Origin of the sequence: Campylobacter concisus (assembly GCF_002092855.1) — a bacterium.
In the GTDB taxonomy this organism is placed as follows: Bacteria; Campylobacterota; Campylobacteria; order Campylobacterales; family Campylobacteraceae; genus Campylobacter_A; species Campylobacter_A concisus_AI.
Window position 1 is genome coordinate 1 of record NZ_LVLC01000023.1, and the last position, 57,671, is coordinate 57,671.

At 36.7% G+C, this 57,671-nt stretch carries 50 protein-coding genes and 11 tRNA genes (1 of these 61 running past the window's edge); 29 read left to right on the forward strand and 32 right to left on the reverse strand.

The window, feature by feature from the left end; translation table 11 throughout:
* The 11 genes from A3223_RS06735 to ccoG all read right to left on the reverse strand — a co-directional run.
* Window positions 1-2,782 (reverse strand): hypothetical protein (locus tag A3223_RS06735; RefSeq protein WP_084109672.1); only part of this gene is annotated, 2,782 nt, incomplete at its 3' end.
* Between the two features lie 2 nt (window positions 2,783-2,784).
* The gene (locus tag A3223_RS06740) at window positions 2,785-6,282 is read right to left on the reverse strand and encodes an Mbeg1-like protein (protein WP_084109673.1); all 3,498 of its coding nucleotides are present in this window, start codon (window positions 6,280-6,282) and stop codon (window positions 2,785-2,787) included.
* Window positions 6,283-6,912, reverse strand: a complete 630-nt coding sequence (locus A3223_RS06745) for a tRNA 2-selenouridine synthase (RefSeq protein WP_084109674.1) — start codon at window positions 6,910-6,912, stop codon at window positions 6,283-6,285.
* Window positions 6,913-7,059: 147 nt separating this feature from the next.
* The gene (locus A3223_RS06750; RefSeq protein ID WP_084109675.1) at window positions 7,060-7,197 is read right to left on the reverse strand and encodes a diadenosine tetraphosphate hydrolase; all 138 of its coding nucleotides are present in this window, start codon (window positions 7,195-7,197) and stop codon (window positions 7,060-7,062) included.
* A complete protein-coding gene (locus A3223_RS06755; RefSeq protein ID WP_257639269.1) occupies window positions 7,198-7,920 on the reverse strand; it encodes a tRNA 2-selenouridine synthase in 723 nt (240 codons plus the stop codon). It lies immediately after the preceding gene.
* 27 nt (window positions 7,921-7,947) lie between these two features.
* The gene (locus A3223_RS06760; RefSeq protein ID WP_021090435.1) at window positions 7,948-8,175 is read right to left on the reverse strand and encodes a hypothetical protein; all 228 of its coding nucleotides are present in this window, start codon (window positions 8,173-8,175) and stop codon (window positions 7,948-7,950) included.
* A gap of 16 nt (window positions 8,176-8,191) precedes the next feature.
* Entirely contained in the window at window positions 8,192-9,574 is a 1,383-nt protein-coding gene (locus A3223_RS06765; protein ID WP_084109676.1) for an efflux transporter outer membrane subunit, read from the reverse strand.
* Window positions 9,564-12,689 carry an efflux RND transporter permease subunit gene (locus A3223_RS06770; protein WP_084109677.1) on the reverse strand — a complete coding sequence of 1,042 codons (3,126 nt, stop codon included), beginning with the start codon at window positions 12,687-12,689 and terminating at the stop codon, window positions 9,564-9,566. Before A3223_RS06770 ends, A3223_RS06765 begins: the two co-directional genes overlap by 11 nt.
* Window positions 12,690-12,699: 10 nt before the next feature.
* Window positions 12,700-13,860, reverse strand: a complete 1,161-nt coding sequence (locus A3223_RS06775) for an efflux RND transporter periplasmic adaptor subunit (protein ID WP_084109678.1) — start codon at window positions 13,858-13,860, stop codon at window positions 12,700-12,702.
* A gap of 108 nt (window positions 13,861-13,968) precedes the next feature.
* Entirely contained in the window at window positions 13,969-14,595 is a 627-nt protein-coding gene (locus A3223_RS06780; protein WP_084109679.1) for a TetR/AcrR family transcriptional regulator, read from the reverse strand.
* Between the two features lie 30 nt (window positions 14,596-14,625).
* Window positions 14,626-15,954: a cytochrome c oxidase accessory protein CcoG gene (ccoG, locus tag A3223_RS06785; RefSeq protein WP_084109680.1), complete on the reverse strand. Its 1,329-nt coding sequence runs from the start codon at window positions 15,952-15,954 to the stop codon at window positions 14,626-14,628.
* A 138-nt stretch (window positions 15,955-16,092) separates the two neighbouring features.
* On the opposite strand from ccoG, the gene rpsU reads away from it, so the two are divergent.
* The 26 genes from rpsU (at window position 16,093) to A3223_RS06915 (ending at window position 43,252) form a co-directional block, all read left to right on the forward strand.
* Complete coding sequence (gene rpsU, locus A3223_RS06790) at window positions 16,093-16,305, forward strand: 30S ribosomal protein S21 (protein WP_009294994.1); 213 nt, start codon at window positions 16,093-16,095, stop codon at window positions 16,303-16,305.
* A gap of 103 nt (window positions 16,306-16,408) precedes the next feature.
* Window positions 16,409-17,041, forward strand: a complete 633-nt coding sequence (locus tag A3223_RS06795) for a DNA-binding protein (RefSeq protein WP_084109681.1) — start codon at window positions 16,409-16,411, stop codon at window positions 17,039-17,041.
* Window positions 17,038-17,655: a UPF0323 family lipoprotein gene (locus A3223_RS06800; RefSeq protein WP_084109682.1), complete on the forward strand. Its 618-nt coding sequence runs from the start codon at window positions 17,038-17,040 to the stop codon at window positions 17,653-17,655. Before A3223_RS06795 ends, A3223_RS06800 begins: the two co-directional genes overlap by 4 nt.
* Window positions 17,656-17,658: 3 nt before the next feature.
* Entirely contained in the window at window positions 17,659-18,840 is a 1,182-nt protein-coding gene (locus tag A3223_RS06805) for a glutathionylspermidine synthase family protein (protein ID WP_084109683.1), read from the forward strand.
* Between the two features lie 2 nt (window positions 18,841-18,842).
* Entirely contained in the window at window positions 18,843-19,778 is a 936-nt protein-coding gene (locus tag A3223_RS06810; protein ID WP_084109684.1) for a D-2-hydroxyacid dehydrogenase, read from the forward strand.
* Entirely contained in the window at window positions 19,778-20,536 is a 759-nt protein-coding gene (locus tag A3223_RS06815; protein ID WP_084109685.1) for a hypothetical protein, read from the forward strand. The genes A3223_RS06810 and A3223_RS06815 overlap by 1 nt, the downstream gene beginning before the upstream one ends.
* A 16-nt stretch (window positions 20,537-20,552) precedes the next feature.
* A complete protein-coding gene (locus tag A3223_RS06820) occupies window positions 20,553-21,050 on the forward strand; it encodes a YajQ family cyclic di-GMP-binding protein (RefSeq protein WP_021089472.1) in 498 nt (165 codons plus the stop codon).
* 258 nt (window positions 21,051-21,308) lie between these two features.
* Window positions 21,309-22,100 carry a YegJ family protein gene (locus A3223_RS06825; RefSeq protein ID WP_084109686.1) on the forward strand — a complete coding sequence of 264 codons (792 nt, stop codon included), beginning with the start codon at window positions 21,309-21,311 and terminating at the stop codon, window positions 22,098-22,100.
* A gap of 23 nt (window positions 22,101-22,123) precedes the next feature.
* On the forward strand, window positions 22,124-24,157 hold the full coding sequence (locus tag A3223_RS06830; protein WP_084109687.1) for a hypothetical protein: 2,034 nt from the start codon (window positions 22,124-22,126) through the stop codon (window positions 24,155-24,157).
* 184 nt (window positions 24,158-24,341) lie between these two features.
* Window positions 24,342-25,706: a coproporphyrinogen III oxidase family protein gene (locus tag A3223_RS06835; RefSeq protein WP_084109688.1), complete on the forward strand. Its 1,365-nt coding sequence runs from the start codon at window positions 24,342-24,344 to the stop codon at window positions 25,704-25,706.
* On the forward strand, window positions 25,706-27,340 hold the full coding sequence (locus tag A3223_RS06840; RefSeq protein WP_084109689.1) for a multidrug ABC transporter permease/ATP-binding protein: 1,635 nt from the start codon (window positions 25,706-25,708) through the stop codon (window positions 27,338-27,340). The genes A3223_RS06835 and A3223_RS06840 overlap by 1 nt, the downstream gene beginning before the upstream one ends.
* Before the next feature lie 105 nt (window positions 27,341-27,445).
* Complete coding sequence (locus A3223_RS06845) at window positions 27,446-27,835, forward strand: NAD(P)H-quinone oxidoreductase subunit 3 (protein ID WP_084109690.1); 390 nt, start codon at window positions 27,446-27,448, stop codon at window positions 27,833-27,835.
* Window positions 27,817-28,329 carry a NuoB/complex I 20 kDa subunit family protein gene (locus A3223_RS06850; RefSeq protein WP_012001120.1) on the forward strand — a complete coding sequence of 171 codons (513 nt, stop codon included), beginning with the start codon at window positions 27,817-27,819 and terminating at the stop codon, window positions 28,327-28,329. The genes A3223_RS06845 and A3223_RS06850 overlap by 19 nt, the downstream gene beginning before the upstream one ends.
* The gene (locus A3223_RS06855; RefSeq protein WP_084109691.1) at window positions 28,326-29,084 is read left to right on the forward strand and encodes an NADH-quinone oxidoreductase subunit C; all 759 of its coding nucleotides are present in this window, start codon (window positions 28,326-28,328) and stop codon (window positions 29,082-29,084) included. The genes A3223_RS06850 and A3223_RS06855 overlap by 4 nt, the downstream gene beginning before the upstream one ends.
* Window positions 29,081-30,310, forward strand: a complete 1,230-nt coding sequence (gene nuoD, locus A3223_RS06860; RefSeq protein ID WP_084109692.1) for an NADH dehydrogenase (quinone) subunit D — start codon at window positions 29,081-29,083, stop codon at window positions 30,308-30,310. Before A3223_RS06855 ends, nuoD begins: the two co-directional genes overlap by 4 nt.
* Window positions 30,307-30,537, forward strand: a complete 231-nt coding sequence (locus A3223_RS06865; protein ID WP_084109693.1) for an NADH-ubiquinone oxidoreductase subunit E family protein — start codon at window positions 30,307-30,309, stop codon at window positions 30,535-30,537. The genes nuoD and A3223_RS06865 overlap by 4 nt, the downstream gene beginning before the upstream one ends.
* Window positions 30,534-31,244, forward strand: coding sequence for an NADH dehydrogenase (locus A3223_RS06870; RefSeq protein WP_084109694.1), 711 nt, complete (start codon window positions 30,534-30,536; stop codon window positions 31,242-31,244). Before A3223_RS06865 ends, A3223_RS06870 begins: the two co-directional genes overlap by 4 nt.
* The gene (locus A3223_RS06875; RefSeq protein WP_084109695.1) at window positions 31,241-33,541 is read left to right on the forward strand and encodes an NADH-quinone oxidoreductase subunit G; all 2,301 of its coding nucleotides are present in this window, start codon (window positions 31,241-31,243) and stop codon (window positions 33,539-33,541) included. The genes A3223_RS06870 and A3223_RS06875 overlap by 4 nt, the downstream gene beginning before the upstream one ends.
* Window positions 33,534-34,529, forward strand: a complete 996-nt coding sequence (gene nuoH / locus A3223_RS06880) for an NADH-quinone oxidoreductase subunit NuoH (protein WP_084109696.1) — start codon at window positions 33,534-33,536, stop codon at window positions 34,527-34,529. The genes A3223_RS06875 and nuoH overlap by 8 nt, the downstream gene beginning before the upstream one ends.
* 8 nt (window positions 34,530-34,537) lie before the next feature.
* Entirely contained in the window at window positions 34,538-35,155 is a 618-nt protein-coding gene (nuoI, locus tag A3223_RS06885) for an NADH-quinone oxidoreductase subunit NuoI (protein ID WP_084109697.1), read from the forward strand.
* 23 nt (window positions 35,156-35,178) lie between these two features.
* Window positions 35,179-35,715: an NADH-quinone oxidoreductase subunit J gene (locus A3223_RS06890; protein WP_084109698.1), complete on the forward strand. Its 537-nt coding sequence runs from the start codon at window positions 35,179-35,181 to the stop codon at window positions 35,713-35,715.
* Window positions 35,712-36,014 (forward strand): NADH-quinone oxidoreductase subunit NuoK, encoded by a 303-nt coding sequence (gene nuoK / locus A3223_RS06895; RefSeq protein ID WP_084109699.1) that lies wholly within the window; start codon window positions 35,712-35,714, stop codon window positions 36,012-36,014. Before A3223_RS06890 ends, nuoK begins: the two co-directional genes overlap by 4 nt.
* A gap of 3 nt (window positions 36,015-36,017) precedes the next feature.
* The gene (gene nuoL / locus A3223_RS06900) at window positions 36,018-37,856 is read left to right on the forward strand and encodes an NADH-quinone oxidoreductase subunit L (RefSeq protein ID WP_084109700.1); all 1,839 of its coding nucleotides are present in this window, start codon (window positions 36,018-36,020) and stop codon (window positions 37,854-37,856) included.
* Window positions 37,856-39,367 (forward strand): NADH-quinone oxidoreductase subunit M, encoded by a 1,512-nt coding sequence (locus tag A3223_RS06905; RefSeq protein ID WP_084109701.1) that lies wholly within the window; start codon window positions 37,856-37,858, stop codon window positions 39,365-39,367. Before nuoL ends, A3223_RS06905 begins: the two co-directional genes overlap by 1 nt.
* Window positions 39,364-40,854 (forward strand): NADH-quinone oxidoreductase subunit NuoN, encoded by a 1,491-nt coding sequence (gene nuoN / locus A3223_RS06910; RefSeq protein WP_084109702.1) that lies wholly within the window; start codon window positions 39,364-39,366, stop codon window positions 40,852-40,854. Before A3223_RS06905 ends, nuoN begins: the two co-directional genes overlap by 4 nt.
* Before the next feature lie 22 nt (window positions 40,855-40,876).
* Window positions 40,877-43,252, forward strand: a complete 2,376-nt coding sequence (locus tag A3223_RS06915) for a tetratricopeptide repeat protein (protein ID WP_084109794.1) — start codon at window positions 40,877-40,879, stop codon at window positions 43,250-43,252.
* 590 nt (window positions 43,253-43,842) lie between these two features.
* Here the strand turns inward: A3223_RS06915 and A3223_RS06920 are convergent.
* From A3223_RS06920 to tig, 19 genes are all read right to left on the reverse strand, one after another.
* A tRNA-Glu gene (locus A3223_RS06920) sits at window positions 43,843-43,917 on the reverse strand.
* A gap of 8 nt (window positions 43,918-43,925) precedes the next feature.
* Window positions 43,926-44,001, reverse strand: a tRNA-Lys gene (locus tag A3223_RS06925).
* 121 nt (window positions 44,002-44,122) lie between these two features.
* Window positions 44,123-44,199 (reverse strand) — tRNA-Asp (locus tag A3223_RS06930).
* A gap of 8 nt (window positions 44,200-44,207) precedes the next feature.
* Window positions 44,208-44,283: transfer RNA gene (locus tag A3223_RS06935), tRNA-Val, on the reverse strand.
* A 19-nt stretch (window positions 44,284-44,302) separates the two neighbouring features.
* Window positions 44,303-44,378, reverse strand: a tRNA-Glu gene (locus tag A3223_RS06940).
* Window positions 44,379-44,391: 13 nt separating this feature from the next.
* A tRNA-Lys gene (locus A3223_RS06945) sits at window positions 44,392-44,467 on the reverse strand.
* A gap of 126 nt (window positions 44,468-44,593) precedes the next feature.
* Window positions 44,594-44,678 (reverse strand) — tRNA-Leu (locus tag A3223_RS06950).
* Window positions 44,679-44,693: 15 nt separating this feature from the next.
* Window positions 44,694-44,770 (reverse strand) — tRNA-Arg (locus A3223_RS06955).
* A 13-nt stretch (window positions 44,771-44,783) separates the two neighbouring features.
* Window positions 44,784-44,860 (reverse strand) — tRNA-Arg (locus A3223_RS06960).
* 6 nt (window positions 44,861-44,866) lie between these two features.
* Window positions 44,867-44,943: transfer RNA gene (locus A3223_RS06965), tRNA-His, on the reverse strand.
* Between the two features lie 9 nt (window positions 44,944-44,952).
* Window positions 44,953-45,030 (reverse strand) — tRNA-Pro (locus tag A3223_RS06970).
* 484 nt (window positions 45,031-45,514) lie between these two features.
* Window positions 45,515-46,237, reverse strand: a complete 723-nt coding sequence (locus A3223_RS06975; RefSeq protein WP_084109703.1) for a TerC family protein — start codon at window positions 46,235-46,237, stop codon at window positions 45,515-45,517.
* Window positions 46,230-46,817, reverse strand: coding sequence for a phosphoribosylglycinamide formyltransferase (gene purN / locus A3223_RS06980; protein WP_084109704.1), 588 nt, complete (start codon window positions 46,815-46,817; stop codon window positions 46,230-46,232). Before purN ends, A3223_RS06975 begins: the two co-directional genes overlap by 8 nt.
* On the reverse strand, window positions 46,799-48,202 hold the full coding sequence (locus A3223_RS06985; RefSeq protein WP_084109705.1) for an NAD(P)H-hydrate dehydratase: 1,404 nt from the start codon (window positions 48,200-48,202) through the stop codon (window positions 46,799-46,801). The genes purN and A3223_RS06985 overlap by 19 nt, the downstream gene beginning before the upstream one ends.
* Before the next feature lies 1 nt (window position 48,203).
* Window positions 48,204-49,709: a YifB family Mg chelatase-like AAA ATPase gene (locus A3223_RS06990; RefSeq protein ID WP_084109706.1), complete on the reverse strand. Its 1,506-nt coding sequence runs from the start codon at window positions 49,707-49,709 to the stop codon at window positions 48,204-48,206.
* Entirely contained in the window at window positions 49,706-50,224 is a 519-nt protein-coding gene (gene def / locus A3223_RS06995) for a peptide deformylase (RefSeq protein WP_084109707.1), read from the reverse strand. The genes A3223_RS06990 and def overlap by 4 nt, the downstream gene beginning before the upstream one ends.
* 14 nt (window positions 50,225-50,238) lie before the next feature.
* On the reverse strand, window positions 50,239-51,261 hold the full coding sequence (locus A3223_RS07000) for a GGDEF domain-containing protein (RefSeq protein ID WP_084109708.1): 1,023 nt from the start codon (window positions 51,259-51,261) through the stop codon (window positions 50,239-50,241).
* An 8-nt stretch (window positions 51,262-51,269) separates the two neighbouring features.
* On the reverse strand, window positions 51,270-51,860 hold the full coding sequence (clpP, locus tag A3223_RS07005; protein WP_054196008.1) for an ATP-dependent Clp endopeptidase proteolytic subunit ClpP: 591 nt from the start codon (window positions 51,858-51,860) through the stop codon (window positions 51,270-51,272).
* Window positions 51,860-53,191 (reverse strand): trigger factor, encoded by a 1,332-nt coding sequence (gene tig / locus A3223_RS07010; RefSeq protein WP_084109709.1) that lies wholly within the window; start codon window positions 53,189-53,191, stop codon window positions 51,860-51,862. The genes clpP and tig overlap by 1 nt, the downstream gene beginning before the upstream one ends.
* A 137-nt stretch (window positions 53,192-53,328) precedes the next feature.
* Between tig and folE the strand changes: the two genes are divergently transcribed.
* The 3 genes from folE (at window position 53,329) to A3223_RS07025 (ending at window position 55,811) form a co-directional block, all read left to right on the forward strand.
* On the forward strand, window positions 53,329-53,901 hold the full coding sequence (gene folE, locus A3223_RS07015) for a GTP cyclohydrolase I FolE (protein ID WP_021090409.1): 573 nt from the start codon (window positions 53,329-53,331) through the stop codon (window positions 53,899-53,901).
* Window positions 53,902-53,912: 11 nt separating this feature from the next.
* The gene (fliI, locus tag A3223_RS07020; RefSeq protein WP_374057437.1) at window positions 53,913-55,205 is read left to right on the forward strand and encodes a flagellar protein export ATPase FliI; all 1,293 of its coding nucleotides are present in this window, start codon (window positions 53,913-53,915) and stop codon (window positions 55,203-55,205) included.
* Between the two features lie 228 nt (window positions 55,206-55,433).
* Entirely contained in the window at window positions 55,434-55,811 is a 378-nt protein-coding gene (locus A3223_RS07025) for a hypothetical protein (protein ID WP_084109711.1), read from the forward strand.
* Here A3223_RS07025 and A3223_RS07030 read toward each other — a convergent pair.
* Both A3223_RS07030 and A3223_RS07035 read right to left on the reverse strand, forming a co-directional pair.
* A complete protein-coding gene (locus A3223_RS07030) occupies window positions 55,808-57,541 on the reverse strand; it encodes an AAA family ATPase (protein ID WP_084109712.1) in 1,734 nt (577 codons plus the stop codon). The genes A3223_RS07025 and A3223_RS07030 overlap by 4 nt on opposite strands.
* On the reverse strand, window positions 57,541-57,671 hold the end of the coding sequence (locus tag A3223_RS07035) for a fatty acid--CoA ligase (RefSeq protein WP_084109713.1). The gene runs 1,546 nt beyond the window's last position; only the last 131 of its 1,677 coding nucleotides appear in the window; its start codon lies off the right edge, out of view — the gene reads right to left on this strand; its stop codon occupies window positions 57,541-57,543. Before A3223_RS07035 ends, A3223_RS07030 begins: the two co-directional genes overlap by 1 nt.

A 57,671-nucleotide genomic window follows, 5' to 3' on the forward strand; every position in this document is an offset into this window, starting at 1 on the left:
TTAGGAGACGAAGTTTTACAGAGTTAATAGCCTGTTTAAGCAGATTTCCTTTTGATTTCCTTAGGATTTCAACATTTGTTTTAGAATTTGTTACATACTTTATAAATTTATCCACATTTTCAGTATTATTCATAGTAAATAACTGTCTTACAATGTTTAATACACCAAGCTCATCAAGAAGCTCATCTGTTGCCTCTTTTTTATTTGGATCAAATATAAATGAACCAATAGAATTATAAATTTTTGATTGACCATCTTCACTAAAGTACTCTGCAAAAGGAAATAGCCCTTCTATGGCAGTTTTTACTATAAGCGTTGGAGCTTCCTTCTTCATATCTTTTTCTATGGTTTCATAAGGGATATCTTGCATGTTTAAAGTCTTTTTCAAGATAGCATCGTCCTTTTTCCAACAATCCTCTATCTCTTTTGCTTGTTTATCAAGTAGCTCTTCTATCTGCTTTTGCTCCTTTAGCCCTAAGATAGAAGTGTCTATGATTTCATGCTTATTCTCATTATTTGCTTTTAAGAGCTCTTCCACACTTGCTACGTTACCTTTTTTTGAGTATTCCATATAGTCTCTTAATTCTTCGATGCAAATATATTCACCAACATTTGCATTTATACTATCTTTGTAAAAAAACAAAGCTTGCTCTTTTTCGCCAAGTCTTATTGTTGCGTTTTTATGGATAACCTTTATCTTTTTTTCTGCTATCTCTATATATTCCCCATCATTACTAACAGATTTCTTTACTAGGTCTCCTGGGTAGCTTTTAGTTATTATAAAGTAAGCCACGGCAATAGAGAGCACTTCTGTTAAAGAGTAGTGGTCTTTTGGCATACGATCGATTATTTCACTTGTAAGTTCTTTAGCATCTCCTATATTCATTTCATCTTCGTATTTTTTCATATTAACCATATCATCTACACTAGGATAGTTTGGGTCAAAACTTCTTTCAGAAACATTTTTATTTATCTTTTCAAAAATATCTTTAAAAGTTAGAGTGACCTTATCCATATAAGCTTTTTCATTTTCTTTTATCTTCTCCATATCGTTTGGCTGCTTAGCATAAGCATTTATATGTACAAAATTCACATTATAAAGCTCGTCATTTTTTAGTTGATCTGGTACATATGCAAAAGAAGTTTTGTTTGCTTTTTTATCACTTGCCTTTTTTCTCTCTATAATATTGTCTATATAATTCTTATCTATCCTTGCAAATGGGGATAAATTTAAAACAAGAGTTGATTTGTTGTTGCCTTTATTTATATCTATACTATATTGGCTATAGTCTTTAACAGGTTCTAGGGTTTTTATGTCAGTAAATTTTTGTTTTACTACACTACCATTGTTTGATCTATTTATTCCGTCTTTTATCTCTTGATCCAAGCTTTTGCTTACAACTTCCTCTCTTAATCCTGCACTTGATCTAAAAGGGGAGTTTGAAAGAACGATATAGTTTTTATTTAAATTTGAAAAGTCTTTGCTATTCATTTCATCATTTATAGATGTGCCATTTTTGTCAGACTTATCTGATATTAGATTGGCTAGTTTTACAGAGTTGAAATTTGAAGCGCAGATGAAATTTAGATTTGCATTTGTACTTTTTATCTCATCTTTTAATCTACTAAATAAGGTATCATCACTTGAGCCAAATCCTAAGTTTTTATTTATGATATCGTAAGAGCAAATATCTTTAGTATATTCAAACACTGATACATCATCTAAATATCCATATACGCTATATCCTTCATCTGCATTGCAGTTTATCTCCTTTGCGACTGAATTAATCTGAAAAGGAATATAGTCTAAATTTAAATGTGTAAAGTCTATAAAAAAACCAGCCTTAGAATTCTTATCACTTTTGAATACCAAGACATTGCAATTTGAGTTTATATTTAAGGTATTTATAATAGAAGCAAACCTAGATGTAAAAAATCTTAGTATAGGCAAAGATACTCCATAAAACGCTTTATTGTCATGATACTTATATACTTCAGTGGAAAAATTAATAAGTTCCCAAGCAACAGTACCCCATCCCATTAATTTTTTACCCACTGATTTTGCGCCTGACAAATCAACAAGGCTTAATATAGAAAGTATGAACTGCTTTATAATAAATTCTCCATCATCCTCGTTTAGATCTTTTAAATTTTTATCTAGCTCATCAAAACACTCTTTGACGCTTCTTTCAAATTTAGTTTCGTTTAACTCCTCATTAGACATTAAAGGCTTGGCATCATTTATTAGATCGTCTTTTAAAGTACTTAAACACTCTCTTAAAATATCTTTGCTTTTGTTGTAATAAGATATTATAAATTCAAACATTTCTGCAAAATTTTCTACTGGTCTAGCTTGATATTCTCTTCCTGGACCATACTTTATTTTTTCTGTTCTAATTTTTATAGGATCGATCTTTTCCTTTAAATTTACAAAGAATTTATCAACTGCACTCTTTTTATGAACTACTTTTACTGGAATTCCTCTATATTTAAATTCTCTTGTTCTACTTAGATTTCTATCCTTAAAGCTCTCTTTATCTATATAAAAGTCAGTCACGATAGATATTGTCCTATCTTCTTTAGAAAAAAATTCTTTCCAAGAACGAGAATTTAGAAATGTTGATAGTTCATTTCTTATTAAGACTGCCATACTGCCAAAGTAGTTTGACTCAAGAGAATTTAAACTAGACGTATAAAGCGTCACGCTCTTTGCATCAGCCATATACTCTTTTATCTTTTTTAAACTCTCTTCGCAAGAGTAGGTTATATTTATATCATTCATCGTTATGCCACCACTACTGTTTTAATTATATTTATATCATCGCTATATTCACTATCTAACCCACAAGCAAATTTCATACATACTGTTTTTGCCTTACTTGGCGTAATATAGATAAGATTGTTATCGTCGCTAATATCATCTACAAACTGAAAAAATCCTATTCCACTCTTAGGAAGCGTCATGTCTTTATAGATAGGTTCAGTATATTTAGGGGTAATAAAAATAAAATTTTTATCCATAAGCGAGTATTTGAAGTTAAATGATGAGATGCTAAATTTATCATCTCTAAATCGGGCCTTTAGATACTCTTTTAGCTTCTTATCTTTTATATCAGAGCCTTCATCTAAATTTAGCTCCATTTCTTTAAATCCCTCTTGGTTTTTATATTCCACATCATTTAGCTTATATATACAAACAGCAAGATTATCTGTTTGATTAAGGGCTGATTTTATATGAAGCCTTATGTAGGCATTATTTAAATTTATATCTTTTATTATTTCGCTACTATCTTGCATACTAGGATTACTTAAACTATGCTCTAGTTTTAGTTTATTCTCTTTTTTTATGCACCTTAGCGAAGAGCCCGTGTTGCTTAGGCAGTTTGGCACTAGATCTTGCATTACAGCGTAGTGATCATTCATGCTTTTTAGACTAAGTGCTGATCTTGGTACATAAGCTACTATGACGCATGGAATCCTAGCCGAGCAGCCTACTATCGGCGAGTTTATAAAATCAACATCGAGTATCACGCCTTGATCGTCTGATCTTATGCTCCTGCCTACCCTACTTTTTAAGATCACATGACCGCCATGTGGGCAAATGATAGTGTCATCCTCTATGACAGGGCATGAAGTCGCAGTGGATGAAATTTCTTTAGATTGATTATCTTTTTGTAAATTTTGCCTTTGATTTAAATTTGAAAGAGCCTCTTTAGTCTTTTTGTTCATTGGTTTTAGATCGATATTTAGACTCTTATTTAATAGTGAATAATTTAATATATTTGCTTGAGAATTTCTATAAGCAACATTTAGCCTTCCTATATCTTTATCCTCATCTCTTGGCTGATGAGTAAAATTTAGAGGTATATTCTCATCACTATTATATTTTTCGTCTTTAAAATAAAGTGGATAATCCTCCTCTTCATTGGCTTTAGACAAAAGGGCAGAGTTTAGATATATTCTTTGATTCATATTTTTACTATCTAGCTTAAATATCTCCTTTAATACCTCAACATCGACTATACTTTTATCCACTGCACTTACACTAAGGGTATCGTTGTTTTTATAAAAGATACTTCCCACGCTCTCATTCATAAGAGCTTTTATATCATCGGTTGCTACTTTATTGTTGTAAGCCACATCATCATTATTTTGAGCGGATTTATTATTAGCTATTACTATGGCTTCATCGCTAGAGCTTATATCCTTGGAGTCTATGCTGGCCAAGAAATTTTCATTTTCTTTTAGCTTTGCTAGATCCGCATATTTTAGATTTATTATGCTCTTTAGCATATCTATTCTATCTTTTACGAAGATGCTAGCCTCTGCTATATCTACTCTGTTATCTCGTAGTATCGTTATATTTTTATAGATGTTTTTGTTATAAGAGAAGTATTTACCAAGCTCATTTACATCTATCTTTTTTTCAAATACAAATAAATTCAAAGCACAAATAGCCACTAGCATATCTATATCACCAGCTCTAGCATCACTTACTATCTTTGTCGCATCTAGTTTATCTAGATCATCTATATCTAGTATCTTTACTAGATGTGCTTCTTTGTTGGTATTTTTATCTATGTTGCTGCCTAAATTTTCTATTATATACCCGACCATATCTTGCTTGAAATTTTCATCACTAAATTTGCCATATTCATAAAAGAGATTTAAATAAGCATAAAAGATATATAAAGGCGCATCTAGCATAGAAGCATCACATATATCATCTATATTTACATCTAAATTTAACTTCGATCTTATACATTTTAGTTTAAATTTAAGCGACTGGATATATTCATTTAGATAATCAAGTGCTTCAGCTATATCTTTACCCTCTATCTTGGCTTCATTTTCTTTGTTTTCCAAGAGATAACACAACATATATAAAATCAAAACGCTCTCTTTTAAAAAGTGAGATCTAATTAATATATTCACCAAGTGTCTATTCTCAGTATTTTCATACTTTACTTCGCCAGTTGTATCTATGCCTAGCTTATAGCCTAGATCAGATATGACCGAAAAGGTAGGTTCTATCAAAACAGCTACATCTTTCGAAAAGCTATCTTCATCTCTATTGATACTTTGTTTAACGCTCTCTACGTGATGTATCTCTATGTCTATATCTTTTTCTTTGCTAGCTTTATTTATATTAGAGCTCACCTTTTTATCTGCAAGAGTCTTTTGAGCTTGTTCATTATTTTTAACTACATCTACGTATTCATCTACGCTACTCTTATCATCCTTAAAGCCAAACATCCCTTTTATCTTATTAAAGACCGAGCCTACCATCTTTCCTATAAAGCCATCTTTGTCTATGACCCTTGCTATCCATCTTGCACCTTTTGCTATGGCTTTAGCCACAAAGCTAAGAAGCCTTAAGCTCCAAGTAAAAGCTGAAGCTAATATACCACCATAAATTCCTGGAGCGTTATAAGTATAAAGTTCTTTCACTCCGCTATCTTTAAAGGTTACTGCATATATTTGAGCTAGATGACCACCTAATGAGTGACCTGATAAAATGATGTCTTTGGCGGTGTTATCTAAACCACTTAAGTTTTGACTATGAGAATTTATAGCTTCTTGCATAGAGGATTGAAGTGATTTTAAAGCAGATATTTGCATAAGCGCTCTTGATGTGATAGCCATAAAGGCATCATCTAAGAGATCGTTTATTTTCATCTCTGTTCCTCTAAAGCCTATGATATAGTTTGACTTAAGCGTGTCATAAAATATAGTTGAGCTAAAACCTGATTTTTGATTAGGTATGTGCTTTACTAGCTCATAGCGATTAACAAAGAGTTTCGTGCGAGGGGAGAGGGATTCGGGTTTATAAAAGATATAGGGTGGCTGATCTGGTACCAAAGCTATAAAATTTTTTACATCATTTTTGAGTTCAGTATCTTTTGTTTCTCCATTTGCTCCAACCGGCTTCTTTACTATTTTATCTGCCATAAATCTTGCTTCTATACAAAGAGCATAAGCGGTAGGATCTCCTACTTTTTTTACCACATTTCCATCTTTGTCTTGGATATCACCATTTAAAATATCACCTTTTCTTATATTATCTTTATATCTCCAAACAGGCTTTTTTATTTCATCTTCTCTATAAGAATTTACGATATTTTCAGGGACATTATCTTTACCAAATTTATCATAAAGCTCATCAAGTCCATTTCTTTCATTCTCAAATACATTATGAAGCATTGCATAACTTGCATCAGCTATATCAATATAGTCTTTAAAGCAATTTATTAGCTCTTTATTTGATTTTTTAGTTAGCACTTACTTGTCCTTGTTTGCTTTTATGAATTTGTTGTTTATTAGAATAAATTTGTTTCCACCGCTTACTGGAACTATACTTTTTTTACTAAAGCTTATTCCCATTCCTTCATCTCCAAATAAGCCATATTTAGTGCTATATGTTTCATAATAAACATCTATGCTTATAGGAACTATTTCTCCATTATCATTTATATATAATTTTCCTAAATCTAAATATGGTTTTTCTTTGTTAAAATTTTCTAAACCTATAAACTCAATTATTTTATTTATATAGACTTCAGAGATTTTAGCTTTTTTGCCAGTTTGGTTTTCATAATCTATCCATCGAGTGTAGTATTTTTTGCCATTTGAGAGGGTTTGAGGGAATTTTTCATCTACCAACTTTGTATTTACAGCATAAAGACCGCCACCTAAATCTCTACCTTTTGTATTTTTTCTTAGCTCTTTTCTTTCAGCTTCTCTTCTCTCTATCTCATCAACAAATTTTTGATTAAATATATATACTCCACCATATTGTTTAGCTAAATTTTCTAGTTCAGAGTTACTTATCTTTTTATTTGCTTGATTAGCTGAGCAAGCTATTAAGAATATACTTGTTAGAAGTAAGAGTGTTATTGCTAGAAATTTCATTGATTATCCTTTTATGTTTGAAATTTTAGTTTGGATATTTTATTGTTATTGTATTTATAATATTATTAATTTATTATGTGCTGTTTGGGGTTTATTAAAATTTATTATGCAGATAAAAATTTATTTCGGGTATTTTCATAGATTAGTTTATTTACCATAAAGCTCATCAAGTCCATTTCTTTCATTCTCAAATACATTATGAAGCATTGCATAACTTGCATCAGCTATATCAATATAGTCTTTAAAGCAATTTATTAGCTCTTTATTTGATTTTTTAGTTAGCACTTACTTGTCCTTGTTTGCTTTTATGAATTTGTTGTTTATTAAGTAAAAAATATTATCTCCTGATTTTGTACCAAAAGACTCTTTGGTAAATGATACACCTCTACCTTCATCACCAAATAGTCCATATTTGGTTTCAATATAAGTATATGAAAGATATATTTTTATAACTCTCATCTCTTTTCCATCAAAATATATATATTTAGGATAAATTCTAGGTTCTTCTTTTAAAAAATCATCTCCAATAAATTCTTTTATCTTATTTATATAAAATTCTGGTACTTCTGCTTTTTTACCAGTATCTCTTTCATAATCTATCCAGCGAGTGTAGTATTTTTTACCATTTGAGAGGGTTTGAGGGAATTTTTGATTTACCAAGGTCATATCTACATCATATATCGTTATAAATTTATCACCTTGTTTTATCTTTCTAGGATTAGATCTTATTTTATCACCTAAATTTTTGGCTAGCTCTTCTCTTTCTCTTTCTATTCTCTCTATCTCTTTCTCAAATTTCTCATCAAATATATATACTCCACCATATTGTTTAGCTAAGTTTTCTAGTTCAGAATTGCTTATCTTTTTATTTGCTTGATTAGCTGAGCAAGCTATTAAAAATATACTTGTTAGAAGTAGTAATATAAATGCGGTAAATTTCATAAATAAATTTTTAAAATAAACAATCAAAAATCTAAGAATTTCACATAATGAAGTCAAGAAGTTCATCTAAGGATTTTATCCTTAGATGAAAGATTAAGATTTTTTGATCGCTCTAATAGGAATAACAAATATTGCTGCGATCACATAAAAAGCAATACAAAAAACAGCCGCCATCATAAATATCTCGCCGATATCATAAAAGCTTGACTCAAGCCTAAATGTATCCACGTAATTTATCGCAAACCATAATGCTACGCCAAGAGCGATAGCAAAAACGAAAAATCCCCAAGAAAACAAGAAATTTAATATCTTAGTTCCCAATTTCTCTCCTTTTTAATTATTTTTCTAACTTAAAACCACCACCAAAAGCTCTATAAACTTCGACTGCACTATCGACCTCATCAAGCTTTGCAGAGACATCTTGTAATTTTGCTTGAAGCAAATTTCTCTCTGCATCAAGAAGCTCCAAATGTCCAATGTAGCCAGCATCATATTGCTCTTTAGCAAGCGAGTAAATTCTTTGTTGGGATTTTAGCAAATTTTTCACTTGTTCCAAAGAAATTTTTGCATTTTGCCTTGAAGCAAGCGCATCTCTTACTTCGCCAAGAGCCGATTTTACCGCTGCTTCATAATTAACAGCGGCAATTTGTTCATTTGCTTTAGCCACTGAGACATTATTTTTTGTCCTACCAAAATCAAAAATTTTCTGTGCTAAAGAGCCGCCTATGCTCCATGTATTGGCATTTCCAACAAAGATATTTTCAAAATCAATACTTGAAAAGCCAAAAAGTCCAGTCAGTGAAATGCTTGGAAAATACTCAGCCTTTGCAACACCAACAAGAGCATTTGTAGATTTTAGATCAGCCAGTGCCTTTGCCACGTCGCTCCTTCTTAGCAAAATTTCAGAGCTAATGCCAGCACTTATCTCTGGAGAAGCTGGTAAATTTTGCGAGCTAGCAACAGCTCCACCTAAAATTTCATTATTACTTTTACCAGTCAAGATAGCTAGTGAGGTGATAGCTTTTGACTTTGCATTTAATATAGAAGTAAGATTGGTCTTAGCGCTTTCTACTGCTGCCTTACTTTGCAAATAAGTCATCTCGTTTATGCTTCCAAGATCAAGCTGTGTTTTACGAAGTGCTAGCGTGTCTTCATAGGTTTTTAAAGTCTCTCTTAGCACAGCTTCTTGCATATTTAATGAAACTAATGCAAAGTAGCTTTTTGCAACATTTGAGCTGATACTTAGTCTCGCGCTACCATAGTCAAATTTGGTTGCATTTAGGCTTTCTTCAGCTGCTGCTACATTATTTCTTACTCTACCCCAAAGATCAATCTCATAATTTAATCCCAAATTTATATCTGATTTTCTATAACGAGTTTGTGGTTGTTTAGTATATGTTTCGCCACTACTTTTTGCTTTGGTATATCCTACATTTAAATTTATACCAGGAAGCAAGTCTGCCTCAGCTACGCCAAGGCTTGCTTTTGCTTTCTCTAAATTTAAATAAGCAACACGTAAATTTGTATTTTTCTCAAGTGCATTTTCAACTAGAGAATTTAAATTTTCATCGTTAAATTCTCTCCACCAAAGATCCCTTATATCACTTGTCTCATAAGTGTAGGTAGATGTGAAATTTGTATCTACATTTGGCATATCTGGACGAAATGAGCAACCAGCTAAAAACGCCGCCGTTATAAGTATAAACGCCTTATTTTTCATCTTTTTTTGCTCCCTTTTTCCAGTATTTCTCATTTAAATTTTCAAGCAAATAGTAAAACATTGGCACGAAAAATATAGCTATCGTCGTAGAAGCGATCATGCCACCAACCACGCCAGTTCCTAGTGAGTGGCGAGAAGCTGCACCAGCACCTGTGCTTATAACCATCGGGAAGACGCCAAGTGTAAATGCAATTGAGGTCATTACGATAGGCCTAAAGCGAAGTCTAGCTGCATTTATCGCTGAGTCAAATATACTCTTACCGCTATCACGCTCTTGCATTGCAAACTCTACGATCAAAATGGCATTTTTGGCCGCCAGACCGATGAGTAGCAAGAGTCCGATCTCAAAGTAGATATCATTTGTCAGCCCTCTTATCCAAACTGCTAGCAACGAGCCAAATACCGCAAATGGCACGGCAGTGATGACCGCAAGTGGGATGAGCCATCTCTCGTACTGAGCGGCAAGGATCAAAAAGACAAAGATCATACCAAAGATAAAGGCAACTGTGCCTGTTCCTTGAGAATTTACCTCTTGATACGCCGTTCCCGCCCAACTTATAGCGTAGTCCTCGCTACTTAGCATGTCATTTACGACCTCTTGGATCGCTCTGATCGCATCGCCTGACGTGTAGCCAGGTTTTGGATCGCCCATGATCTTAGCTGATGGAAAGAGGTTAAATCTATCAACAATGTCAGGTCCAATCGTTCTTGTAAGTGTTGCTACTGAATTTAGTGGCACCATGCCGCCATCATATGAGCGGACGAAAATTTTTCTTAGATCCTCAGGATTATTTCTAAAACTTTCCTCAGCTCTTGCATATACTCGGTAAGATTTACCAGCAAGATTGAAGTCATTTATATAGTAAGAGCCAAAAGTAGCTGCTACCGTGCTAAAAATTTCGCTCTCACTTACACCAAATAATTTAGCTTTTTCTTTATCAACTGTTATCTTAAACTGACGATAATTTGTCTCAAGCGTGGTTCTGACATTTGTTAGTTCAGGCCTTGCATTGGCTATTGCTGATACTTTTCTAGCGTCTGCTTCTATCTCATTGTAACTCTTGCCGCTTTTATTTTGTAGATACATCTCAAAGCCACCAGTCATTGATAGACCCATAATAGGCGGTAAATTTACAACAAATGTCATTGAGTTTTTTGAGCCCCAAAGCATACCATTAAACTGGCCAGCTAATGTATCAGCTCCATTATTAACGCCTTTTCTCTCACTCCAATCTTTTAGCTTTATAAAGCTAACGGCTGAATTTTCCCTAAGCGAGCTAGCTAGTATGTCATAACCTGCAAAAGCCATAGTGAACTCAACATTTGGATTGCTTAAAATGGCGTTACTAATCGAGACTACTTCTTCTTTTGTCTTTAGCATATTTGTTGAAGGTGGAAGTGAGGTGATAACCATTAAAGCACCCTTGTCCTCTGAAGGCACAAGCCCTTTTGGCACAGCATCAAATAGCTTATAAGTGGCAAATCCTAAAATACCAATTACAATAAAGCTAATAATAATATGCCTTAAAATTTTAGCCACTCCGGCCGTAAAGAGTCTAGTGCTAAAATCAAAGAAGTCGTTAAATTTCTGAACTATCCAAAATGGCTTGCTCTCTTGCTTCTTAAGCATAACCGCACAAAGCGCTGGCGTAAGAGTAAGAGCGACAAAGCCTGAGATACAAACAGAAACAACAAGTGTTAGAGCAAACTGCTTTTGTATAACGCCAACAAAGCCCTCCATAAATGAAACTGGCACGAAAACCGCGCAAAGCACGAGTACGATAGAGATAACTGGAGTTTGCACCTCCTCCATCGCCTTAAATGTCGCATCTTTTACACTTATGTCTTTATCTTCATGTAAAATTCTCTCGACATTTTCTATAACGATGATCGCGTCATCCACGACGATACCGATGGCAAGAACTAAGGCAAAAAGTGTAATCAAATTTATACTAAAACCCATCACATAAAGTCCGCCAAATGTACCTATGATAGATACTGGCACGGCAAGCATCGGAATGATAGTCGCGCGAAAACTTTTTAAGAAAAAGTACATTACGATTAAGACGAGTACCATCGCTTCAATGAAAGTTTTTATAACCTCATCAATTGAAACATCTATAAATTCTGTTGGATTGTAAGCTATGGTGTGCTCTAGTCCAACAGGATAAGTTTTCTTTAGCTCGTTAAGCTTTTCTTTTACAGCATTTGCGGTAGCAAGAGCATTCGCATCGTTTTGTAAAAATAGCAAAAGAGGAATAGCTGGTTTGCCGTTTAACATCGCGTCGTTAGCATAGCTAGCTGCCCCAAGCTCTATGGTAGCTACATCTTTTAGCTTCAATACTGATCCATCAGAACTTTTAATTATTATATCGCCAAACTGGGCTACATTTTTAAGACGTCCATCGGTACGAACAGAATAAACATAAGGATTACCACCATCCGATGGCTGTTCGCCTATCTTGCCAGCAGCGTATTGTGAATTTTGAATTTTTACTTGAGAAATGACGTCACTTGGAGTTAGTTTAAAATGAGCTAGTCTATCTGGCTTTAGCCAAATTCTCATAGAATACTCTTTAGTACCTATCAATACTGTATCACCTATACCACTAACCCTTTTTATCTCATCAGCAATATTTAAATTTACATAGTTATATAGTTCGATCAAATCCATATTTGGATTTGTAAAGCCAACAACCTGAAGGATCGAGCCGCTTCTTTCGCGCACTGTTACGCCCATATTTTGCACTTCTTGAGGCAGTCTTGAAAGGGCAGCTTGCACGCGGTTATTTACATCGATCGTAGCTTGTTTTGACGATGAGCCGATCTTAAAATATACGCTTATATTCATCGTACCTGCTGAGCTTGATGTGCTTTGCATATAAAGCATATTTTCAACGCCATTTATCTGATCTTCGATCGCACTTGCGACTGAATCAGCGATAGTCTGCGCATCAGCACCGCTATATGTCGCACTTACAGAGACAGTAGGTGGAGTAAGACTTGGATACTCCTCTATTGGAAGTCCCTTGATACCCATAAAACCTGCTATAACTATAATGATAGATATAACAGTCGCAAATATCGGGCGGTTTATGAAAAATCTTGAAAACATCTATCTGCCTTTACTTGCTACTTGTAGCGTTTGCATCTTTGCCGTTTATAAATTCCGCACTTAGGTCTTTATCAGTTTCAACTGGTGCACCAACTCCTATTTTAAGGAAGTTATTAACAATTATCTTATCACCCTCTTCAAGACCTTCAGTGACTGCTACCATATTTTTTGTTTGATATCCTGTTTTTACATTTTTTTGGCTTACTTTGCCATCTTTTACAACTAAAACATAAGAGTTTGTAGCACTTTGTTGAAGGGCAACTTGTGGGATGTTAAAGGCATTTTTTTGAACAAATCCACTCATCTTTATATGACCAAACGCACCTGGTAAAATTTTACCCTCGCTATTATCAAAGCTAGCCTTTGCTAAAACGCTGCCAGTCGCGGTATTTACGACACTATCTATAAAATTTACTTTACCATTAAAATTTTCGCCATTGACACTTAACACAGTGTCACTATTTAGCTGTTGCCATGAGCCGTTATCCAAATTTGTCTTTCTAGTTAGATTATCCACATCGGCGATATAAAATTCTGCTTCAATAGGATTTATTTTTGTAAGTCTTACAAGCTTTGTTTGGTTTGCTATGACAAGCGAGCCAACATCTACTTGGTTATCACCCACTACGCCGTCAAATGGCGCTGTGATAGTCGTGTAGCCAAGGTCGATTTTCGCATTTTTTAAATTTGCTTTTGCGCTTACTAAATTCGCATTTGCAATGTCATAGGCTGCAACTGCTGCGTCATAGTCTTTTTGAGAGACTGCATTTTTCTTATAAAGGGCAGAAATTCTTTTAAACTCGGTCTCGGCATTTTTCAAATTTGCATTTGCTACACCAACAGAGGCATCAAGTGAGTCAAAGCTTGCTTGATATTTTTCTGGATCTATTAAAAATAACTTATCGCCTGCTTTTACTTTGCTTCCCGGCTTAAAAAACTGCTTTATGATAGTTCCGCCAACTTTTGGATAGATAATAACATCTTGACTACTTGCAACCGTTGCGGTGTAATCGAAACTAATAGGTATGTCTGTTTTTTGTGCGGTAAAAATATCCACATGAGATAGTGGCATCTGGTGACCTGCTGCCGCTTTATTCTCTTTATTTTCAAAACAACCACTTAGAAATAAAACTGCAACCGAAAGCACAAGAACACTCTTAAAATTTGCCATAAAAACCTCTCTTAATTTTAAATTTTAATATCATATTTAGTTTTTGTAATAATTGTTACAAAAATTTAAAGTTCTCGATTCTATTAGAAAACAAATAAAAAGTCAATTTTATTTTTTACTAACTCCATTCAAAAACAACTCAACACACAAGCTAATATGCTTTTTACGCTCTTTTTCACTAAGCTTTGGTTCTTCATTTATCAAAAGCGAATCGTAGTAATAAGCCCCGATCACGCTTTGTATAAAGTACTTTGCAGCAAATTTGGCTGAAAATTTTGAATCAAGTTTGGCTTTTACCTCATCTCTTTCAAAGAAATTTATAAGCACAAGATCGATCTTTTTTAAAATTTGATCCAAAAACGTCTTACCAAGTTTGCCGCCATTTTTAGAACCCTCACTCATCATTATCCTACCAAGAGAGATATGCCTTTTGCTGCAAACGATAGAAAATATTATGGTTGCAAATTTGGTTAAAAATTCCTCCAAGCTGTGGGAAATTTTAAGATCTATTTTCTCATCGATCTCTTTTATAAGAGCGTCTATCTCTTGCTCGATGATCGCCTCAAAAAGCCCCTCTTTGCTCTCAAAAAATGTGTAAATGCTAGAAAGCGATCCGCCACTTATCGCTACGATATCGCTTAAGCTTGTCTTTTCGTATCCTTTTTCTAAAAATAGCTCAAGCGCTGTTTTTACGATGAGTTCGTATCGTTTTTTGCCTTTTTCTGAGATCGCCATCTTGCTTCCTGTTAAATTTTTGCCATTTTATCATCTTTTAGGATAGATAAAAGTACTTTGCCTTTGCACGCTGATAGCTGGCTCATCGGTGGCATAAGCTTTTATATTTATATGTTTTAAAAGATCTTTATCGCTTAAATTTTTATTTTTTGATTTTAGCGTGACGATGACTCGTTGTTTTGCACCAGCTTTTAATATAAATGGCTTATTTGGACGAGAAATTTCTATATTCTTATCGTCTACTTCAAAGTAAAAGGCATGCTCTTTATTTTGTGTGTTCTGCACCAAAAATACGTACGAATTTTCGACTTCATTTTCGCCTAGAATTTTATAAAGCTCGCTTGTTCTATTTATGTTTAAAAGCATACTTTCTTTTTTGCCACCCATCAATACCCCAGCTGTTAAGACAATGCCCAAAATGACGAGATAAGCAACCGTTCTAAAGCGTAAAATTTTGACTCTTTTTTGCTCTTTTATAGAATTTATACTTCTCCACTCAATAAGTGAACTTTCATAAAAATGCTTCATCACTTTAGCACAAGCATCGCTACACTCTAGACAATTTATACATTCAAGCTGCATACCTTTTCTTATATCAATGTGCGTTGGGCATACTCTTACGCACGCCTCGCAGCCAGTACACAGCGCACCCTCTTCTTCTTTTGGTTTTTTAAATTTCTCTTTTCCGTTATAGATTACGCCGCCTCTTTTTTGGTTGTAAATAACTTGGATCGTATCGTTATCAAACATTACTGACTGCACCCTAGCGTAAGGACAAACATAAATGCAAAAATTTTCTTTTAAAATGATAACATCATAAACTAACCAAATAGCGATAACAAGCCAAAATGCAAACAAAACTCCATGTTCGCTTGGCTCTTTTAAATAAGCAAAAAAATCAAGCGGTGGTACAAAATACCATAAAAAATTTGCCGAAATAACAAGAGCTAAAACACACCAAATCCCCACTGCTAAAGCACGCTTTAAAATTTGTCCTTTTGGCTCATTTTGCTTATTTTGGATATTTTTTCTGATCTTTAAAATTTTAGTTTGCAAAAAGTCACGAAATATCGTTCTAAAAATAGTTTGCGGACAGCTCCAACCGCACCAAACACGCCCTGCAAGTGTCGTTAGAAAAAATATGCTTAAGAACAAAATGATAAATAAAAATGGCAGCAAATAAAGCTCTTGCATATCAAATTTTGTAAAAAATAGATCAACTCTACTTTTATCAAAACTTAGCAAAAAAAGCTGTGCATCATTTATCCTGATAAATGGCAAAATAAAGACAAATAGCGTAATACAGGCGAAAAAAATGTAACGCCTCTTGGCGTAGCTAAGATGAAAATCCTTTGACATAATAAGCCTTTTTTGAAATTTTATGATTATAAAGCTTATGGCATTAAAAGAGTTTTAAAAAAAAATAGTTAAAAGCTTAAATTTATGAAAATTAAACTATACTCACGGCTTATTTTAATCTGAAAGGTGGTGAGGACGTTGCCTGGTATTAAGGTACATCCTAACGAGTCATTTGACGAGGGTTACAGAAAGTTTAAGAAACAAACTGACCGTAACTTAGTAGTAACTGAAGCAAGAGCTAGACGCTTCTTTGAGCCTAAAACTGAGATCCGCAAAAAACAAAAAATTGCAGCTCGCAAGAAAATGCTTAAACGTCTTTATATGCTTAGACGCTACGAGTCAAGACTCTAAAACCAAGACAAAGAGGGCTTTGCTCTCTTTGTTTAACTCTTCTTTTAGCCTTATTTTTTTATAATCAAAGCAATTTTTTTATTTTATTTTAAACGGAAATTCGATGCAAAAGCTAGCTATAAACGAAGCTGCAGAAATTTTAGGCATAACAAAAGAAGCAGTCTATAATAGAATCCGCCGTGGTTCGATAAATACAGTCATTGAAAATGGCACAAAATTTGTCATCCTTGATGAGAAACCAAGTAGCGAAAAAGCCACAAAATCTGCTCCAAAAAGTACAAAAACTAAATCCCAAAATGATGAGTTTGTAAATTATTTGCTAAATGAGTTAAGCGAGTTAAAGAGCTTAAATTTAAACTTGCAAGCTGATAAAGATAGGCTTTTTAAAGAAAAAGAGCAGATGCTAATCGAGCGAAAAAATGAAATTTTGCAAATTTATAAAGATAGAGATGAAAAGCTCATGCAGTTTCTAAATGCCATGCAAAGGCCACTTTTAGCACAAAAAAATGACGATATGCCAAATAACGAAGCGATAGAGGCCGAAATAGAAAATGAGTCAAAATGGATAAATTTAAGTGAATTTTTAAAGGAGCTAAATCTAAAGCCAAAGGCAACGAAAAAAGCCAGTGAAAAGATAATAAAAGCGATACACCACTCAAAATTTATAAAATTTAAACGAGGTGTGATACTTGTTAGAAGACATAAAAATTTAAAAGAGTTGATAGGAGAGATATGAAACACATTAAAAAGATAGCTACTTATGCTGCGGTAGGCGGATTTGGTGCGATCGTTATGGCTGGCCTTGCTGGTTGTGGCAGTAACAATGGCGGTGATGAAAACGCACTAAATGAGGTTGCACAAAAAAATGGTGCCTTTGTCATCATCGAAGAGAGCGCACCTGGCGTTTATAAAATTTTAGAAGAGTATCCAAGTACTGAAACTAGAGTCGTGTTAAAAGATATAAACGGTACTGAGCGTGTGCTAAGCAAAGACGAGATCGATAAGCTCCTAGCTCAAGCAAACGCAAATATCGACAATGGCACTTCAAATTTAACAAAAACTAGCGACACACAGCTAAGTAGCGGCGGTCTAAGCCTTGGTGAGACGATACTTGCCTCAGCTGCTGGTGCGATACTTGGTAGCTGGATAGGTAGCAAGCTTTTTGGAAATCAAAATTTCCAAGCTACTCGTCAAAATTCTTACAAAAATCCAAGCGCATACACAAGAAGCGTTGATAGCTTTAATAAGCAAAAAGCAGCAAATTCTGCCGCAAGAAGTAGTGGTGGTAAGAGTGGATTTTTCGGTGGTGGATCAAAATCAAGCTCTAGCTCATCAAGCTTTGGAGGCTAAAAAATGATAAATTTAAGAAAAATCACTCCGTTAAATAACGATTTTATGGAGAAAATCGGCTTTGCGTGGCATACAGATAACGACAACAGCTCATATATCGCAGATGAGATCATACAGGTAAAAGCAAGTGAAGCGGATGCTTACTACGAAGCAGCAAACGAGCTATATGATATGTACGTAAATGCTGCTCAGTACGTCATTGACAACAACCTTTTTCACGAGATAGGCATACCGTTTAATCTCGTTGATAGCATCAAAAAAAGCTGGGAAAATGACGTTCACTGGCACCTTTATGGCAGATTTGATCTTGCTGGTGGGCTTGATGGCAAGCCGATAAAACTGATCGAATTTAACGCCGACACGCCAACGGCAGTTTTTGAGACAGCGATCATCCAGTGGGCGATGCTAAAACTAAATCATATGGACGAAGCAGAGCAATTTAATAACCTTTACGAAGCTCTAAAGCAAAATTTTAAACGCCTTATCACGCTTGGCGACGATAATGTAAATTTCGAGGATGTTTACGAGGGCTGGGGGATACTCTTTAGCTCTATCGCTGGTAGTATCGAGGACGAGCAAACCGTGAAATTGCTGCAATACATCGCAAAAGAGGCCGGCTTTAAAACCGACTTTGCTTACGTTGATGAGGTCGTTTTTAACGATGACGAGGGCATTTTTAAAAATGATGAAAATTTCGAATACTGGTTTAAACTCGTACCTTGGGAGAGCATAGCGATCGATGAAGGCGAGCTAGCACTTATACTTTCAAATATCATCAAAAACCAAAAAGCTATCATCATAAATCCAGCCTACACGCTGCTTTTCCAAAGTAAAGGGATCTTAAAAATCCTTTGGGATCTATATCCTAATCACCCGCTCTTGCTTGAGACCTCAAATGAGCCACTAAAAGGCAAAAAATATGTGAAAAAGCCGGTATTTGGCAGAGAAGGTGCAAACGTCTCGATATACGATGAAAACGGCGCACAAATAGCAAGCAATGACGGCGAATACGACTCAAACAAAGCCATCTATCAAGAATTTTACGAGTTTAATCAAGACGAAAGAGGCGAGAGCTACCAAGCAGGGGTATTTTACGCTTATGAGGCGTGCGCACTTGGATATAGAAAGGGCGGCAAAATTTTAGATAACTACTCTAAATTTGTAGGACATTTCATTAAGGACTAAAGATGAAGATCGTTTGTTTAGACGCGGCAACGCTTGGAGAAAACGTAGATCTTAGTGTTTTTAAGAAATTTGGCGAGTTTATTAGCTATCAAAAAACTAAAAGCGAAGAGATCATGCCACGTCTAAAGGGCGTTGATGTCGTTATCACAAACAAGGTCATCATCGACAAAGCCGTGATGGAGGCGACAAATTTAAAGCTTATCTGCATAAGTGCAACTGGGATGAATAATGTCGATCTAGGGCATGCAAAAGCCAAAAATATAGCTGTTAAAAACGTCGCTGGCTACTCAACCGCAAGCGTCGTGCAGCACACATTTGCGATGCTTTTTGAGCTAACAAATCACATCAAATTTTATGATCACTACGTAAAAAGTGGCGAGTGGGTGAAGAGTGAAATTTTTACCTATCTTGGCGCAGATATCAGCGAGATCGCTGACAAAGAATTTGGCATCATCGGGCTTGGCGAGATAGGACGCAGCGTGGCGTCAGTGGCGCGTGCATTTGGCGCAAACGTGAGCTATTACTCGACAAGCGGAGCAAATAAAAATAGCGAATTTAAGCAAAAAAGCTTAGACGAGCTACTAAGAAGTAGCGACATCATCAGCATCCATGCACCACTAAATGAAAAAACTAGAAATTTGCTGGGTGCAAATGAGATAAATTTGCTAAAAAATGAGGCAATAGTACTAAATTTAGGACGTGGTGGCATAGTGGACGAAGCGGCGATGGCAAGGGCGATAGACGAGAGAAATTTACGCTTTGGTACGGACGTTTTGGAGAGCGAGCCAATGAGCAAAAATAGCCCATTTTTAAATGTAAAAAAGAAGTCAAATCTACTCATCACGCCACACGTGGCATGGGGTAGCTTGGAGGCTAGAAAGACGCTCATCGCAAAGATTGTCACAAACATCGAAAATTTCATCAATGAGAGCAAGTAATGGGCTATGATATAAGCTATCACGCCATTAGCGAAGATGAAATTTCAAAGTGGTATTTTGAGGCACTTGAGCTTGCAAGGGCTGGTAAATTTGACGAGGTTTTAGCGCTTGCTAGTAAGGCTGGCGTAGAGGAATTTTACGCGCAAAAGTACAAAGATACGCTAAGTGCTGCGTTGCAGTATAAAGACGATGAAATTTTTAACAAAACTCACGGCTTTTGTATCGCCGTCACACAAGGATTTTTTAGAAAGTATTTTTACACTCGAGGCACAGCGCTAAGCTCTTTGGCCCAGCAAAATGAGAAATTTAAAAACTACATTAGCAACTGGCGAAAAATTTTACCAAGTGAGTTTTTGGATAGATTTAGTGGCGAAATTTACAATGAGATCACCGAAAACTACTGTTGTGGCGCTTATGTGAGTGCTAAAAACGTAGCTAAACTAAAGGCTGACTATGAAGCAGGTGGCGAGATAAAAGAGGCAATTGATGGTTTTTACGCGCAAAATTTACCTGCATTTTTAGATGCTCTAAACTACGCATACGAGCTAAAAATAGGCCTGCTTGAGGCCACCGAGGTCGTGGAGCCAAATCCACTTGATCTAAACAAATCAAGCTCATATTCAAACCTCTTTAACTGCGATCCAAAGGGTGCTATCATCTACGCACAGACCGCTGTGCAACAGATTGGCGAGGCTATAAATCAAGAAGAGACTGGCAAAAAGTCGCTTTTTGAGAAGATCAAAGGGCTATTTAAATAAATTTGAAAGGATAAAAATGGCAACTGAGCATAGTTTTGATATAAGTGCCGAGGTCGATATGATGGAGGTTAAAAATGCTCTTGAGACGGCAAAAAAAGAGATTGCGGCTAGGTATGATTTTAAAGGGCTTGCAGCTGAAGTCGAGCTAAATGAAAAAGAGAAATTTATCACGCTTCTTAGCTCAAGTGATAATAAGATCGACGCACTAAAGGACATCGTGATCTCAAAGCTCATCAAGCGCAACATCCCACCAGTTGCGATCACGGAGACAAAAAGGGAGCCAGCGAGTGGTGGAAATTTAAAAGCGACGCTAAAGCTAAACGATACGCTTGACGGTGAAAACTCAAAAAAGATCACCAAAGCGATCAAAGACTCAAAGATCAAGGTGAGCGCGCAGATCAGGGGTGAAGAGATCAGAGTGACAAGTAAAAGCATAGATGACTTGCAGGAGTGTATAAAGCTGGTTAGGGGGTTAAATTTAGAACTTCCAATAAGCTTTAAAAATCTAAAATAATGACCTCTCGTGAGTGCCTTTAAATGAGCTAGAAAAATTTTCACTCCACAGGCTGTATGCCTAGCGCACGCTTATTTTTTCGTCGTAACATTTAAATCCATCTCACGACATTTTTGTTTAAATTTGAAGTTGGTAGGCTAAATTTTGAAATCATTACGTAATTTTTGGATTTAAAATTTGTCGGATTTATGAGTGAAATTTACCTTATCATTTTGCATTCAAATTTGATCTATCTAAAATAAAAAATAAGGACAAAAAATGAGCTTTTTTAAGAAAATTCTCGGTAAACAAATCGATCTTGGTAAGCAAATGCCAATCTATTTTGTAAGTAGCGACGAAGACTATATGCAGCGTGCGTTTGAGCAGGCCAGAGAGAGCTTTAGATATTTTTGGCGTGAGGTTTACTGGGAGCGCCACAGGATCGTACCTATGCTTGATTATGCGATGGTAAAAATTTGCTTCTTAGATGTCGTAAATGGCGAAGAAGTCGGCGAGCACATGTGGATAGACGATGTGGAATTTGACGGCGAAACGATATATGGTACGCTTATAAATGAGCCAGATAGCGTACAAAACGTGAAATTAGGCGATCAAATAAGCGCAAAGATAGACGAGATGAGCGACTGGCTCTTTGCGATAGATGGACGCGCATACGGCGGATTTAGCGTGCAGGCGATGCGCTCACGCATGCAAAAGAAAGAGCTAAAAGAGCACGATAAAGAGTGGGGGCTTGATTTTGGTGATTTTAACGATATTTTGGTAGTTTACGAGCAAAAAGAGCACCCTGAAAATTTGATAGAGCATCCAATGAGCAAAAATACATATGACCAAGTAAAACAATATATAAAAGAGCACCCAAATATGGTCACGGATGCTGATGAGTTTGGCTATACGCAGCTTCACAATGAGGCGATCGCAGGAAATTTAAATCTTGTAAATCTCTTGCTAGAAAACGGTGCTGACAAAAATGCCCGCACAAAAAGTGGCAAAACGGCAGCTGAATTTGCTGAGAATTTGGGCTGGAGTGAAATCACAAAGGTGCTTGCATAGTTAAATTTTTCGAGGAGACAAATTTGAATTACCAAGATATTTTAAATGAAAAAGATGAAAATATTGTCAGAATTGATGGATTTATAGAATTTTTAAAAGATACATTTTGTGACCTTGACCAATATAATAATGAATATGGTCAGCTAAGCGCTCTTCTAGAGAAAGAAAAAAGACTATATTTTGAATTAAACAAAGGAGATTTTAATAAAATATTAAAAGAAGTAAAAAGCGTAAGACAACAGATAATTTTTAAAATTTTAGTGATTAAAAATAAAATATTAAATGCTTTTAAAGAGGACAAATTTGATGATAAAATTTTAAAAACAAAAATAAGCCAAAAGTATCTAGATAAAATACTAGATAGTAAAATAGATGTAATAAAAAAAGAACTGGTTGGCAGTGAGTATTTTGCTTATTATTTGTCTGATCTGCAATATAAAAAAGCAGATGAGATAGCCAGAATTAAAGGTTTTGCTAACTTTTTAGAAAAAACTTTTTCAAATTGTGAATGCAAAGACTCAAGACAATCAAAAATATTGAATTTACTGATCAAAGAAAAGAAAAATCGTATTGAAGATATAGATATAAACAATATAAAAGATGATATAAAAAAAGAGGTTATGGAATTAAAAAAGGAAATTTCAGCTTCTTTGAGTAAGGAAAGTATTGAAGATAAATTTAAAAAAGCAAAGATAAGTGATGAGTATATTAGTAATAAAAAAGAAGAATTGTTTAACAAAGAGTCATTTAATATAAAAAAAGAATTACTCTACAATAAGTACTTTGAATATTATTTAGCAAATTTTTATGAACAAAAAAGTATTAAAGATTATTTAAACAGCATTTTAAAATTTCATCCGCTGATACTATCTGGCATTAGCTTGGTTAGCGTGATTTGCTATTTTGCATATTTTGGTATTTTTATCGGTTACTTTCCAGTTTTAAGTGGTTCTGATATTTTTTATATTGGCGCATTATTACTTTTTATTGTAGCTGTTTTTGCTAGTTTTGTTATATTGCCCGTTGCATTATATCCGTTGCATTATGAGAAATACTTATTGAACAATGAGACTAAAAAGTTATATTTTTCTTGGCTTACTTTTATTCTTACTATTCCAGTAGCTTTTTTTGTATTACTTGTTCTATATTATATTCTTTTAAATTGTATTACATGGATTAATATTGCTGATGTAAATACTGCTATTTGCATAGCTTTTATTTTTTATTTAATATTATTTTGTTGTTCGTATTATGTTATACACTACTTAGCTTGTCCTAAAATGAGTAATGAAAGACTTTTTGTATTTTTTATATCATTTTTTGTAGCTGTTATAATGTTAGTATTTGCTACTTTTTTCTCTCAAGATAATTATGTACGTTATATATCTTTATCCCTTTTTCTTTTATTTTTTTATTTGATGCTGGTTATCGGTTTGTTATTGCTTACAAAAGACATATACAAAGAAAATAATGAAACATTGGTACAAATTTTAATTGTTATAGTTTCTTTATTTTCTCTTATTTATTGCCCACAGTACGCAGCTCAATTATTTGATATAGGTAACGTAGAATATAAGTCTTTATCTATTGAAAAAAGTGCATTAGGTACTTTACCGAAAAAAGTTTGTGATATTAGTGAAATAACTCTTTTTGAAAGCAAAGAAGCTTCCTCATACATTGACAATAATTTAAGTATTGAAATTAAAGAAAGTAATGGGAGTATTTCAAAAAATATTTTAGTTTTTAGCGATTGTTTAAAATTTACCGATAAAAAAGGTAAAGAATTAAATTTAAAAAAAGCAAAAAAAATCAATTTTCAAAACAAAATTTTAAGCTATAGTGTAGATAGCAATAACACAGTGCTAAAAGAAGAAAATGCAAGCGTTAAGCTATTTAAAAGGGAATGTGTGACTTATTTTGAAAAAAATGATGAAGTTATAAAACTTCACAACATCAAAGCTCTTTCAACTTTAGGTAAATTCTATTATTTAGAGACAAAAGATGGAGTAAAATTTGAGCTAGACTCAAGCAAAATTATCTCAAGAGCCAAAGAGTAATTTCCTTAATCTTTGGGGCTAAAATTTGATCGATACGTGAAATTTGCGGATTCAAAAAATTAAAATCTATAGGCCAAATTTATCTGGCCAAGCTAAAAATTTCTTTAGCACAAGGCTAAATTTATTAAAAGTTAGCTATCCTAACACATCAATTTAAAACCAAACTTATTTAAGGCGATTAGTTATGATCTTTAAAAATATTGTTGAGAATTTTGCCGTGAATTACGCTCATAATTCTATTCAAAGATCACTATATAATGAATTTAATATAGACATTTTAACCACAACCTACACCAAAACTCCCAAAAAAGACAAAAAGTATATGCTCTATGCACATGTACCATTTTGTCACACATTTTGCCCGTATTGCTCGTTTCATAAGTACCACTATGAGCAAGAGCTTGCAAAAATTTACTTTGAAAATTTACGTGAGGAGATGAGGCAGGTTAAAGAGGCTGGATTTGACTTTGATTCACTTTATGTTGGCGGTGGCACGACGCTTATAAATGAGCCTGAGCTTGAGAAAACGCTTAAGCTTGCAAAAGAGCTTTTTAGTATAGAAGAAATTTCAGCAGAAAGCGATCCAAATCACATCTCACCCGAGAGTTTATCTAGATTTGATGGGTTAATTGATCGCTTAAGCGTTGGCGTACAAAGCTTTGATGATGAAACATTAAAAAGAGTTGGCAGATACGAAAAATTCGGCTCAGCCAAGGAGATAAAAAGAAAGCTTGAGCTTGCTCTTGGTAAGATCCCAGTCATTAGCCTGGATCTCATCTTTAACCTGCCAAATCAAACAAAAGAGCAGCTTATAAACGACATAAATACTGCAAAATCGATCTCTCCGCAGCAGATCACCTTCTATCCACTTATGAAATCAGAGCTAACAAGAGAGAATATAGCTCGCTCGCTTGGCGTTTCAAACGTAGATAACGAGCGTGAATTTTACGAGATCATCGTGAGTGAATTTGCTAAGGGCGGATACAAGCAGAGCAATGCTTGGGCGTTTTCAAACGAAAAAAGTGCTGACCTTCGCGACGAATATGTTGGCTCAAATTTAGAGTACGTGGGCGTGGGTAGCGGCGCATTTAGCTTCCTTGACGGCGAGCTTGTTATAAACGCCTTTAACCTACTTGACTACGGCAGAAAGATCAAGGATAGGCAAAGCCCAGTCATCGCAAAATGTGGTTTTAGCAAGAAAGAGCGACTTAAATACACGTTTTTAACAAGGCTTTTTGATGGCGGAGTTGATATTAAAAGATATAACGATGAAAATAGCACAAACATTAACAAAGCCTTATTTATGGAGCTTAGCTTACTTAAGCTTGTAAATGCAGTATATGAAGAAAATGGCATTATTAAGCCGACATTTTTTGGCAAATATATCTGCATCGTGCTTATGCGTGATTTTTACGCTGGCATGGACAAAGTGCGTGCGATATTTAAAGATGATGCTAAGATAAAACGAAGCAAAGTGCTTCGTATAATGAGCGAAAATACTGAACAAAAGTATGAGCCAAATATCATTCAGCCACGAGCTGCGATGTAATGCTTGCAAATTTAATTAAAAAAAACATCTATCAAATTTCTAAAATAGTGTTATTAACACTCGTATTTAGCGGACTTGGTGTCTGGACCCTTTCATTTATAAATAATGAGCTTGTAAGTTTAAAAGAATTTGACCCGATTCTTGCAATTAAATTTATAGCAGTCTTACTTTTATTTTTTATAAGCGCCATCGCCGCAAATATATCGCTTACAAATTTTGGGCATAAATTTATCTACGAGCTAAGATATCAAAGTGTAAAGCAAATTTTAGATACGCCAAATAGCGTGATAAACGAGATCGGCAAGGCAAAGATTATAGCTAGCCTAAACAACGACATAAAAACGATCACATTTGCCTTTATGAGCGCTACTGGCTTCATACAAAGCTTAGTTTTTATCGTCTGTGCTAGCATCTACCTTTGTGTAATCGCTCCAAAAATTTTTATCTTTTTATCCGTTTGGATCGGTGCGACTCTTTTTATAAATACGCTTTTTATGAAAAAAATTCATCTTTATTTTAAGCATTCTAGAGTTCAAGATGACGCATTGCAAAAGCACTACGACGATATCGTAGAGGGGCATAGAGAGCTTAGTTTAAATAGAGCAAGGGCAAGTGTCTGCTTTGATGAGTTAAATTTTACAGGCGATAAAAAACGCCAAAATATGGTAAAGGCCGATATCTATCACGCATTAAGTGATAATTTTACAAACATTATGCTGCTTGGCTCAGTTGGACTTTGTGTATTTTTGTGCGTGGCATTTGACTGGGCGAGCCTGCAAACAGCACTTAGCATAAGTCTTACGATACTATTTTTAAGAGGCTCATTTATGAGCATGGTTGGCTCCATACCAGCTGCACTTAGCGCAAAAGTAAGTTTAGAAAAGATCATGAGTTTAAATTTAAATAAATTTAAGGAAAGCTTTAAATTTGACGATAGCCTAAGCGATAATTGGCAAAACATAAAACTAAAAGATATAAATTTCAACTACACTCACGGCAAATTTAGCCTAAAAGGCGTAAATTTAGAGATCAAACGCGGCGAGATAACGTTTATCATCGGTAAAAATGGCAGTGGCAAAAGCACGCTTATAAATTTACTTTGTGGCCTTATGCGCCCAAGTAGTGGCGAAATTTACCTTGATAGCACAAAGATAGATGAAGGAAATTTACAAAGCTATCAGGCAAAGATTAGCGCTATTTTTGCTGATTTTTATCTATTTTCACAAACGCTCTCTCATAATGGCTTTGCTAGCCAAAACGAAATAAACGAGCTTTTAGCCTTGCTTGAGATCGACAAAAAAGTAAGTGTCATAGATAATAAGCTTAGTACCACGCAACTCTCAACCGGTCAGCGAAAGCGTCTAAGCCTACTAATAGCTATTTTAGAGCACCGCTCTATCCTTATCCTAGATGAATGGGCAGCCGATCAAGATCCGCTCTTTAAGCGAAAATTTTACAAAGAAATTTTGCCATTTTTACAAAGTAAGGGCATCAGCATAATCGCTGTTAGTCACGATGATAGCTATTTTGATGTAGCAACTAGGATCATCTTAGTAAAAGATGGCTTTGTGCGTGAGCTAGACGAGAGCGAGCGAATAAGCGCTGCAAAAGACGCAGTTGAGAAGATAAAATAGGAGTAATTTTTACACAAAAACACAATACTCACCCTACTCTTAAGTCATTTCAAGCTCAAATAAATTTAAATTTAGTAGAATCTTAAAAATTAAAAAAGGCAAAGTATGTCACATTCAGAGCTTGAAAGCACCTATTTTGGTGCATTTATCATACTTTTACTAGCGACTTGTTCATTTTGTTTAATAACATTCTTATCTTCAAAAATAAGCAAAAAACTAGCCAACCGCAATACCCAGCGTCTAAAACTTGGCTTTTACGAGTGTGGTCCAACCACAGTAAAACAACCAAACAAGATAAATATCCACTATTTTTTTTATGGAATTTTATTTATTTTGTTTGATGTTGAGGTCATCTTTATGTATCCATGGGCAGTGGATTTTAGGCTACTTGGAGTATTTGGATTTATCGAGATGCTGCTTTTTGTGGCGATTTTATTAATTGGCTTTGCTTACGCTTGGCAAAAAGGAGTCTTTAAATGGCAAAGCATCAGATAAATTACGCTGCAAATGGTGGCTTGCCAGTCGTTTTAACAACCGTTGATAAGCTAGTTCAATGGGGCAGGAGCAACTCACTTTGGGCACTTAGCTACGGGCTTGCTTGCTGTGCGATAGAGATGATGGCAAGTGGCGCTAGTAGGTATGACTTTGATAGGTTTGGTACCATTTTTAGGGCTAGCCCAAGACACTCAGAGGTGATGATCATAGCTGGCACGCTAACCAAAAAGCACGCTGAGTTTACAAGGCGCCTTTATGATCAGATGCCTGAGCCAAAATGGGTCATCTCAATGGGTAGCTGTGCAAATACTGGTGGTATGTTTAACACCTATTCAACCGTTCAAGGTGTAGACCGCATAATACCAGTTGATATCTACATCCCAGGCTGCGCCCCGCGTCCAGAAACGCTTCAATACGCACTTATGATGCTTCAAAAAAAGATAAGAAAGCAAAGTGCATTTAGGGCGCAAAAGCCAAGAAAGCTCGAGATATGAGAGATTATAAGCCAAAGAATGATCTGCAAAAAAAGCAGTATTACAAAGAGAAATTTTACATAGAAAAGCAGGCTTCAAAAAATGAAGTAAAAGGTTCTAAATTTAATGAGGAGCTAGCTATCTTAGGACAAAGCGGAGTAGAAATTTTATCTAGCTACGTGGAGTTTGATCAGCTTGTAATTTATGTAAATTCTAGTGAAAATTTTAAAGCGCTTGAGACACTAAAAAACTTTGGCTACGAGCAGCTTTGCGAGCTTGCTGCGGTCGATTTCATAAGTCAAAAAAGCGGGTATGAAGTTTTTTATCAATTGCTTAGTATCAGTAAAAATAGACGCGCACGCGTAAAATGCTTTGTTAAAAAAGACGAAATGCTAAAAAGCGTTTGCGAGCTTTATAAAAGCGCAAACTGGGCTGAGCGCGAGATGTATGATCTAAGTGGAGTTCTCATTAAAGATCATCCAAATTTAAAGCGCCTCATCATGCCTGATGACTGGCACTCACACCCACTACTAAAGAGCTATCCGCTAGTGGGCGACGAGGCTGCCAAATGGTACGAGGTGGATAAAATTTTTGGAAGTGAGTTTAGAGAGCAAATCGGCGAAGAGAACCGCGATCCAGCTTATATTGAAGAGAAAGATACCTTTGGATTTTCAAGGGTGTTTAGCGAAGAGTACGAGTATCAAGAAGATGGCGGCGTAAAATTTGTCAAAAAGGCTAAATTTAACGAGAGCCAAATAGTAAAGGAAAGACCTTGAGCCAGTCACCAAACCGCTTAAAACCATTTTTTGAAAATTTAGAATTTGAGCAAAATGACGGCAAGATGATACTAAATTTTGGCCCACAGCACCCAAGCGCACATGGTCAGTTAAAGCTTGTGCTTGAGCTTGATGGCGAAAAGGTCGTGCGCGCTATGCCAGAGGTTGGCTTCATGCACCGAGGCGTTGAAAAGATGGCTGAAAATATGACCTATCAGGAATTTATCCCAGTGACTGATAGGGTTGATTACATCGCCTCAAGTGCGAATAACTACGCGTTTTGTGCGGCTGTAGAGAAGCTTTGCGGTATCGAAGTGCCTCGCCGTGCGCAGATCATTAGAGTGATGCTTTTGGAGCTAAACCGCATTAGTTCGCACCTTTTATTTTTAGCTACGCACGCCCTTGACGTGGGGGCTATGAGCGTCTTTTTATATGCATTTAGAGAGCGCGAATATGTCCTTGATCTCATAGAAAAATACTGCGGCGCAAGGCTAACTCATAGCTCCATAAGGATCGGTGGCGTGCCGCTTGACCTGCCAGATGGCTGGTGCGAGGAGCTGCTTAAATTTTGTGAAAAATTTCCAAGCGATATCACACTTTATGAAGATCTGCTAAGTGAAAATAGAATTTGGCAAGCAAGGCTTGTAGATGTGGGCATAATTAGCAAAGAGCTAGCCCTTAGTAGCGGCTGCTCTGGCGTCATGCTAAGAGCAAGCGGTGTGGCGCGTGATATAAGAAAAGAAGAGCCATATCTCATCTACGACGAGCTAGAATTTGACGTGCCTTACGCCACCAAGGGCGACTGCTACGCAAGATACCTGCTTTATATGAAAGAGATGCGCGAGTGCGTGAAAATTTTAAAGCAGTGCGTTAGCAAGTATCAGACAAGTAGTCCCGCTATCATCGCCGACGCACCAGAGTATGTGAGCGCCTCAAAAGAGCAGATAATGAGCCAAAACTACTCACTTATGCAGCATTTTGTGCTGATAACTCAGGGGCTAAAGCCACCAAAGGGCGAAATTTACTTTGCTAGCGAGTCGCCAAAGGGCGAGCTTGGAATTTATATAAACTCAGACGGCAGCGCAAGCCCGTATCGCCTAAAAATTCGCACGCCAAGCTTTTGGCACTGCGCTATTTATGAAGATATGCTAGTTGGGCAGTACGTGGCAGATGTGGCTGCGATAATTGGCAGCACAAATATCATCTTAGGCGAGGTCGATAGATGATAAGGGTCGATCTTAGGCATCTAAAGGGCGAGTTTTTGAGCACTCTTGGGCAGCAGATAAAGGCGAGCGAGCCAGGCGAAGTGGTGATATTTTTGTTTGAGATAGGGGATTACAGCGGTGTCACAAAGGCCGTAAATTTGGCTTATAACCTAAACTGCGAGGTGATGAACTCGCTTAAATTTAACCAAGTTGATTGGGCATTAACGATAAAAAAGGGCAAGATATGAAATTTAATGATCTAGTAGCAGGCAAAAGCTTAAGCATCGCAAATTTACTAAGCTTGAGCGATAAAAATTTAGCAAAAAAGATAAAAGAGCATGAGTTTAAATACATCTCTTGCATCGAAGATAGCGAGCTTGGCGGCGAAAATTTAATCCGCTGCGAAATAGGCTCAATAAGCTACGTCTTAGCTCTTCTTTGCAAATACGCAAATTTATCTTGCGATGAGTTTTTTAGCGAGCTTGATGATGGGCTGATAAGTGGCGAGTGCAATGTTGGTGAAGAGGAATTTGAAGAGCTAGGCGAGTGGATAAAGGACGTTAAAAACATCGTTATTGATGATTCATTTTTTACTCATCCAGATAAAGATGCGATCTTTTGGCTACTTGAAATTTTAGGCAAAAATGTCGTTTTGGCTGGTGGTTGCAGGAAAGAATTTAATGATTATCACAAAATAGACGAGCTAAAAGAGCTTGAAAATTTTGACGGAGCGGTCGTTTATCTAAATAAAAACGCAAGCGATGAGATCGTGGGCGGCGTGCAATTTGGTATCGTAGCAAAGGCAAAAGATGGCGATATGCTAGAGCTTAAAGCAAAAGATTTTAGCGTGACGGCAAAATTTAAACTAGACCATTCGCTAAAAGGCACAGTTGCGATTTTTGGCGTAAAAAATTTTGATGGATACGCATTTAAACAAGTAGTAGTTAGTAAATGAAAATAAGCATAAATGATCAAATTTTAGAAGCAGATGAGGGAGAGAGCATCCTAAATATCGCAAGAGCAAATGGAATTTATATCCCAGCTCTTTGCTATCTTAGCGGCTGCTCACCAACTCTTGCTTGTAGGCTTTGCATGGTCGAGGCAAACGGCAAAGTAGTTTATAGCTGCAACGCCAAAGCAAAAGAGGATATGCAAATTTATACAAACACACCAGAAATCGCTGCCGAGCGAAATGCGATCATGCAGACTTACTGCGTAAATCATCCGATTCAATGTGGCGTTTGTGACAAAAGTGGCGAATGTGAACTACAAAATTTAACCACGCATCTAAAAGTAAATGAACAAAAATTTGCCATCGCTGATACGCACAAACCGCATAAAAAATGGGGGCTAATCAACTACGATCCAGCTCTTTGCATAGTCTGCGAAAGATGTGTCACTGTTTGTAAAGATAGAATCGGAGAGAGTGCGCTAAAGACCGTACCAAGGGGCGTTGAGGTGCCAAAAGAGCTAAAAGAGAGTATGCCAAAAGATGCCTACGCAGTTTTTAGTAAGATGCAAAAAAGCTTAATAGGTCCAAGCGTGGGCGAGAGTCTTGATTGCTCATTTTGTGGCGAGTGTATCAGCGTTTGCCCTACTGGAGCGCTTATTAGTTCGCATTTTCAATATAGCACAAATATCTGGGAGCTAAACCCTATCCCAGCAGCAAATCCACATCAAAGCGACTGCGAGCTAATTTACTATGACGTAAAAGAAAAGAGCACTAGCGATAGAAGTAAGCAAATTTACCGCGTCAGCAATGATTTTACATTTGGCGAGATAAGTGGAGCAGCTAGGTTTGGTTATGACTTTCACAACGAGCTTGCCTGTAAGAATGAAGAGAAATTTGAAGAGATTGTTTTAAATATTAAAAATGGTGCGATCAAAAATATAAAATTTAATAGCTTTATCACGAACGAAGAGGGCCTTATTTTAGAGCGTTTAAGAGAGAAATTTGATCTAAATTTAATAAATAATGAGGCGCTAAATTATCAAAAATTTTTAAATAAATTTAGCGAATTTAGTGGGCTTAGCTCATATAACGCAGACTATGAAGATATTAAAAATAGCGATTTTATCATCACTGCTGGCAGTTTCTTAAGGCATGAGAGTCCAGTGACAAGCTTTAAGTTAAATAACGCTTTAAAAATGAATAAAGCAGCTGGAATTTACTTTCATCACATAGCCGATGAAATCGTTAAAAAATATTCTAAAAATTTTATCTATGTAGCGCATGAAGCTGGAAAATTAGAGCAAATTGTACTTTTTATACTTAAAAACTGGGGTAAAAATTTACCTAGCGCACTTACATCAAAACTTGAAAATTTTGATGAAAATTTTGGCTTAGATATACCGGCTTTAAGTGATGGCAAAAGCAAATTTACGCTCATTTTAGGAAGCGATTTTTACACAGATGAAAATGCGAATTTACTAGCCGCACTTACTGGAGTGATCGCAAGAGCTACGCCGTTTCGTGTGATGCTAATACCACCACGCACAAACTCAATTGGCGTTGCTAAAATTTGCACTCTTGCAAGCGAGAAAAAGCCTGGCAAGACGCTTGGCTATAACGAAAATGGCGATTATAAATTTAGCATCTTTGAAGGCGATATCGATGCTAGCGCACTAAATCAGCAAGAAGGCACATTTACAAGCATAAATAACGCCTTAGTGCCAACAAATGTGGCGATACCGCACAAAGGTTATTTTCTAAACGATATTGCAAATGCACTTGGACTAATGGCTAAAAATACGATTGATTACACGCCAAATTTACCAAAAGAAAAGGGTTACAAAGGCATTAATTTTGATGATTTAGAAAATTTTTACGCAAACGACGGAACAAGTCACAGAGGCTACAAGCTTGAAATTTCAAATTTTACACCAAATGATGATATAGAGCCACTTTTAAAAGATAGCAAGAGTATAAATTTAAAAGATGACGAAGCACTTATAAGTCTTGCAAATCCTATAAATTTGCCATCATTTTTTGCAAACTATGCCACTCAAACAGCTAAAAGAGCGAAGCTTTATGCAAGTAGCGAATTTATGGCTAAATTTGAAATTTCACAAAATGAAGCGATTATTTTAGAAAAAGATGGGCATAAGCTTGCCATTTGCGTGGAGCTTGATAGCGAGCTTGGCGGAGTCGCTGCGTATTTAGGTGATTATGACGACAAACTTGATGTGGGCGTTATATTTAATGGCAAAAGCTACGCCGCAGTTAAAATCATAAAGGCAAAAGATGAGTGAAACACTATTTTTTGTGCTAAGCACTATCGTTAAAGCTGTGGTCATCTTAGCCGTCATGGCAAGCCTTGCAGGGCTTGCAACTTATGCTGAGAGAAAGGTATTAGCCTACATGCAGCGCCGCGTGGGACCTGATATGGTAGGGCCAGCTGGGATTTTACAAATAGTAGCTGACATGATAAAACTCTTTACAAAAGAGGACATCGTGCCAGCAAATACGAATAAATTTATCTTTTTAATAGCTCCACTAATATCAGCTATTGCCGCATTTGCAGCGCTTGCACCTGTGCCATTTTTGCCTGAGTTTGAAATTTTTGGACATACGATTAGACCGATACTTGCGGATATAAATGTTGGTATTTTATACATCGCTGGTGTTGCTTCGGTTTGCGTCTTCTCTCCACTTGCAGCAGGTCTTGCAAGCTATAATAAATTTGCACTAATTAGCGCGGCTCGCGCAGTAGTCTCACTTCTTAGTTTCGAAATAGTCGCTGGCATGGCTCTTTTAAGCGTCGTAATGGTAACTAGCTCACTCTCACTTGTGGATATAAACAACTATCAAAAAGGAATTTTTGGCTGGCTTATATTCAAGCAGCCCCTTGCATTTTTACTCTTTTTAATAGCAAGCTTTGTGGAGTGCAATAGAACACCATTTTGCTTAACAGAAAACGAAACAGAGATAGTGGCAGGTTATGGCACCGAGTATAGCGGCATGAGATGGGCGATGTTTTTCATCGGCGAATACACAAATATGATCGCTGCTAGCATCATCATTACGATTTTATTTTTAGGTGGATTTAACGAATTTTTATTTATCCCAGGTGCTTTGATGATCATCTTAAAATCAAGCATTGTCTTTTTCTTTTTTCTTTGGGTAAGGGCTTCATGGGCACATTTAAGAGTTGATCAGTTAAGTGCATTTTGCTGGAAAATTTTGCTTCCGCTTGGAATTTTAAATATCGTAATCACTGGCTTTATGCTACTAATCTAAGGCGAAGAATGAGTGAGAAAAAATATATTTTAATAGATGAAAAGTTAAAGCCAAAGAGCACGTTTAATAAATTTAAGCACTTCATCGCTATCACATTTAAGCCTGATCTTTTGATCGGACTAAAAGTCACGATAAAGCAGATGCTCTTTAGCAAGTCACATACTTTAAAATACCCTATGCAAAAGATGGAGCTAAACGCTAGATATAGGGGTATTCACAAGCTTTTAAAATTTGTTGAAAGTGAAAATGAACGTTGCATTGGGTGTGGGTTATGTGAGAAAATTTGCGTTAGTAACTGCATTTCGATGAAAACTTCACTTGGTGAAGATGGCCGCAAAAAGGTTGCAAGCTACTCGATAAATTTAAGCAGATGCGTGTATTGTGGATTTTGTGCTGATGTTTGTCCTGAGCTTGCGATAGTCTGCGGGCAAGAGTACGAAGTCGCAAGTGAGAGCAGGATTATATTTGGCACAAAAGATGAGTTTTTGACAAAGGATAAATTTTTAAAAGATCAAAGCGAGTTTGAAGGATACGGAGCACTTCCTAAAAATGCTGATAGCTTAATTAAAAAGACGCCAAATGCATTTATAAGCGAAAATAAAAATGAGACAAAAAGTGATGAGTAGTATAAATTTTAAAAGGGCAAAAGATGTATGAGAGTTTTGCATTTTATCTTTTTAGTGCCTTGGTTTTAGTTAGTTTTTCTTTTAGCGTGCTTTGCAAAAACGCCCTAAATGCGGTCTCTGCGCTAGCTGCTGGCATGGTTTTTATATCAGCTATATTTTTCTTGCTTGGGGCTGAGTTTTTAGGCGTGGTGCAAATCGTCGTCTATACAGGCGCGGTGGTCGTTTTATACGCATTTGCGATGATGTTTTTTGATAGCAGTAAAGAGTGTGAGCCAAAAAGTAACAAAAAAACAAAGATCACCATCTATCTTTTAAGTAGCTTTATAGCGCTTCTTTTAATATTTATATTTTTAGCTCCTATTTATGGTGCAAAATTTGATGGATTAAGTCCTATTGCTAGCGAGCTTGGCAATATCGAGGCTATTGGGATTTTGCTTTTTAGCAAGTATTTGATCGCTTTTGAGATGTGTGCTGTAATGCTTCTTGTGGCAATGGTTGCTGGCATTATCTTGATACATAAAGACCTAAATACTCAAAATACGCTAGAGGAGATGCTATGATAGGACTTACTCACTACCTCATCCTTGCAAGTCTGCTCTTTGTCATAGGGCTAATTGGCATAATGCGAAGAAGAAATTTGATCATGCTATTTTTCTCAAGTGAAATTTTACTAAACTCGGCAAATATCGCACTTGCTGCCATTTCAAAATACCACTTTGATCTAACTGGACAAATAGTTGCATTTTTTATAGTGGCTATCGCTGCTAGCGAAGTCGCCGTGGGGCTTGGCTTACTGGTGCTTTGGTATAAAAAGACTGGCAGCATTAGCCTAGATTCGATGACAAATATGAAAGGCTAAGAGATGACTTTATTTTGCATTTCACTATTTTTCCCGCTTCTTAGCTTTATCTTTTCTGGACTTTTTTCACATAGTAGTAAAAATTTTTTACTTGGTATCTTTTGCTCACTTCTCATGATTATTAGCACAACCGCCTCACTCATGCTAACAGCTAGCCTTGGCATAGATGAACCGCTAAATTTATCACTAAAAGAATTTATAAATTTTGGCGGTCTAGATTTAAATTTTGGCTTCTATCTTGACGCCATTAGCCTTGTTATGCTTAGCACCGTTGGTATCGTGGCAAGTATCGTGCATATCTACTCGGTTGGCTACATGAGAGATGATGCAAGCTTTAACCGCTTTTTTAGTTATCTTGGGCTCTTTGTCTTTTGTATGAACGTCCTTGTATCAAGCGATAACTTTATAGGCCTTTTCATCGGCTGGGAGGGCGTTGGGCTTTGCTCTTGGCTGCTCATTGGCTTTTGGTATAAAAGGCCTAGTGCAAACGTCGCTGCAAACGAGGCCTTTATAATGAATAGGGTTGCTGATCTTGCTATGCTTGTTGGTATCTTTTATATATTTTATAGCTTTGGCTCGCTTAAATTTAGCGAGGTTTTTAACGCTAGAAGCGACTTTTCTGGGCTAAATTTAGGCATCATCGCCACACTTCTTTTTATAGGCGCCATGGGCAAAAGTGCGCAGTTTCCGTTTCACACTTGGCTTGCAAATGCCATGGAGGGGCCAACTCCGGTCTCTGCACTCATTCATGCTGCGACCATGGTAACAGCTGGCGTTTATCTAGTCATACGAGCAAATTTTATCTTTACAAACGCACCTGAAGTCTCGCACTTTATCGCTTACCTTGGCACATTTGTAGCGATATTTGCGGCTAGCATCGCGCTTGTGCATAATGACCTTAAAAAAATCATCGCCTACTCGACACTTTCGCAGCTTGGCTATATGTTCGTAGCTGCTGCACTTGGCGCTTATAAGATCGCACTTTTTCACCTTGTCACGCACGCATTTTTTAAATCGTTGCTCTTTTTGTGCGCTGGCAATGTTATGCACGCGATGCATGATGAGCTAAATATCAAAAAAATGGGCGGACTTTATAAATTTATGAAGCCAACTGCGCTCCTTTCTATCATCGCAAGCTGCGCGCTGGCAGGATTTTATCCATTTGCTGGCTTTTTCTCTAAAGATAAAATTTTAGAGGTTGCCTTTAGTGAAAATAAATTTTTATGGATCATTTTACTCTTTGGTGCAGTGCTTACGGCATTTTATAGCTTTAGGCTTGTTATGCTCGTCTTTTTTACAAAGCCAAAGAGCGAGAAACACGTGCATGAAGCTAAAAACTATATGCTAGCTGGCATGGGCGTACTTGGAATTCTCTCAGTCATAAGTGGCTTTTTTTGGAGCAACTTTAATGAGTTTTTAGAAAAAAACTTAAAAGATTTTTCACTAAATTTATCTCACGGTAGCGAAATTTTTTTACTTATTTTAACACTTAGTCTAGTGCTAGCAAGCGCTGGCTTTGCAGTATTTGCCTATAAAAAAGAAATTTTTAAAGAGAATATTTGTGAGAGCAGAGCTTATAAAATTTTACAAAATGCCTACTTTATCCCAAAATTTTATGAGAAATTTTTCATAAATGGCTATACGTTAATTTCACAAATTTGTAAAAAGATTGATGAGATGATAATCGATCGTAGTGTCGATCTAGTCGCAACGGTGCTAAATAAATTTGCATTTTTAACAAACAAAATGCAAAGTGGCGACTTAAGCATCATGCTTAGATTTATGGTCGCAGGATTTGCCTTGCTTTTAAGCTTTATATTTTTATTAAATGGAGCCAAATAATGCTAAGTGTCATCATATTTTTCCCTGCAATAAGCGCAATACTTGGCTTTTTAATAGAAAATAAAAGCATAAAATTTTATGGAGCAAGCATCGCGCTGATCGAGCTTTTGCTAGCCATTTTTATCTGCATCAATGTCGATTTTCAGGGTTATGACTTTGTTTTAACGCATCAAGTCTCGCTCATACCAAGCCTAAATATCAGCTATTTTGTCGGCATCGACACCATTTCGCTAGCACTTATCGTACTTAGTGCATTTATGAGCTTCATCTCTATCGCCGCACTTAGCGATGATGGAAATTTAAAGCACCTAATTATTAGCGCGCTCTTTTTAGAGAGCACGATGATGGGCGTCTTTAGCGCGCTTGATATGATCTTGTTTTATAGCTTTTGGGAGCTTAGCCTCATACCGCTACTTTATATCATCGGCGCATTTGGTAGTAAAAATAGAATTTACGCTGCGATTAAATTTTTCATCTATACATTTTTAGGCTCTGTCTTTATGCTAGTAGCGATCATCTTTATCGGCTATCTGTGCTATCAAAAAAGCGGCGTCTTTAGCTTTAGCCTGCTTGACTGGTACAAGCTTGGCATCGGACAAAGTGCTCAAATTTGGCTATTTTTAGCTTTTTTCTTCGCTTTTGGCGTCAAAACTCCGCTATTTCCGTTTCACACGTGGCTACCTTATGCACACGGAGAGGCTCCGACTATCGGCTCAGTGCTGCTTGCTAGCGTGCTTTTAAAGATGGGTACTTACGGCTTTGTGAGATTTTCACTTCCACTTTTTCCAGATGCGAGCCTAATTTTAAGCGGCTTTGTCTGCGTCATAGCTATCATCATGATCATCTACGCAGCCCTTGTTGCCTACGCACAAAGCGACATGAAGCAAGTGATCGCTTATAGCTCCATTTCACACATGGGCGTCATCATGCTTGGCATCTTTTCACTAAATTTAATAGGCCTTGGTGGCTCAATATTTTTGATGATAAGCCACGGCATCGTAAGTGGCGCGCTATTTTTGTTAGTTGGCGTCATCTACGAGAGGGCTCACACAAAAGAAATTTGCGAATTTGGCGGCCTTGCTAAGGTTATGCCAAAATACGCGCTTGTATTTTTTATAGCAACGCTTGCAAGTATCGGCCTGCCACTAACCATTGGCTTTGTTGGTGAGTTTTTGAGCCTACTTGGCGTCTTTAAGCTAAACAAGCTCTTTGCGCTACTTGGAGGCTTTAGTATCATCGTGGGCGCTGTTTATATGCTGGTGCTTTATAAAAGGGTCTTTTTTGGCGAGTGCAAGGAGAAAAATTTAAGTCTAAAAGATCTAAATTTTAAAGAGTTAGTCGCTCTTGTGCCACTTTGCTTGTTCATAATCATTCTTGGTATCGCACCAAATTTAATCCTAAAACCACTTGAGCCAAGCGTGCAAAATATCATAAATAAAATGCAAACTAGAGCGGTAGATAGCAGTACAAAAGATAAGATTTTATCTTTAAATGGCGGGAGCAAACTATGAACGAAATAGCCTTTTTAGACCTAAAAGAAATTTCTTTATCTTCGGTTGCTCCAATGCTTAGTATGATAATCTTTGCGCTTTTTATCTTAATCGTTGGCACCATAAAAAAAGATCTTTCAAGAAATTTCTACTGCGTATTTTGTATCATCGCAATATTTGTAAATTTGGGCCTAATACTTGATTTTAACGGTCTTAGCCTTAGCTTTTGGAATATGCTTTTAGTTGATGGCGTTTCGGTCATTTCTCAAGTCATCATCCTCATCGCTTCAGCCCTTTTTATCCCGCTTGCACTTAGCACAAAAGAGTATTTTGAGTATAAAATTTACGAGTATTACGCTTTATTTTTGTTTATGATAGCTGGATTTTTATTTATGGTGAGCTCAAATAACCTACTCATCATCTTTTTAGGCCTTGAGATCAGCTCACTTTGCCTCTATACGCTAATCGCCCTTCACAACAAGGCAAAAAGCGTAGAAGCTGCCATTAAATACTTTGCTATGGGCTCGCTCTCGGCTGGCTTTTTTGCAATGGCAATAGCGATGTTTTATCTAGCGACAAACTCAATAGACATCGCTCATATCGGCATTGTGATAAAAGATCTTAGCCTAAATCAAAATTTGATCATTTTGCTTGGCTGCGTTTTCATCGCCTCAGCTATTGGTTTTAAGCTCTCACTCATACCTTTTCACACATGGATACCAGACGTTTATGAAGGCTCAAATGCCCCGCTAGCAGGCTATATGTCGATCGTACCAAAGGTGGCAGCTTTTATCGTTGCGTTAAGAATTTTTGCGATGCTTGAAGGCTCACAAATTTTGTGGATAAAAGATATGCTCTACATCATCGCCGTGCTTACGATGAGCCTTGCAAATATCATGGCGCTAGTGCAAAAAGACGTAAAAAGGATGCTTGCTTTTAGCTCCATAGCTCACGCTGGTGTCGTACTCTGTGCACTTGTGGCAAATTCTCACGAGGCAAATGTCGCCTTGTTTTTTTACTGGATCATGTTTTTGTTTGCAAATTTGGGCGCATTTTCTATGCTCTGGGTGGCAAGGTGCGACGATGTAGTCTGCTGGGACAAGCGCTTTAAGCATCCATTTGAGAAATTTTCAGGGCTTATAAAAATTTTACCAAGCTACGCAGTTATAATGGGAATTTTCATGATCGCCCTTGCTGGCATACCGCCTTTTAGCGTCTTTTGGGGCAAAATGATACTTATTTCATCGCTCATAAAATCTGATTACGTCGTTCTTAGCGTTATAATTATGATAAATTCTGCCATTGCGATTTATTACTATTTAAAGCTAATCGTCTTTATGTTTTTAAAAGAGCCGATCGTAAAAGATAAAAATCTCTACACTGCAAATATCTCGATGGCGCTAAAAGTAATTGTTGGCATTGCGGTAGCTGGAACGGCCTTTTCGTTTTTATTTTCTGGAGCAATTTTGGAATTTATTGAGCATTTTGTCTTTGCTTCAGGATTTTAGAAAATTTAACTATAATTGCGGCATGAAAAAGCTCTTAATTATTTTATTTTTTCCGCTTTATCTAACCGCTTTTAATCTTAGCCTAAATAGCGGCGCAAATGGTGATAAACCTTATAGCGTCCTTCAGCTAAGCGATGAGCAAGAATTTGAATGCGTGGAGCAAATTTTAGCTTACGACACCAAACGCTATGTCTGCATGCTTGATGATGAAATTTTGCCAAAAATTGAAGATACGACACTACCATTAATGGATATAAAATACAAAAAGCAAGATGGCAAGCTTTTTATCGTCATAATGCCAAAAGCACCGTCAAAACTGCTAAATATAAAAACTGAGCTTTATAATAGCCAAAACGTACAAGATAGCCCAGAAACAACCATTTCAAAACACTTTAGCATAATCATAGATACTTCGCTCAGTGAAAATAGCAAGAGAAAGTCTGGGCTAAATTTTAAACCTGATTTTAAAGATATGCTAAATCCTAGTATCGGAGCGCTTGATCTTAACAAAGCCCCTATTGCTGGACTTGATAGTAATGACATTGATATATACATAAGCATAAAAAGAGCTTATGAAAAGGGCGCTTATGAAAATGTAGTAAAAGATACTCAAACAGCGATAAAAAGGCATCCAAATAGCCTTTTTTCAAGTGAATTTTTACTATTTCGTCTAAGGGCTCTTGATAAAATTTTTGAGATAAAAAATGAGTTTGAAGAGATCGAGCCAAAAGATATCGTAAGCGAAGGTAGGGCTTGGATTAGAAAATTCCCATCTGATGAAAACTATCCAGAGGTGCTCTACCTAATCGCTAGAGCCTACCTAAAAGATAGCATTGCAAGTGATGCAAAATATATGCTTGATATCTTAAACGAAGAGCATGCAAACTCAAAATTTACAAAACTTGCAGCGCTTGATTATGCTGATTATCTCTATAAAATAGGCAGACAAAAGGAGGCGCTAAAAGACTATGAAAAAGTGCTTTACTCCACAAACGACATCGACCTTGCAAGTAGAGCAGCACTAAGCCTAGCTGATGCAAATATTGATAAAGAAAAATTTGATGAAGCAAAGAAATTTATACTAAAAATCGCAAATGCGAATGAAAAATTTTTTATGAATAATCCAACGAAGTCGATGAATCTTGCAACTACATTTGCAAGTAAAGATATGCCTGATGTGGCTGCTAAAATTTATGAAATCTTGATAAATAATAGCGATAGGACGAAAGATTTTTATGAAGTTGCTTTAAAAAATTTAGCACTAAATCTAGCCAAAACAAAAGATGAGAAAAAAGCATACGAATACTTAAATAGATATGAGGCAGAGTTTAAATATGGTGATTATATTGATGAGGTGACTAAAGCAAAAGATGGGTTATTCTTTGAAGAAGAGGATAAAAATGCAACTGCACTTCATGCAAGATATAAAGAGCTAATTGAAAAATATGCTGGGACAAATATTAGCCAAAAGGCTCTAATAAGCGAGCTTGAGCTAGATATTAAAGAGCGCAAATTCTCCGATGCACTATCTTACAAAACCATGGCAAAAGATGGAAATTTAAGTAAGGCAATGGAGCTGATAAATGAGGCTGCGCTAGAGCTTACAAAAGAGTATTTTATAAAAGATGATTGCACGGCTGTTATAAATTTACTTGAAAACTACGATATAAATAAAATCTCATTACCACAATTTAAGCTCTTTAATTGCTATTACAGAACGGCCCGCTACAACGATGCACTTGAGCTGGCAAAAGCTCATGCAAAAGATGAAAATTTAGAAGATAGGGTCGAGTGGCTGGTAAATTTGAGCAAAATTTTATATAAAAATAAAGACTACGAGCATGCAATCATTGCTGCAAATGATGCGCTTTCACTTGGCTCATCAGTTGAATACTCAGATCCAACACCATCTCTTTTTGACAGGTTTTACTCATTGCTCGCGTTAAAACGCTTTATGGAGGCGATCTCAACCATTAGCGCTATTGAGCAGCTAAGAGGCCAAGACTTTAAGATTATCGAAGCATATACAGCCATAAGTGACTATGCGATGAAAAGTAATGACTACGCCATAGCTACAACGTATGCTAAAAAAGCTCTTGAGCTACAAACAAAAGCCAAAATAAATACATTTTCGCCAAAGATAAATTTTAACTACTCAGAAGCATTATTAAAGACAGATAACCTAGGTGAGGCACTTGATGAGGCGAAATTTATACTAAACATGAAGCTTGAACCAGAAGATCGCTTACACGCTTTAAATTTGATAAGTGAAATTTATATAAGACAAAAGCAGTTTAAGTTGGCTAGGCCTTATTTAAACGAGTGCTCTGACTCAAATTTTGTAAGCCCGTATAAAGATGCTTGCAAAGCTAAGCTTGATATGATAGGTAAAAACTAAATACAAAAAGATAGCTTGTTTGCTAGTTTTATATTTGAGCTTAAATTTTAGCCTTTATTTTGCTATTTAAGGTTGAGCTTTCTTTATAATTGCGTCTTTAATATTTTTACATTGCCACCAAATGCTCTTTATATTATAAAAGGAGCTATATTTTATCGTAAGCCTTAATATGGTTTTATCATGGTCTCTGGTATGGTCTTTGAATTTTAAGCATCTTTTTATAAATCAAGAGGAATTAACCATTTTATTAAATCAGCAATACTAAATGTAGGCCGTTTTACGATTTATAAGCTTAAAAATTAAAAATGCTTATAAGTTTTTTGTCCAATAGATCAAAGCAAAAAACTTGTAACGCTATGTAATCACGTTTCTATGATGTACTTTTATTATATTTATAAAGATTTTTTAGCTTACTACAAGCTAACTTCTAGAATTTATCGCTTAATACACACTCATTAAGCACAATATTATAAAAATTGATTTTTACGTTTTTAGTAGCAATTTGCCAAGCAAATAAGTACACATTCTTAAAAATTTTTCTAGAAAAACATTTTATGTTATACATTGAAAAGCAACAAGGATTAGAGAAATGGTGACCCATACGAGACTCGAACTCGTGTTACCAACGTGAGAGGCTGGTGTCCTAACCGCTAGACGAATGGGCCAAAATGGATGGTGCCCCGTGTAGGCCTCGAACCTACGACCCCATCATTAAGAGTGATATGCTCTACCAACTGAGCTAACGAGGCAAGATTAAATAGCAATAATAAATCTTAAAGTGTTATCTTAGAACTTATAATCTTAAAATTTAATTTGACACTCAATAATGGGTGCTTTATGAGACACGACCTTAACCTAAGGTTTAATAGATGGCGCAGCGGACGGGGCTCGAACCCGCGACCTCCGCCGTGACAGGGCGGCATTCTAACCAACTGAACTACCACTGCACCTAAAATGGTGGTCGCTATAAGACTCGAACTTATGACATCCACCTTGTAAGGGTGGCGCTCTACCAACTGAGCTAAGCGACCTAAAAATTTAAAAAATATCTGGCGACCCTTAGAGGATTTGAACCTCTGTTTCTACACAGAGAAAGTAGAGTCCTGAGCCACTAGACGAAAGGGTCATAAACCCAAAAATGGTGTCCTGCGTTGGATTCGAACCAACGGCCCCCTCATTAAAAGTGAGATGCTCTACCGACTGAGCTAGCAAGACATTTGTTTAAAAAAGAATTGAGATTATACAAAAAACATTATTACATGTCAAGAAACAAGAAAAATATCTAATATTTTCTACAATAAATGCTGATTATATAAGATTATTTCAAATTATAAAAAAGAATGGTGCGGATGAAAGGACTTGAACCTTCACGCCGTGGGGCACCAGATCCTAAGTCTGGCGTGTCTGCCAATTTCACCACATCCGCACAACAATAGTAAAGTGGTACGCCCATCAGGATTCGAACCTGAGGCCTACGGCTTAGAAGGCCGTTGCTCTATCCAGCTGAGCTATGAGCGCATAAGTATTTTAGTGGCGCGCCCGATAGGAGTCGAACCCATAACCTACAGATCCGAAGTCTGTCGCTCTATCCAATTGAGCTACGAGCGCCCAAAATGGGGTGAGTGATGGGAATCGAACCCACGACCCTCAGGACCACAATCTGATGCTCTAACCGACTGAGCTACACTCACCATTTAACATGGTCGGGGTGAAAGGATTCGAACCTTCGGCCCTCTGGTCCCAAACCAGATGCGCTAACCAGACTGCGCTACACCCCGCCTGAGTCGTGTTTGTAAGTTTATGCCACTACCTCATTAAAAAGTCGCATTTTAACTTGTTTTTTTTATAAAGTCAATTAAAAAACACTTAAATTAATAGAAATTATATATAAAAGATAATTCAATCAAAAATATTAATTAATACTTCACAAAATACATAATTTTTTACAAAAGTCAGCTTTTTATACTTCTCTATCTTATTGCCTAACCATAAAGCATGACCTTTATTTCACTGATTTTTAAGTATCCTTGCACGAATATTTTAACTAATATTACAAAGGAATAAATATCAATCTATTATCTATTATGCATTTTATACTTAGCAAAATTTTGTATTCAAATTTATACAGATTTATCTTTTTGGGCTAGAATTTTTATAAAATTGCTTACTTAAAATTCTACAAACAAAAATCACTTGATAGGCTAATAATATGATTAACATTTTATCCATCATGTCATTAGCTTTTTCATCATCGTAAAAATATTATTTAGCTAACACTTTCTTTTTAGCATAAATATTTATACTTTCCACTGCCAATGAAAATGCCATCGCAAAATAGATATATCCCTTTGGAATATGAAATCCTAATCCTTCAGCAACGAGCGTCATGCCCACAAGCACCAAAAATGCAAGTGCTAAAATTTTTATAGTCGGGTTATTATCTACAAAATTAGAAATACCTTTTGACGCTATCATCATTACACCAACTGCTAAAATAACAGCTATGATCATTATCTCTATATGCTCAGCCATTCCAACAGCCGTGATAACACTATCAAGAGAAAAAACAATATCCAAAACAGCTATCTCACTTACAATAACCAAAAAATTTGCATGTGATTTTTTGCTATTTTTATGCTCTTCACCTTCACCAGAAACACTAGAATGTATTTCAAGGGTTGATTTTACAAGTAAAAATAGACCACCTAGTATAAGCACTAGATCCCTGCCACTTATACTAAATTCTGCGATAGTAAAGAGTGGTTTCGTAAGCTTCATGATCCAAAACAATGAAAGTAAAAGTAAAATTCTAGTCACCATAGCTAGCCCTAAGCCAACAATCCTACCACTGCCGCGCTGCTCTTGAGGTAGTTTACCTACCAAAATAGCGATAAATATAATGTTGTCTATGCCTAAAACTATCTCTAAGCCAGTTAACGTAAGTAGTGATATCCACGCTTCTGGCGAACTAAACCATTCAAACATTTGTTTCCTTTGTTAAAATTTTTATTATGCTATCAGGCAAAATTTCATGCTCTATCGCATGGATTTTGCTCTCCCAATCCTCTAAGCTCATACCATCTTCTCTTTCAAACGCTCTTTGTGCGATGAGTTTACCTCCGTCAAGCTCCTCGCTCACGTAGTGCACGCTCACGCCTCCTATCATCATATCGCTCTCAAAGCTCTCTTTTATCGCATGAGCGCCTTTAAAAAGTGGCAATATGGAAGGATGTAAATTTATGGCTTTTATCTTTGATGTAAAAACAGGAGTTAATATCCTCATAAATCCAGCAAGTACCGTTAGTTCAGCGCCGCTTTTTAAAATTTGCTCCACAACTGCAGCGTCAAATTCCTCACGATTTTTAAATTTAGCACTCTCTATTATCGTCGTCTCAAGCCCAAATTTCTTAGCGCGCTCTATGCCATATGCGCCTGGCTTGTTGCAGATACAAAGACAAACTTCGATCTTTACGCCGTTAAAAATTTGATTATGAACTTTTTTAAGTATCGCTTCTAAATTTGAGCCACTACCGCTAAAAAGTATGGCTATCTTTTTCGTAAGCATTTTACTCCTTTTATAATGTCTGTTGGGCTAAGCGCATAGCTATTTTTTTTGAAATTTTTAAGGCTTAGTGCATGAGCTAGTGTAGCCGAGATAGCAGCATCCAGTGACTCGTAGCCTTGAGCTAAAAGAGCAAGTACAAGTCCGCTTAGTACGTCACCACTGCCACCTTTTGCAAGTATATTTTTACCATAAGGCATGATATAAATTTGCCCGTCTTTAGCGATTATCGTATTTGCGCCTTTAAGTACTAGCACAGCCTTAAATTTCTCACTCCAAGCCTTAGCATAAGCAAATCTATTTTCTTGTAATGTTTTTACGTCGATATCTACTATATTACAAAGCTTTAAAAGTGAGCAAAATTCTTTTGGATGGGGCGTTAAAACACAGTTTTCATTTAGTAGATCAAGCACCTTTACGCTGTAAAAGATATCAGCGTCAAGAACAAGATTTTTGCTCTTTAAAATTTGCGTATCAAGCTCTTCTATGCCCTTTTTGCCAAGCCCCATGCCAACGGCTCCGGCATTCATTTTATCGCTTATCTTGCTAGCTTGCATGATCTGCGTTGGCAAATTTAGACTCTCATTGCTTATCACGCTAACTAGCCCAGTCCCAAAGGCAAATGCTGCCTTTGCGCAAAGCTTACTAGCTCCCACGTGCTCGCCAGATATGATAAATGCGTGGCCAAAGTCGCCCTTATTTACGCATTGATTTTTTCTATTTGGAAGCACGAGGTCGCACTTTTCAAGCAAGTGATAGTCGCTCTTGCACTCATAGTTTTGAGCGCTTATACCAAGATCAGCGACCTTTATCTTGCCAACAAAGTCTTTTGCAGCGTCACTATAGAGCCCAAGCTTTCTAGCTCCCATCGTGATCGTAATGTCTGCTTTTACGCAAGCACCTAGCATCTTGCCGTCACTACTTAGCCCACTTGGCATATCACAAGCGATAGTGTAGGCAGAGCTTTTGTTTATCTTTGAGATAAGCTCTATGTGATTTTCGTCTAAATTTCTATTTAAGCCAGAGCCAAAAAGCCCGTCTATGACGCATTTTGCGCTATTTAAGCTATTTTCTGCGTCTTTACTCTCTCGCACGCCAGCAGATTTAGCTCGCTCAAGCTGCTTAATGGCTAGTGGCTTTAAATTCTGACTAGCTAAGATAAATTCGCATTCAAACTCGCCCTCTAACATCCTTAAAGCACAAAGCACGTCAGCACCGTTATTTCCACCACCGCAAACGCCTAGTACCCTCATACCTTTTTTAAATTTCTTACGTACGAAATTTGCTATGCCGGCGGCGGCGTTTTCCATTAAAATTTCTTCACTAAGGTCAAATTTCTCGCTCGCCCTCTCGTCTAAAACTCTCGTGTCTAAATATAAATTTTTCATTCTATGCCCTAAAACTAAGCGCCTCTAAGATATGGGGCTTTAAAATTTGCTCACTCTCATCAAGATCAGCGATGCTTCTAGCCACCCTAAGTGTCCTTTTTATGCCTCTTTGAGAAAGATTGTACCTCAAGGACGCCTTTTGTAAAATTTCTCTTGCTTCATTATCCAGTAGACAAAATTTTTCTACTTGTGCATCATTTAGCTTGCCGTTTAGCTCATCTTGATCGCGCTTTTTTTGAAAGATAAAGGCTTTTAAAACCATATCGCTCATCTGTTGCGAGTTCAAGCTTGACCTATCATTTGGTGAGCTCTCATCCATAGCAACTTTTAAATCAATGCGGTCAAGCACAGGAGCTGAAATTCTTGATTTATAGTTTTTTATCTCATTTTCACTGCATTTGCAATTTAGATTGCGAGAGAATAAATTTCCGCAAGGGCAGGGATTTTGAGCGGCTACGAAGATAAATTTAGTCTCGTAAGTCACTTTTGAATTTACCCTTGCGATGTGGATTTGATTGTCTTCAAGTGGCTCTCTTAGGCTTTCTATCACCTGCTTTGAAAAGTGTGGAAACTCGTCAAAAAATAGTACTCCACCATTTGCAAGCGCGATCTCACCGATCTTTGCGACATTTGAACCACCACCAAAGATCGAGCTTTTGGTTGAAGTATGATGGGGCGAGCGAAAAGCTCTAATACTTGTAAATTCGCTATCCTGAAGATTTAAAGAGCGGTAAGCGGCCGATTTTAAAACCTCCTCTAAACTTTGAGGTGCCATTATATAAACTAGGCGTTTTGCACACATGCTTTTGCCACTGCCTGGGCTGCCTTCAAATAAAATATTATGCATGCCAACGGCTGCGATAACGCAGGCTCTTTTGGCTCTTTCTTGACCCAAAACATCCTTAAAATCAAGCTCGAAGTTTAAATTTGGAACGTATCTTTTACCAGAAATTTCTATCACATTTGAAAATAGTTCATGAGTAGCGTTAAAATGTATACTTTTTGCAAATTCTGCGTCGTTAAAAAATCTAATCGCTTCCTCTAGAGTACTAATCGCATAAATCTCTAAATTTGGGATCATTGAAGCTTTTTGTGCTATCTCTTTTGGTACTAAGACTTTTACGTTTTTTACCTGTGTGCTTAAAAAAAGAAGGATTGAGAATAAATTTGCTGTGCTTTTTACGCTTCCATCAAGCCCAAGCTCGCCAAATACAAAAATTTTCTCTAAGTTTTTTGCCTTTTGAAGAGCTATAAGAATAGCGATAGCTAGGTCAAAATGTGAGCCACTTTTTGGCAGATCTGAAGGGGATAAATTTATGGTAATCTTTTGTGCTGGAAAAGAAAAGTCAAGTGCTAGAAGTGCTGCTTTTACGCGTTCTGTGCTCTCTTTTATACTTGTGCTTGCAAGCCCAACGATGCTAAAACCAGGAAGCCCACGAGAGAAGATAGACTCAACGTCAATTATCTTTAGTCCATCGCCGTAAGTAGCGCATCTTAAAGACTTCATGAAGCTTTTTCTTTTTTTTGCTTTTTGTATTCCTTGTCAAATTTTTTGCGTTTATTAAATCCGATTTTTTCTATAAAAAGATGTCCATCTAAATGATCATTTTCATGCTGGATAGCGATAGCCAAAAGCCCATCAGCCTTTAAAATTTGCTCTTTGCCAAAGCGGTCTTGATATTTGATAGCCACAACCTCATTTCTTTTTACATCTTCATAATATCCAGGCACACTAAGGCAACCCTCTTGATATATGCATTCTCCTTCGCGTAGTTCAAATTTTGGATTTATGATCTCGATTAAATTTTCTTTATCTTGTACGCCCTCGTCATTGGCTAGATTTATAATAAAAATTCTTTTTGCAACACCTATCTGAATAGCAGCAAGGCCGATGCCTTCTTTTGCAATCATCGTATCATACATATCATCAAGTAGTTTGTGAAGTTCCTCGTCAAAAATTTTAACCTCTTTTGAGACTTCATAAAGCTTTTTATTTGGATAAGATAAAACCTCTAAGATCAAGCCCAAACTCCTATTTATTCACCCAAAAATATAGGCTGCTCATCATCTTGTGTTAGCATTAGTTGATCTAATGAGTAAGAGATTAATTCTTCAGCACTTCTTGTTTTTGTTATCATGCTTGAAACCACTTGGATATCAAGCTTGCACTCTTCACCATCTATCTTCCAAGGTATAGATGAAAGCATATTTAAAATTCTACTACCGGCTTGTCTTGTGCCATTTTCATCAGTATATTTCATAACCATAGCAAAACAGCCATCACCGTAATGAGCTACTATATCGCTTCTTCTAGAAGTTCTTAAAAGAAGCTGTGATATAGCTTTATACATATTGTTTCGCTCTTTTAAATTTTTTACACGATTTGTAAATCTGTCTTTTGCTCTTACTAGTAAAAACGATGCGTTATAGCCATATCTCTTAACGGCTTCTACTTCACTTTGCACTGTGGCTACTAGAAATTTTTTATTATAGACGTCATATGTCGTATCATAAATCGACTGCTCTTCAATAGATTTAAGCATTTTAGCTACTTCGTCATAGCTTACTTTAATGACATCAAGATGCTTATCCATAAGGCTGTTTAATTTTATTAGGTCATGATTAAATGCGCTTAAAACATTTTGAAGAGCTAGGATATTTGTATTATTTTTGAGTGCATCCATGCGCTTTTGCACTAGGCCTCTCATGATGCCTAAATTTTTATAGATTAGCACCACGGCTTGAAGCATGCTTTTTATTTGGATAAATCCTTGCTTTATCTCTTTTTCAATAGAGATATTACTGCCTGATGGTACTGATATCTCGGAATTTATGACTATCATATCACCGATCTCTTTTCTAAATTCATCAGGCTGCCCATCAAGCATTTTCTCAAAATAAATAGAGTAATTGTTTGGCGTAGATGGAACATTATCGTCGCTTAATTCATGCAAAACATTTTCTGAAAATTTGTAGATATTTACCTTTTCTTTTTCTAGAATATGTTTTACCTCAACCGCTTTTTTCTTAGGGTCTGGTGCATTATCTATCTTTATCACTTTGGGCCTTATTTAAAACTTTTCTCCAAAATTTTATCAACAAGTCCGTACTCTTTGGCTTCGGCCGAACTCATAAAGAAGTCACGTTCAGTATCTTTTACGATCTTACTTAGCTTCTGACCTGTATTTTTGGCCAAAATTCCATTTAAAATCTCTTTCATACGCAAAATTTCACGAGCTTGTATCTCGATATCAGTCGCTTGTCCTCTAGCGCCGCCAAGTGGTTGGTGTATCATAATACGAGAATTTGGCAATGCATATCTTTTACCTGGCGCACCACAGCTTAATAAAAATGCACCCATACTAGCAGCTTGGCCGATACAGATCGTGCAAACATCTGGCTTTATGTAATTCATCGTATCATAGATGCTAAAGCCACTTGTTATAACGCCACCTGGTGAGTTTATATATAGATAGATATCTTTATCTGGATCTTCAGCCTCTAAAAATAGAAGCTGGGCGACAATAGAAGCGGCCATGCCGTCCTCTATCTCACCACTTAGCATAACGATCCTGTCTTTTAAAAGACGGGAGTATATATCATAGCTTCGCTCACCCCTACTAGTTCTTTCAACTACGACAGGAACGTAATAGCTCATTACTCAGCCTTCTCTTTTTTGCTTACTTTTTTCTCGTCTTTTTCTTTGTTAAAGAGCTCACCAAATAGCTTCTCTTCGATCATTGACATCTTTATAGCTGGAAGCATGCCTTGGTTGCGGTACATCTCAAAGTGTGCTTTTGGATCTTGACCGCTTCTATACGCCTCAAAATAGATCGCTTGAACAACCTCTTGATCGTTTACTTTCACGCCTCTTACGCGAGCTAGTTCATCGATGATGAAAGTTAAACGAACGCTATTTTCAGCGTCTTTTCTAAACTCGTCACGTTTTTTAGAAAGAGCATCTTTGTCATCTCTAAATTTTTTCATATCATCTGGAGTAAATGAGCTCCATGCGTTTCTAAACTGCATATCAATCTCTTGCTCGACAATATTTTTTGGCACATCAAATTTAAATTTCTCAACTGCAGCCTCAGCAAATTTTGGCTTAAGCTCATCATTTATAAGTTTATAAATTTTCTCTTGACGGATTTGCTCTTTTATGCGCTCATCAAGTAACTCTTCAGTTGGTTTTTCTTCATTTGGAAGTAAAGTTTTTAGTATCTCTTCATCTAGTTTTTCAGGAATTTTTCTCTCTTGAATTTCATGAAGTTTTATTTTAAAGATAGCGTCTTTGCCAGCTAAATGTGCAGCACCATAGTTTTCTGGGAATTTAACCTCGATATCTTTTTCACCACCAGCTTTTATGCCTACCATACCATCTTCAAAGCCTGGGATAAATTGATTTGAGCCGATCTCAAGTACGTAGTTTTCAGCCTTGCCACCATCAAATGCAACGCCATCAACAAAGCCTTCAAAGTCAAATTTAGCAAAATCGCCAACTTTTAGACCTCTTTTGCCATCAATTTTTTCAAGTGGAGCTATCATTTTTAGAAGTTCAGTTTTTTTCTCATCGATATCTTTTTTCAAAACACGTGGGTTTGAAAACTCAGGTATTAAACTCTCATAGCCGCTCACATCGACGCTTGGTTTAAATGAAACTGTTAGCTCAACGTCGATCTTGCCATCTTTTCTGTCAAATTTTGAAACGATAGGCTCGCCGATAAGATCATCATTTTTCTTGCCTGCTTGTTTTATAGCCTCATCAACAACATCTCTTAAGACATCTTGTTCAGCATCGTTTGTTAGCTCTTTCTCGTAGCGTTTTAGCACAATAGCAACTGGTACATGGCCTTGTCTAAAGCCATCTACTTTCATAGTTTTTGCTGCTTTTTTTGCTAGTTTTTCTACGCTAGATTTTATAGCATCCGCACTTATAGTCGTGCTTGCTAGGGTATTTACGCTATCTAGAGCTTTTGTTTTGATTTCCATCTAATTCCTTTATGAATACAAATTTTTAGCCCAAAATATAGCAGAATTTTCCTTATTTCATTGTAAATTTGTAAATTTTTATAGATATAAAAGGCGTTTTAACGTAGAATCTGGCAATAAAATTATGGAGAAAATTTATGCAAGAGAGTTTTGAAAATTCGGTTAAAAACATGCTAACGATAATAGGTGAAGATCCAAACAGAGAAGGGCTTATAAAGACGCCTGAGCGTGTCTTTAAAGCATTTAAATTTCTAACTAGCGGATATGATGAAGATCCAAAAGAGGTTCTTGGTGACGCACTTTTTACTAGCTCAAATAACGAGATGGTTTTAATGCGAAACATCGAATTTTACAGTCTTTGCGAGCACCATTTATTGCCTATTATCGGCCGAGTGCATGTGGCTTACATCCCAAATGGCAAGGTCGTTGGGCTTAGTAAAATTCCACGCATGGTAAATATCTACGCAAGACGCTTGCAAATTCAAGAGCAAATGACTGAGCAGATCGCAAAGGCGCTTGAGGACGTTATCGCTCCAAAAGGCGTTGGAGTCGTCGTTGAGGCTAGACATATGTGCGTTGAGATGAGAGGTGTGCAAAAGATAAACTCAACCACCACGACCTCAGCACTTAGAGGCTGCTTTATCAAAAACGCAGACACAAGGCGAGAATTTTTCTCGCTTATAAATTCTCCTAGGGAAACGCATTTTTGAGCTTAGAGCATATAAATTTAAAGCTTAAAGAGGGCGTGAAACTCTCAAACACCTTTGGCATCATAACTAAAATCACAGCTACAACTATCGAGATCACTGGACTTCGTCCGAGTATCGGTGACATCGTGCGAATAGTTGCAAAAGACAAGAGCAAAAATGGCCTTGGAATGGTCACACAGATAAAGACAGATGGTGCTTATATCAGTCCATTTGGCTTTGTTGAGGGCTTTAGGATAGGCGACTTCGTCTATGAGAGCGATCAAGGAATGAGCATACCGGTGGGGCCAAATTTGCTTGGGCGCGTGGTTGATCCATTTATGAAGCCCATAGATGGTAAAGGCGCGATTGATACAACCGAGTACATGCCGATCATGAGAGCACCAATTGACGCTATGAAAAGGGGGCTTATAAATGAGCCTTTTAGCGTCGGCATAAAGACGATAGATGGACTGCTTACTTGTGGTAAAGGGCAAAAGCTGGGAATTTTTGCAGGCTCAGGCGTAGGCAAATCAACCCTCATGGGCATGATCGTAAAAAACACACTGGCACCAATAAAAGTAGTCGCACTAATAGGCGAGCGTGGTCGCGAGGTACCTGAATTTATAGAAAAAAACCTAGGCGGCGACCTGGAGGGTACGGTCATCATCGTAGCGACCAGTGATGATAGCTCGCTCATGCGAAAATACGGCGCATTTTGCGCGATGAGCGTGGCTGAGTACTTCAAACAGCAGGGCAATGATGTGCTTTTCATCATGGATAGCGTAACACGTTTTGCGATGGCGCAGCGTGAGATCGGCCTTGCGCTTGGCGAGCCACCTACATCAAAAGGCTATCCGCCAAGCTCACTCACACTCCTGCCACAGCTAATGGAGCGCGCTGGCAAAGAGGAGGGAAAAGGCAGTATCACGGCATTTTTCACCGTGCTAGTCGAGGGCGATGATATGAGCGATCCAATAGCTGACCAAAGCCGCTCTATCCTAGACGGCCACATCGTGCTAAGTCGCGAGCTAACGGACTTTGGAATTTACCCACCTATCAACATCCAAAACTCGGCCTCGCGTGTTATGGGCGATGTGATCAGTAAAGAGCATAAGTTAAATGCGATGAAATTTAAGCGCCTCTACTCGCTTTTAAAAGAAAACGAAGTCTTGCTTCGCATCGGTGCTTATCAAAAGGGCAGCGACAAGGAGCTTGACCTTGCGATCTCGAAGAAAGAATTTATGGAGAGCTTCTTAAAACAGAGCTCAGAAGAGACCTTTGCGCTCGAAGAGGTCGAAGAACTACTCGATAAGATCAATCAGTAAATTTCTAAAATTTGCAAGCCTTTTTATCAATTTTTTGACTACTAAATCTTTATAATAGCCTTGGCTAGGATGTCAAAATTTCAGTCAAAAAATCAATAATCCTACCTTTTCTCATCTCTTTTTTGGTCAAAAAAGCACTGCTGTAAAAAATACGGAAACAAATTTGAAGTGGTAATATTTTTAAGATAGTAAGCAAGATATATGCCAGTGGTTCTTTTGTAGCTTATGATGGCTATAGTCTACTCAATATTTTTTAGCAATGAAAAACTAATTTATAATCTTTGCGATTTTATATTTTGTGATAAAGGTAGTAATAAAATTTCAAAATTTTGGGACTTTTTTGACAAAAAACTACTTATCTGCAAAGGCTATGGTAGTGAATTTGAGGTAAGTGAGCGAGTTAAATTTATACTAAGTGGCTATGAGTGGATATCTGTCCTACTATGGCTTTTAGTAGTGACTTTCGTGCAAATTTTAATAGATGAAAAGGAAAATTTCTCGCTCACATCGGTGATTGTCGGTACTTTGGTCTTTGTAGTAGCGCAAAGCATCATCTTATTACTGATACCATACAAAATGACTAGGATCAGAAAAGAGAAGCCCTAAGAGCCAAATCCCATCTTTTTATCTTCGCCAAAACTTGAGTTTAGCTCGCGCTCTATCGTCGTTTTAAAGTCCTCAAAGGTAAAGATCCCATCATCTTTTATAGCGACTTTTAGTGCGGTATTTTTTAGCGCAAGGACGATCTGTGCGCCACTTAGGTTAAACTCAGCCAGCCTTTCTACGCTAAAGCCATCTTCAAAGCTTGCATTTTCGGGCAAAATTTTACGCCAAATGGCAAGCCTGCCGTTAAAATCAGGCTTTTTAAACTCGATCTTGTAGTCAAACCTTCTAGAAAACGCCACGTCAAGGCTTTGTAAGAAATTTGTCGTAGCGATCAGCACGCCCTCAAAGCGCTCGATCTGCTCTAAAAAGATATTTTGCATTTGATTATGCATCTTTTCAGCCCCGCTTGAGCTCTCCACTCTCGTGCTTAAAAACTGATCGGCCTCGTTTAGCAAGAGCACCGGCTCGCTGCCACTTTTTTTGCAAATTTCTTTGTAAGTATCAAAAATTTTTCTTACATTTTGCTCGCTCTCGCCGACATATTTGCTTAAAATTTTTGAGCAGTCAAAGCTTAGAATTTGCTTCTTTAGGCTCTTTGCAAGCCCAACCGCGCTCATCGTCTTACCGGTACCAGGCTCGCCGTAAAAGATGATCTTAGCGTCTATGTTTTTCCTAGTTTTTATGCCCCAGCTGCTAAGTCTGGCGAGTACTTTTTTATCGACTTGCTTTAGTATCGTGCTTAAAAGCTGCTTTGTTTTTTCGTTTAGCACGACGTCTTCTAGGCTAGTTACTGGCTCTATTAGCTCAAAAATTTCTTGCTCTTTTACTAGGCTTTCGATCTTGATTTTCTTGCTATTTTTATCATTTTTTGGATGCATTATGCTTTGCAAAATTTCTTCATTTATAAAAAAGCTCTTGCTCACGTTTCCATAAGCATTTAAAACCTCGTCGTAGTCGATTAGTACGCCCTCTATGAGCCTTGAGCCGTCCTCTAAAAGAGTACGATTTTTAATGCGTTCAAACTCATCTTTGCTTATTAGCCCAACTAGCGTGTTTAGATCTCGTCCATTTTCAAAGTCGCCTGCGTACTCCTCTTTTAAAAGGGCTAAAAATATAATCTGCTCTTTTTCATCGAGCGAATTTTCTTTAAAAATTTGCTCTATTTTTAGGCTGATCTTGCTTAGTTTTACTCGCTCGTTGATTCGCTTTGTAAGCTCAGAAATTTGCTCATTTATTCGCTTTTTGGCATCACTTGAGTCATCGCCAAAAATAGCAGCCTTTGAGTAAAGCTCCACCTTTAAAAACTGATCTTTTAAATACTCCAAATGATCCTCATATGGCGTAAGCTCTGGCAAATTTATATCAGCATTGCCATCTTCAAGAATTTTTAAAAATGTGGCTGATAGAGAAATTTCAGAATGAAGCAAAGAAAGCAGCCCTTGAGCTGAAGCCCTTTGCGTGCTCTCAGGTATTTTAAAAAGACTATAATTTTGTACAATCCAACCGCTATCAAGCAAATTTTTTATAAATTTTAGATACAAAAGCTGCTTATCATTTTGTGTGCCAAAGACTGCTCCAAGTAGCTCAAAAACGCTCATATTAGCTGTTCCTTGCACATAAGCTTTACTTAGATATTTTAAAATTTCTCCCTCTTCGTCGCCGAACTTTATCAGCTCGTAAATTTTGCTTTTTTTGAGGTCCTGGTTTAAAAAATCAAGCAAGTATTTCACTAAAATTTATCCTTCATCTGCTCTATTTGCTCTTTTAATACACGTTTTAGCACTTTGCCAGTGGCATTTCTAGGTAACTCCTCGGCAAAATAGATACTCTTTGGTATCTTGAAATTCGCTAAATTTTTCT

Excerpts from the sequence above, each read along its gene's own strand:
- A3223_RS06745 (WP_084109674.1), bottom strand. The coding sequence starts at position 6,912 with ATGAAATTTCTAGCAATAACACTCTTACTTCTAACAAGTATATTCTTA.
- A3223_RS06755 (WP_257639269.1), bottom strand. The coding sequence starts at position 7,920 with ATGAACTTCTTGACTTCATTATGTGAAATTCTTAGATTTTTGATTGTT.
- A3223_RS06765 (WP_084109676.1), bottom strand. The coding sequence starts at position 9,574 with ATGAAAAATAAGGCGTTTATACTTATAACGGCGGCGTTTTTAGCTGGT.
- A3223_RS06770 (WP_084109677.1), bottom strand. The coding sequence starts at position 12,689 with ATGTTTTCAAGATTTTTCATAAACCGCCCGATATTTGCGACTGTTATA.
- A3223_RS06775 (WP_084109678.1), bottom strand. The coding sequence starts at position 13,860 with ATGGCAAATTTTAAGAGTGTTCTTGTGCTTTCGGTTGCAGTTTTATTT.
- A3223_RS06780 (WP_084109679.1), bottom strand. The coding sequence starts at position 14,595 with ATGGCGATCTCAGAAAAAGGCAAAAAACGATACGAACTCATCGTAAAA.
- ccoG (WP_084109680.1), bottom strand. The coding sequence starts at position 15,954 with ATGTCAAAGGATTTTCATCTTAGCTACGCCAAGAGGCGTTACATTTTT.
- A3223_RS06795 (WP_084109681.1), top strand. The coding sequence starts at position 16,409 with ATGCAAAAGCTAGCTATAAACGAAGCTGCAGAAATTTTAGGCATAACA.
- A3223_RS06800 (WP_084109682.1), top strand. The coding sequence starts at position 17,038 with ATGAAACACATTAAAAAGATAGCTACTTATGCTGCGGTAGGCGGATTT.
- A3223_RS06805 (WP_084109683.1), top strand. The coding sequence starts at position 17,659 with ATGATAAATTTAAGAAAAATCACTCCGTTAAATAACGATTTTATGGAG.
- A3223_RS06810 (WP_084109684.1), top strand. The coding sequence starts at position 18,843 with ATGAAGATCGTTTGTTTAGACGCGGCAACGCTTGGAGAAAACGTAGAT.
- A3223_RS06815 (WP_084109685.1), top strand. The coding sequence starts at position 19,778 with ATGGGCTATGATATAAGCTATCACGCCATTAGCGAAGATGAAATTTCA.
- A3223_RS06820 (WP_021089472.1), top strand. The coding sequence starts at position 20,553 with ATGGCAACTGAGCATAGTTTTGATATAAGTGCCGAGGTCGATATGATG.
- A3223_RS06825 (WP_084109686.1), top strand. The coding sequence starts at position 21,309 with ATGAGCTTTTTTAAGAAAATTCTCGGTAAACAAATCGATCTTGGTAAG.
- A3223_RS06835 (WP_084109688.1), top strand. The coding sequence starts at position 24,342 with ATGATCTTTAAAAATATTGTTGAGAATTTTGCCGTGAATTACGCTCAT.
- A3223_RS06840 (WP_084109689.1), top strand. The coding sequence starts at position 25,706 with ATGCTTGCAAATTTAATTAAAAAAAACATCTATCAAATTTCTAAAATA.
- A3223_RS06845 (WP_084109690.1), top strand. The coding sequence starts at position 27,446 with ATGTCACATTCAGAGCTTGAAAGCACCTATTTTGGTGCATTTATCATA.
- A3223_RS06850 (WP_012001120.1), top strand. The coding sequence starts at position 27,817 with ATGGCAAAGCATCAGATAAATTACGCTGCAAATGGTGGCTTGCCAGTC.
- A3223_RS06855 (WP_084109691.1), top strand. The coding sequence starts at position 28,326 with ATGAGAGATTATAAGCCAAAGAATGATCTGCAAAAAAAGCAGTATTAC.
- A3223_RS06865 (WP_084109693.1), top strand. The coding sequence starts at position 30,307 with ATGATAAGGGTCGATCTTAGGCATCTAAAGGGCGAGTTTTTGAGCACT.
- A3223_RS06870 (WP_084109694.1), top strand. The coding sequence starts at position 30,534 with ATGAAATTTAATGATCTAGTAGCAGGCAAAAGCTTAAGCATCGCAAAT.
- A3223_RS06875 (WP_084109695.1), top strand. The coding sequence starts at position 31,241 with ATGAAAATAAGCATAAATGATCAAATTTTAGAAGCAGATGAGGGAGAG.
- nuoH (WP_084109696.1), top strand. The coding sequence starts at position 33,534 with ATGAGTGAAACACTATTTTTTGTGCTAAGCACTATCGTTAAAGCTGTG.
- nuoI (WP_084109697.1), top strand. The coding sequence starts at position 34,538 with ATGAGTGAGAAAAAATATATTTTAATAGATGAAAAGTTAAAGCCAAAG.
- A3223_RS06890 (WP_084109698.1), top strand. The coding sequence starts at position 35,179 with ATGTATGAGAGTTTTGCATTTTATCTTTTTAGTGCCTTGGTTTTAGTT.
- nuoK (WP_084109699.1), top strand. The coding sequence starts at position 35,712 with ATGATAGGACTTACTCACTACCTCATCCTTGCAAGTCTGCTCTTTGTC.
- nuoL (WP_084109700.1), top strand. The coding sequence starts at position 36,018 with ATGACTTTATTTTGCATTTCACTATTTTTCCCGCTTCTTAGCTTTATC.
- A3223_RS06905 (WP_084109701.1), top strand. The coding sequence starts at position 37,856 with ATGCTAAGTGTCATCATATTTTTCCCTGCAATAAGCGCAATACTTGGC.
- nuoN (WP_084109702.1), top strand. The coding sequence starts at position 39,364 with ATGAACGAAATAGCCTTTTTAGACCTAAAAGAAATTTCTTTATCTTCG.
- A3223_RS06915 (WP_084109794.1), top strand. The coding sequence starts at position 40,877 with ATGAAAAAGCTCTTAATTATTTTATTTTTTCCGCTTTATCTAACCGCT.
- A3223_RS06975 (WP_084109703.1), bottom strand. The coding sequence starts at position 46,237 with ATGTTTGAATGGTTTAGTTCGCCAGAAGCGTGGATATCACTACTTACG.
- purN (WP_084109704.1), bottom strand. The coding sequence starts at position 46,817 with ATGCTTACGAAAAAGATAGCCATACTTTTTAGCGGTAGTGGCTCAAAT.
- A3223_RS06985 (WP_084109705.1), bottom strand. The coding sequence starts at position 48,202 with ATGAAAAATTTATATTTAGACACGAGAGTTTTAGACGAGAGGGCGAGC.
- A3223_RS06990 (WP_084109706.1), bottom strand. The coding sequence starts at position 49,709 with ATGAAGTCTTTAAGATGCGCTACTTACGGCGATGGACTAAAGATAATT.
- clpP (WP_054196008.1), bottom strand. The coding sequence starts at position 51,860 with ATGAGCTATTACGTTCCTGTCGTAGTTGAAAGAACTAGTAGGGGTGAG.
- tig (WP_084109709.1), bottom strand. The coding sequence starts at position 53,191 with ATGGAAATCAAAACAAAAGCTCTAGATAGCGTAAATACCCTAGCAAGC.
- folE (WP_021090409.1), top strand. The coding sequence starts at position 53,329 with ATGCAAGAGAGTTTTGAAAATTCGGTTAAAAACATGCTAACGATAATA.
- A3223_RS07025 (WP_084109711.1), top strand. The coding sequence starts at position 55,434 with ATGGCTATAGTCTACTCAATATTTTTTAGCAATGAAAAACTAATTTAT.